Here is a 57,671-nt window from a genome sequence, read left to right on the forward strand (position 1 = left end):
GCAAGTGTGAGAGTGCTGCCTGGCGCTTAAATAAACACTAGACCGACCAGTGGGATTTTTTAAATTTATAGTTGTTATTGCCAATATATTTATTGTGAATGGGTAAAGGGGTTTGTTTTTAGTGAAATTGGCTTATTTTAAAGTGACCCGTTCAAACCCGATCAAGGATCACTCACATGAGTTCTCATATTTTACAGGCCGGATTGCGCATCGATACCCGCCTGTTTGACTTTGTCGATCAGGAGCTACTGCCTGGCACCGAAATTAACGCAGGCGACTTCTGGTCTGGTTTTTCGACTATTATCCAAACTCTCACACCCAAAAACCGGGCGCTGCTTGCCAAGCGCGATCTATTGCAAAAACAAATTGATGATTATCATTTAGCGAACCCGAGCTGGGATGCTGATAAGTATCGGATATTTCTGACTGAAATTGGTTATCTGGTGCCCGATGTTGCTGCGCAGCCTATCACCACCGAGCTGGTTGAGCCCGAGATTGCTCGAATAGCGGGCCCGCAGCTGGTGGTGCCAGTCAGTAATGCTCGGTTCGCGTTGAATGCGGCAAATGCCCGCTGGGGCTCGCTCTATGATGCGCTTTATGGCACCGATGTATTACCCGAAGAAGACGGCGCTGAGCGCGCGAGTGGCTACAATCCGGTGCGGGGTTTTAAAGTGATGGCCTATGCTCGCCAGCTGCTGGACCGGATATTGCCGCTGGCACATGGTTCTCATATTGAAAGCACTAATTATGCGGTGGTTCAGGGTGAACTGATCATCACGCTTAACGACTCAAGCCAGGTTAAACTGGCGGAGCCCGCGCAGTTTGCCGGATATAACGGACAGCCACAGAGCCCGTCGGCGTTACTGTTTAAACATCATGATCTGCATTTTGAGATCCTGATTGATCCCCAGGATCCGATCGGACAGGCTGATAAGGCCGGGATCAAAGATATTATTCTGGAGTCAGCCCTGACCACCATCATGGATTGTGAAGACTCAGTCGCTGCCGTGGATGCCGAAGATAAAGTACAGGTTTACCGCAACTGGTTAGGTCTGATGCAAGGCACACTCGAAGAGCAGTTCGAAAAAGGTGGTAAAACCGTGATCCGTTCACTGAATGCCGATAAAACCTATCTGACACCTGATGGCCAGATGTTAAATCTGAAAGGCCGCGCTATGATGTTTGTACGCAATGTTGGCCATCTGATGACCACGCCTGCTATTTTGGATGAGCACGGCGAAGAAGTGTTCGAAGGGATAGTCGATGCCGTGATCACCGCAGCCGCTGCGCTACACGATCTGCACGGCGATGGCACAGTTAAAAACTCCACTGCGCAGAGCGTGAATATCGTCAAACCGAAAATGCACGGCCCGGAAGAAGTGGCCTTTACCGGCGAGCTGTTTGGTGCGGTCGAACAGCTGCTAAAATTACCTGAAAACACGCTAAAAATGGGTATTATGGATGAAGAGCGCCGTACATCTGTAAACTTACAGGCTTGTATCAACGCAGCTCACTCCCGCGTGGTGTTCATTAATACCGGGTTTCTGGACAGAACCGGTGACGAGATCCACACGTCTATGCTGGCAGGTCCGGTGTTACCCAAAGGCGAAATCAAAACGCAGCCCTGGATTGCTGCATATGAAGATCGCAACGTAGACATCGGCCTGGCTTCAGGCTTTGCGGGTAAGGCCCAGATAGGTAAAGGCATGTGGCCGATGCCAGACAAAATGGCGCTAATGATGGAGCAAAAGCTGGCACACCCTAAGTCTGGTGCCAATACCGCCTGGGTACCCTCTCCGACAGCGGCCACTTTACATGCCATGCATTATCACGAAGTTGAAGTGGCAACATTGCAGCAGCAAATTGTCCAGCGGCAGATGGCAAGCCTGAACGACCTGCTGACACCGCCGTTACTGGGCGCGCGTCGGTTAAGCGATGATGAGATCCAAACCGAGCTGGACAATAATGCTCAGGGGATTCTGGGCTATGTGGTGCGCTGGATAGATCAGGGGATTGGCTGCTCGAAAGTACCCGATATCAACCATGTTGGCCTGATGGAAGACAGAGCCACTTTACGTATCTCCAGCCAGCACATTGCTAACTGGTTACACCATGGTATTTGTACTAAGGAGCAGGTTAAGCGTACTTTTGTGCGTATGGCAAAAATCGTCGATGAGCAAAATCGCCATGACGCTCAATACCAGCCAATGAGTGGCGAAAACATCGAAGAAAACCTAGCCTTTTCGGCGGCTCTGGCGTTAGTGCTGGAAGGTAAGGCACAGCCAAACGGCTACACTGAACCTCTATTGCATGCGTATCGACGTCAATACAAGGGCCTTGTTCAATAGTTTATCTGGTTCGTCTGGGCAACAGAGTGTAAAGGGGCTTTACGCTCTGTTGCCCCGGAAAATGTCAGCAGATGTAAGTTTACGTCAGATTTATGTAGTATCCCGTTGTATTCTTCATGCGCCCTGCATACCCTTATCTAAAATAATAAATACGGATAATAATGACTATGTTGTCAGGGAAATATACCTTACCGGGTATCAGTGTTGCGCTTATGTCTGGTTGTGTCTTTGTACCGCATACCGAAGTTAGTTTTGATGAGTACTGCGGCGTTTACAAAGAGTCTACCAGTATCAAAATGGCGCCCCGTGCTGCCAGCAACCTTGTCTTTCATGAACTTGAACTTGCTGGTGGCTTAGCACTGGCTCTGTCCAATGGGGTTGTTAAAGCCCGGCAGCAACAAGCGTACAAAGAAGATTGTCTGGCAAATGGCATTGATATTGATGCCGAAGCAAAGTTGAGTGCCGACCGCTATGAATCTCAGGCTAAACAACGACAATCTTGTGATAGTCACGCGTCTGATCTCTGTGAGATTGAACGACGCCGCTGAGCGACCCCTTCATCATTCCTCTTTTGCATACGCTGTTTTTTGAGTAATAGGGTGTAATAGGAATTTCCTTCGTTGTGAACTACCTTTTATGAGCACTGCCACTGTGAATAAACGCACAGGCAAGTAGTCAGACCGTCACGAAGGAGCAAGTTCATGAACGAACCAATTAATAAAGACGTATTATCCGGGTTGAAAGAAATCATTAAGCCCGAACTCAGAATTTCAAAGCAACAAGAGCAGGAGATAAAAGCGCGTAGCAGTGACTATAAGGCCGCCGATGTCTCCTGTGTTAAAGCCATCGCTCAGGCCGCTATCAACGTTGAGCTATTTACCATTCCCCTGTATATGACAGGCCTTTATTCCATTTATGGGATGCACCAGATTGGCGACGATTCTGGGCTATACCCGGGACGTTGGTGGCCTGGTTTGGCTGCGACAGCGGGTAAGGTGCCAAAGGGGCGATTCGATGAATATGACGTTGTGGCTGATCCAACATTGACGCATGAGTTATCGGTCAATGAGCAAGTATTTAATGGTGTATACAGCGTGTTTGTTGAAGAAATGCTGCACCTGCAATTGGCTTCTAATATGGCCAGCAAGCTTGGCTTTACACCGACATTTACCAGTCCGGCACTGATCAATGAGCAATATGGCTGGCAGTGTTACGACAATCAGACCATGATCCCGCATATCCTGGATTTCAGAGATTGCGACAGTGATTTGAATAAGCTGAGCCCCGAAGTCAGAGACTACTTTAAAGCTCATTTCAAGGGGGAGAGTTTACAGGATCTTAGGGTGAATGCGACTGAGCTGAGTAAAGAGCAGGCGCTGCTGTTCTTATTGATTGAAGAAACCGAAGAAGACGCGAAAAAGATCATTGCGCCTCAGTATTTGAAGCCCGGCGCAGATGGTCGTCCTAAGTACTTTGAAAATGCTCCGTTTGACTGGTGGCAACCCAAATACAACGAAACTGATCTCCCCTTGTTTGGTTCTATTGGCCATATGTACCTGTGTTACTGGAACTACCTGCAAATTAAGTATGACGATGGCACCTACTTGCTCGATGAACTACTCTCCCCGGTGCAACGAGATTACTTTAATGTACGACCTGGAGAAGAAGGTTATCAAGCGCAGTTCCCTGAAATCGACGGATCACTGAATCCAACCGAGTTGCCAGATAGTCGCCATGATGAGCTCAAATTAAAGTTGATCAATAACATCAATGCTATTACTGATCAGGGCGAAGGCCAGGGCGTGGTTGAAACAATCTGTCAGCAATGGAGCCATGAGACATGGGCGCAAAAAGCCCTGAGTAGCTTATTTGCACAAAAGGCTGAGGATAAGCATACCGTTAAAGAAAAGTATCAGCCCAATGAAGATGCACTTAAAGCGGATTATCCGGGCGAGCCCATCTCTGGCTCGGCATGTGCGCGGATTATGAATAAGCGCAAAGATCACTTCCTGATCTTTAAACAAACGTTGGAACTGATCGTTAAATTCAGCGATCCCTGTTACAAAGAAGGAGCGAGATACTCCACCTGGAAAGACTGGCATGCCGAAGGCAATCGCTGGAACAGGGATATGCTCAACCCAGGAAAATGCGATGAAGCAAGGAAGCTGCACTCAGATTTGCCGTGCGTTGATGAGATCACTGCGGCACTGAACAACCTGAGCCGCACAGAGAAAAGCCAGAAGGAAACCCATCAGCTGTTCAGTCAGTCGGCAGTCGGCACCATTAAAGGCCTCACAACCGCGCTGGATCGTTATTGGTCGGGGCAAACCAACGAATTCCCCGGGCCTGCAATGGGTGGCTCTGGCGACCGTGTTTCAATTTGCTGGGCAACGACTGGGATGGCACCAGATCTGGTGACTGGTATTGCGCCGCAGGAGGAAGGCGTGTTGTATCATGCCTGTCAGGGGATGAGTTATACCTCAGACAATGTTGGACTACCGCCAGCTCAGGTGTTCCATAGTTGTAAAGGCTCAAATGATTGTAAAGCCCAGGGGGGCTGTGGCTTTGTGCACAGTACCACGCCGGGTGGCAGCTGTGGTGCCAGTGGCGCTAAAGGTATTAAGAGTGCGCCGGCCGATAATAAGTGTAATAACCTGGGTGGATGCGCCGTGCCTATTTCGGCCTCGCAGTTATTCCCATCCTTACCTGCCGACGACAGCGATGGCTATAAAATGCAGCTGTTTAGTTTTTATGGCAAAGAAAACCACTTTAAACCTATCAGCTACATCACCCCTAAGGAGGGCGACTCACAACTGGATTGCGCTTCACCGGATGAAACGACGCCGATGCCCTACAAAGAAGGTGACGCGGTGTACAAAATTGCCTGGCAGGCATATTGTAACGCAAATGGCCTGGTAGATCTGAGTACGGGTGGTATTCCAGACGCTCCAAAGGCAGATGACATTCGTCTGGCACTGCCACCTTCAACATAAGGACGCGCCATGTCAGAATATGAAAATGGGGAGGCGCGGCGCGATGCCGCAGCCTCTTTTTCTCATACAGGGAACCTGGGGTTTGGGGTTGGCTTGCGCAGCCAGCATTATCCTGAGCTGATGAGCATTGACCATGACACGGCGAAAAAACCTGTAGACTGGTTTGAAATCATCAGCGAAAACTACATCGACAACTTTGGCTATGGCCGCCACGTGCTGGAAATACTCAGAGCACACTATCCTATGGTGATGCATGGTGTGTCGATGAACATAGGCAGCTCCGATCCGCTCGATTTTACCTATCTGAACAAGCTCAAAGCACTGAGCGATTTTGTGCAGCCTGCGTGGGTGTCGGATCACCTGTGCTGGACAGGCGTGGCCGGGGTAAACAGCCACGACCTTTTGCCTATGCCGCTGACGGAAGAAAGTCTCGACCATGTTATCCGCCGGGTTAAGCAAGTGCAGGAAGTGCTGGAGCGCCCGGTTGTACTGGAAAACCCGTCTACCTATCTGGAGTATTGTCATTCCAGCCTGAGTGAACCTGCTTTCTTCACTGAGCTGGTGAATGCCACCGGCTGTGGTATTTTGCTCGACGTCAATAATGTCTTTGTCAGTGCCTTTAATCATGGCTTTGATCCTGAGGCGTATATTCGTGCCCTGCCCCACCAGCAGATTGTGCAGATCCATCTGGCGGGCCCAAGTGATTGCGGTGATTGTCTGATTGATACCCACGACCAGCCGGTGCCGCAGCAGGTCTGGGCGCTTTATGCGTTGGCGCAGCAGCTGACCGGGGGCGTGTCGACTTTACTGGAATGGGACGCCAATATTCCGCCATTTGACACTCTGGTGGCAGAGCTGAATAAGGCAAAGCAGGTACTCAATGGCGAGATGCCCGCACAGGCCGTGCACCAGAGCGATATGGCGAAATTTTCAACGCCCGTGGTACGGGAAATGCATCAAAACACAGACCTAGCACACAGCTTAAAACCGGTAGCGAAATGACGTACTCAACCCCACAACTCAGCCAGTTGCAGCACTGGTTGTCTCACGTTTTAATTTCTCGTGGCGACTTGCCAGAAAAGTTGCTTACAGCAGGTCAGCGTGATGGCCTGACACTTGAACAGTGCGTTAAACCGACCCCACAGTTGCCAGCCGAGCGTCGGGTGGATATTTATGCTGCCGGTTACGTTATGCGACTGGTGGAGTGCCTGAAAGGAGAGTTTGCCCTGCTCTGCGCCTTTATGGGCGATGACGTTTTTGAGGTGTTTGCCAAGGCGTATATTGTGACTTTGCCGTCGCGGTCATTCACTTTGCATACGCTGGGTAAGTCGTTTGTCAGTTTTCTGGCTAATACCCGGCCGCAGGGGGAGTTCGATGACAAGCAGCGCGCTATGTTCGATGTGCCCGTGGAGCTGGCCCGATTCGAGCGTGCCAAAGCTGAGGTCCTACTGGCCGAAGGACTGGAACACTCGCCCCCAGCCGAGTTGGTACTGAACGAATTTGAACTGCTGGGCGGCGGCGCATCGCTCAACCTGATGGTACCACCGTGCCTGCGTTTACTGGTTAGTGATTATGATCTGCTGCCCATGGTTGAACAGTTAGAAAATGCCCTGCCGCATACCCTGCCTGGCAGAGAAACCCGTTATATTGCCCTGACCCGACAAAACTATCGGCTGATCACCCAGCCGCTGACCCACTGGCAGGCGGATTTGCTCAGCCACTGTGGTCAGGCTATGTCGTTTGAACAGGCGCTGATACACAGCGCCCGCCGTCAGGGTATGGAACCCACAGTACTCAGAGCCCGACTGGCCATGTGGCTACCAGCCGCCGTCGCCTGCGGTCTGCTGGTGGTCGAGCGCGCTAAACGTCCGGCCGCAAACACTGAAGATGCTTCGCACTACTTATAAGCACAGCGCGAGGGGCGAATATCCAGCTTTGCAGTAAACTTGCTGGCTAGCTGGTGGCGCCAGTACGGTGCCATCATTTCTTTGTTCGGCGCTTTTGGCCCGAGCGTCACGTACTCAATCGGGGCCAGGTGGTTGTCTCTGTGCAGCTCCAGATATAAACGCGGGGCTGTACCCGTGGCAAAGTCCGGATCTGAGCTTTGGATCTCTTTTGCGCCATATTCCAGGTGCGTGACGATCACCCTGTGTTCCTGCTCATCCTTATAATTGGCGTCTTTTAGCAGGTAGGGCAACGGACCGAGTAGCCAGGCAAGGTCTTGCAGCTTCTCGGATGTTGGATTTTTGCCGACAAACGCAGTGATTACTTCTTTCAGGTTAGCAAACAGTGACCCTATTTTTTCTTCATCCTCTTCTTCAAATTCAAACTGACCTTTTACGTAGAGCACCCGGTAGAATGCCGCGCTTTCTTGTGGTGATTGACCGGTATTGGCAAACGCTTTTTTCGCTTCTGATTGCTCGGAAAAAGACCCCTTTTCTGCTAATAAACGATAATCAAAAAAGTCTCGTGTATTAAAGGTAATGGCGCAGCCGCAGGCATCGTCATTTAAATGGTTTTTACTGTAGAAGCGCCACATATTTAGGCTGTCGCTCTTCGGTAAAAAGCAGCCGATAAATACGGGGTTACCTTCGATAGGCTCAAATCCCAGTGCATGCCAGAGTAACTTGCCTTCATTGGGGTCATTAACAGCATTAATGTGCCCCAACCTGAAGGGGCTTTTTTCGAGCAAAATTGCCTGGCCAACTTCGTATGAGGTGTAATGGGTCATCGGTGTTTCATCGCCGATTTTTAGTATGTCTAAAATCTGCTCTCTTAACTCACCAATAGATTCTGACAGTTCAAAACGCTCCGCTCTATCGTGGAGTTCATAGGCTTCAAAGCTAACCAGTGGATCTTTAAATATTTTTTCGCATAGAGCTTTGGTCTCACTATAACTTTGGTCCACTCCCTTCCCATCAAAGTAACAGTAAGCCAGATTGAGCAGAGCCCGGGTATCTTTTTGTGCTGCGGCTAGTTCATAATACTCCACTGCTTTTGCAATGTTTTTCCTTACACCTTTACCAAGCTCATACATTGCCCCCAAGTTGGATTGACCACGCGCATCTTTTTGTTTTGCAGCTAGTCTGTAGTATTTAACTGCTTGTTGATCACTTTGTTCTACCCCTTGACCATATTGGTACATTACACCCAAGTTGCATTGACCCCGTGCGTCCCCTTGTTCCGCGGCCTGCTGATAGTATTTAACGGCTTGTTCATCACTTTGTTCTAAGCCTCTGCCGTGCTCAAATATAAAACCCAAGTTGCATTGGGCATTTGCATTGCCTCGTTCAGCAGCTTGGTTATACCAATCGATAGCCTTTTCGTCACTCTGTTCTAGCCCCTGACCATCCTGATACATGAAACCCAGGCTAAATTGAGCTTCGGCATGGTCTTGCTTTGCAGCTTGCTTAAACCAGTAAGCGGCTTGCTCATAATTTTGTTCTGTATCATCGCCGAAATAGTAAGCATCGCCCAGCTCATATTGCGCCTCTGCATCGCCACTTTGGGCTTTTTCTGTCAGAGCTTGGATCTCTGGCGTTAGTTCGGGGTTGTGTTCTGACATCAATATTCCTTTTAAACTGCTTAACCCCGTAAGAATCTGGTATGGGGTTTTATATCCTTATTAAACGGTATTTTATGATGCCTGACAATGGGATGGGTTTTATCCATTGGGGTTGGCGACCTGCATGAAGAAGACATTCCTCTGGATGGTTTTGGAACTGGCGTAGTAAAAAGTGATCCAGAAAAGCCCTGAAAAGCGGTCCACCGACTCGTCAGCGGGCGGACCTGCGGGTTACCCAGGTGGGTTATTTAATTGGGGTCTGAAAGCCTTTGGGCTTAATGGCCAGCACGGAGCACTGGGTTTGTTCCAGGATAGATTCGGCGGTATTTCCGATGATCAAACCCGGAATGCCGACACGGCCGACGGTGCCCATCACGATTAAGTCAATCTGGTGTTTTTGTGCCAGCAGAGGGATCTCTTTACTGGCCTTGCCTTTAACCTGATGCAGTTTGGGCTGCAGGTACTGAACGGCAGACTTGTCGAACAGTGTGTCCATTTTTGTCACCAGCCGGGCCAGCTTAGTGGCACAGTCTCTGCGCCCTTGCTCTACGTAGTCATCAACCTGTTCGTCCGACTGACGTGCAAAGGTGCCGTAGCGCAGCCAGTCTTCGGCGTAGGCATCCCAGGCGCTGCCCACATGCAGCTCAGAGTGTGCGAATGAATTTAAGGTCAAGCTTAAGGCCTACCAGGAATAGCAATACCGCAATGCCCAGTTCGGCCAGCAGTTCAATGTGCGCATGAGACTGAACGATGTTTAAAGCCGAAGGCCCGACACCTCCCCCCACGGCAATAAAACTCACAATCATGGGCTGGCGAAGTAGCACACCAATAAAACCCAGTGCGGCGGCCAACACCACCAGCGCAGTGAGCTCATAAAAAGCCGACAGATGAATAAAACTTAGGTCGAGCATTGCACCTCCTTCTTCACGTACAATGGCTTACAGCTTTACCTTAGTGGTCGCCAGCATCACAACCCCCTATGCAAAAATCAATCTAAGTTCTGCGGATCTTCGCCGACCATGTTCTACATCAAAATAGCAGCGACAAGATACCGTAGCATGCGTTTTATAGTATGAATTTGCCGTATTTATAGGCAGTTATACTCGAAGTGTTGTGTAATTAGCAGACACGAATAAGCCGCCCTTGCGGGCGGCGGGTGGGAATTCAACAATGTAATACAAGGAAAAAGGGAGTGTGTTTTATTTGCTCTCTAGCAGTTTACCGGTGCCAATCTCAATTTTTCTTGGCTTTAACGCTTCCGGCACTTTGCGTTCCAGGTCAATCAATAACAAGCCGTTCTCAAGCTCTGCGCCAATCACTTTGACGTGGTCGCCCAGCTGGAATTTGCGCTCAAAGTTGCGCTCGGCAATGCCCTGGTGAATAAATTTACGGTCGGTTTTGTCTTCTTTGTTCTGCTTCTCGCCTTTAACGGTCAGCGTGTTGTTTTCCGACTCAAGCGTCAGCTCCTGCTCCGTAAAGCCGGCCACCGCCATGGTAATCTGGTACTTGTCTTCAGCTAAGGCTTCGATATTGTATGGCGGGTAGCTGGGCTGTTTTTCGCTGCTACGCTGCGCCGCATCCATCATAGATGCAAGGTGGTCAAAGCCGATGAATGAACGGTAAAGGGGTGATAAATCTACTGTACGCATAATCATATCCTCATAAAGCGATAATTAAGCCATTTACTCTTTGCAATAAACCAGTAAATAGCGGGTTTTCAACTCTAATACTACTTAAATAAAGACTTTTAAAACAAAGCCTTAATTTGGTTTGGGACCCTGTCGGCGTCCTCACAAATCTATCTATGGCCGGGGCCAATGCTTTTCAAGGAAATTTATTGAAAAAAGTTTTAGGTTATTTGTATCTATATGATTTTATTTGGTTTGTGTTTTGTACTGGGTAAGCAATCCCTGAGTTGCGCCCATTTGTGTTAGAGGTACACACACCACCGTCACCCCGGCCAGCGAGTCGGGGTCTGCTTAAAGGCAACGCGAATGCTTAGGGCTGGTGCAGGCGTAAAAGCTGCGACGATACTTAATCGTCGGTCTAGGGTAGGTTATGAGTAAAGTACGTCCCTGTAGTGAAAGTCCGGCTCAACATCCATGTCTCGCGTCCACTGACAAAAGGCGATACTTAATCGCTCAAGTTATGAGTAAAGTACGTCCCTGTAGTGCAGGTCCGGCTCGACATCCATGTCTCGCGCCAAGCCACGCTGCGGTGATTATTAATCACCGGTCGTGTTGAGTGCGGAGTAAAGTACGTCCCTGTAGTGAAAGTCCGGCTCAACATCCATGTCTCGCGTCCACTGACAAAAGGCGATACTTAATCGCCTTTTGTAGTGGACCCCCAAACATTTGTGCGGGATTTTAGGCCTGCGCCTGTGCTGGCGTCCGGGGTGATGAACAGCTGGCTTGGGCGGGCTGTTGGATCTTGCCAGTTGTGGTAGAGCGGGATCAGACGCTCTTTGATCATATTTTCCAGCGAATGATTCACAAACAGGTTGTTACCCGGGAAAGCCGGGAATTCGACTTCGTTTTCATCGTGGCGCAGCGCTGAGGACGAAATGGGATCATAGTCGGTGCGGAAGTTGATCACATTACGCAGCCGCATGGTGTTGGCAAAATAGCGGGCATAGGCGTCGATGATCTTAGTACCGGGTGAGGCAAAAACCCGGGTCTGGATACCGGTGCGCACGCCGGAGTCGACCGCCGTATAGCCGCCCAGGCTGTGGCCAGTTAAAACTACATTGTGGCTGGTTGACGCTTCGGGTACCTGATAACCGGGTGCAACAGATGCCTGATTGACTGGATACTGCTCCAAAATGCGCTGGCAAAATTCAAAGGCGGTGAGCTGCCAGGCGATGTCGGTTTCGGCCAGGTTGGCAAAAAACAGCTTAAAGTCTTCGTACAGGTCGCCGGTGTTAAACGGGTTGGTGCCCTTATAGGCAATGATCACTTCTTCTTCCAGGCCTTCAGAGGCAATGGCGGGCACTTTAACGGCAAAGGCATAGACGCCGTCTACATTCAGTAATGTATCTATGATCTCGAGTTTACCGTTGGTGAGCATTAACTTCTGGTATAATGGGTCATCGTTGTAAGCAAAGGTGCCACCGGGTTCCAGACTGTACGCATAGGCTGAGGCAAACGCATAGCGCAGCACCTTGTTGTAGGCTATCACATCCAGGCTGGTGCTGATCTCTTTGGCCTGCGCTGGGGTGAGTATGGGATATTCCCATCCGACACTGCGGTCGGAGGCAAAAAAGCTGATATTATTGCTGTACTGCGGGCCAAATTGCTGCGCCAGCGTTACCCGGCTCAGTTCTTCAAGAGTGGCCAGTGCCTGGGCGTCGCTGACCTCAACGCCGTTAATTTTTTCTACCACAAAATAGTTGCCATAAATGGCGGTGAGCGCGTTATCGTGCCAGTGTCCCTGTAACTTGGCATAGTCATCGCCTGCCAGCATCCAGTGTTTTTTTATCAGTTGAGAGCGTGGTACAAAGCCCGTATGTATGCCATAGCTTTGCACAAAGGTGGTGTCTTGTTTGGTGGTTTGTGGGGTTGAGTCCAGCATAATTATCCTCCCGGATTGTGGTTTCCGAGAGCAAGTATGGAACACAATACACGGTTCGCCAGTTACACGGACTTACAGCGCTGGGTAATAAATTTAACCCTTGCCTGAGCCGCACTGCTGAAATAGGATGAAAAAGTAAGCATTAACCAGGGAGAATGGATATGGCCGAGCGCAGCGTGTCAGTGCAGGGCAGTGCCAATCAGAGCATTATTATTACCGGCGACCATAATCACGTGGGAGGCGCGGTGGAATTTCGCATTCCGCTGGTGCGCCATCATGCCCCTGCCCGGCGGCGTCGAGGTCCGCAAACCCCACCGAATGTGCTGGATATTCTCAGCGCGCACAATAAAGCATTGAGTTTGCAGGGCCGCGAGCGCGAGCTTTCGATGCTCCATGAATGGTTAAATAACAATACGGATATTTCCGTCTTTGCCATCACCGCCTCCGCAGGCAGTGGCAAAACCCGCCTGGCCATTGAGCTGTGCGAGCAGGCAGAGCAGCAAACAGGCTGGGCGGCTGGCTTTGTACGTAGCGATGACTTAGCAGAGCTGGCACATGCCTTTAAATTTGCCCAGGCTAACTGGTCCCACTCTTTATTGCTGGTGGTTGATTACGCCGGAGCCAATGCGCAGGCACTGGCGCAATGGCTGGATGCCCTGTCTCAGCTTGACGACCTGGCCGATGGTATCCGGGTGCGTATCTTACTGCTGGAGCGCGAAGCCAGTAAAGAGGCTGGCTGGTGGCATACGTTAACAGGCTCAGCATTAGGCAGTGACCAGGCACGGCTTGACTTGTTTACTCAGTTTGAGCCCTATGCGCTGGCTGGGATGAGTGATATCTCAGTACGGCGAGCAGTATTGTGTGCTGCACTGAATGCTGCGCAAGCGCTGGTGCCGAACCCTCAAGCCAGTGCAATTCCCGAGGCTGGTGAACAACCCGACTTTGATACTGCGCTGGCCGACCCGCAGTTTGGTAATCCACTGGCGCTGGTTATGGCCGGTATTCTGTGCCGGGACATGTCGCCGCGCGCGGCCTTGTCATTACATTATCTGGCCGCAGCCGAAAAACTGGCGCAGCGAGAAATCGACCGCTTTTACAAGTGTTTTGGCGAAGGGGGCGATGCCACTAAGCTGGCCCATTGCCTGTGCTTTCATTTACTGTGTGGCGGGCTCCGAGTTGCCGATATGCGCCAGACGCTCAGTGCTGAGCTGGTAGCCATGGGCTGGCACAGTCCAGGCCTGGATAAAGAGTTACTGGCATTGCAGCAGGCGTTTGCGCCAGCAGAAGACGCAGGCGAAACAGTCAGACTGTCGACCACTCAGCCCGACCTCATAGCCGAGGCCATGTGCATACAGCTGCTGCAAAGTGACAGGGAACGAAGCTTAAAAGCGCCCGACATCCTGGCTCGTACCCTTGAATACGGTCAGGAACTGGCCGCCGCTACGCTGGTTCGCCTGTTACAGGACTTTGCCTGCCCGGTCAGCCAGCCAACCGCTCAGCAGGCTCAATTGTTAAAGTGGGCAGAGCAGCTGGTTGAGAACAACCAACACAATCGGGAGCTGATAGAATTACTCAATGATGCTATGCCACACAGCTCCATCGCGCTGGCCGAACTAGCCTGCAAATTGGCCACCATGTTATATCGGCAAAGCCAGATTCAGGCTGAGCAGCAGATCAGTGAAGCTGATTTAGCGCGTTTGGCAATGTTACTGAATAATTTGGCCAACCGGCAAAGCGAGTTAGGCCAGCGCGAAGCTGCCCTTACCACCGCCACGGAAGCCGTAGAATTACTGAGAGAGTTAGCTAAGGCCAGCCCAGACGCCTTCTTGTCTGGCTTAGCCATGTCACTTAATAATCTCGCGGGCTGTAAAAGCGTACAGGGCAAGCATGAAGTAGCTCTAACCAATGCACTGGAAGCAACCGAGTACTACAGATCATTGGCTGAGACCCGCCCTGATGCTTTTTTACCTGATCTAGCAATGTCACTGAATAATCTTGCGGGTTTTCAAAGCAAGCTGGGACGGCGCGAAGCCGCCCTAGCTAACGCACAGGAATCTGTTGAGCACTACAGAGCATTGGCTCAGATCCACCCTGATACCGTTTTACCTGACCTAGCGATGTCACTGAACAATCTAGCGACCTTTCAAAGCGAGCAATGCCTTCACGAAGCAGCCCATATTGCTGCGCAGGAAGCTGTTAAACACTACAGAAATTTGGTTCAGGTCCGCCCCGATGCCTTTTTACCCGATCTGGCTAGTTCACTAAATAATCTTGCTAACCGACAAAGTGCATTGGGCGAGCGTGAAGGCGCCTTGAGCACAGCACTTGAAGCCGTTGAACTACGGAGAAAACTGGTTCTGGCACGTCCTGATGCCTTTTTACCTGACCTGGCCATGTCGCTGAGTAATCTTGCTAACTTCCAAAGTGTATTGGGACTGCGTGAAGCAGCCTTGGCTACTGCGCTGGAAGCAGTTGAGCTGCGAAGAGAGCTGGCTCGTGACTGCCCCGATGCCTTTATACCTAACCTAGCGACTTCATTGAATAACTTTGCTGCATGTCAAAACGAGCTAGGTCAGTGCGAAGCAGCTTTGGCTAGTTCTTTAGAGGCAGTACAGCTATTCTCTCTCTGTTTTGTAAAGAGGCCTGATGTCTACGAAGCGTGGATGAAAGAGATGTTGGGCAATTATCTGCGTTATTGCCTGGTGACGGGCCAGGAGCCGGATAGTGAGCTGGTAGATCCAATAATCGAAAAACTTAATGAATTAGAACAGGAGTAACTCCCATGTCAGACAGGACAATACAGGTGGGTGGCAACGCCAATGGTGCGGTGTTAAACACAGGTGATCATAACCAGATTGTTGCCGCCCCTAAAATCACCATGCCCGAGCCTCAGGCGGTGGATATTCAGCAGGCGCTGCGTGAGCTCACGACAGCGCTGGGTGAGCTTAGTACACAGCAGCCGCGCAAACTGAGTAATGCGCTGGAGGAGGCACAAGAAGAAATTGAACAGGCGCAGCCCGATAAGGCTGAGGTGGCGGAGTCGCTGGCCCGTGCGGCAAAAATAGCCAAAGAGGCTGAAAGCTTTGCCAGCCATAGTGAAAAGCTGGTCGAGCGTTTTACTCCTGTGCTGGGCTGGTTAGGCCCACATGCGACCCGGGTAGCCGAGGCATTGGGCATGGCTATTTAATTGGCTTGTTGCGGCACACAAAAAAGCCGCCCTTTCGGGCGGCGGGTGGGAATTCAACAATGTAATACAAGGAAAAGGAAGTGAGTAATTACTACTCTTTAGGTGTTAACCTTCAATTAGCTTTCCGGTGCCAATTTCAATTTTTCTTGGCTTTAACGCTTCCGGTACTTCGCGCTCCAGGTCAATCAATAACAGGCCGTTCTCAAGCTCTGCGCCAATCACTTTGACGTGGTCGCCCAGCTGGAATTTACGCTCAAAGTTGCGCTCGGCAATGCCCTGGTGAATAAATTTACGGTCGGTTTTGTCTTCTTTATTTTGCTTCTCGCCTTTAACGGTCAGCGTGTTGTTTTCCGACTCCAGCGACAACTCCTGCTCCGTAAAGCCGGCCACCGCCATGGTAATTTGGTACTTGTCTTCAGCTAACGCTTCGATGTTGTATGGCGGGTAGCTGGGCTGTTTTTCGCTGCTACGCTGCGCCGCATCCATCATAGATGCAAGGTGGTCAAAGCCGATGAATGAACGGTAAAGGGGTGATAAATCTACTGTACGCATAATCATATCCTCATAAAGCGATAATTAAGCCATTTACTCTTTGCAATAAACCAGTAAACAGCGGGTTTTTAACTCTAATACTACTTAAATAAAGACTTTTAAAACAAAGTCTTAGTTTGTTTTTGGACCCTGTCGGCGTCCTCACAAATCTATCTATGGCCGGGGCCAACGCTTTTCAAGGAAGTTTTTTGAAAAAGTTTGATAATTATTTTATGTTATTGATTCTAAGTGGTTTTTATTGTTGGATCTTTGCTCAGGCCAGCCACCGTTTTGCTGTCGGTGGTTCCCGGCTCAAGGCCGGGATGACGAAGGTGAAGCCGGGATGACGAAGGTGAAGCCGGGATGACGAAGGTGAAGCCGGGATGACGAAGGTGAAGCCGGGATGACGAAGGTGAAGCCGGGATGACGAAGGTGAAGCAGGGATGACGAAGGTGAAGCAGGGATGACGAAGGCGAAGCAGGATGACGAAGGCGAAGCAGGATGACGAAGGCGAAGCAGGATGACGAAGGCGAAGCTGGGATGACGGATATGTGGGTAAAGTTGAGTGAAAATATGAATGTGCCAAAGGTTTAATAAAGCCTTACTTAAGACACAACCGCCATTTATCGCGCATGGGGATTAAGCGAGTAACGCACAAACTAGCAAACACAACCAGTCATCCCGCACTTGATGCGGGATCTACTTGAATACACAGCCATACCAGCAGGTGGACCATGAAGCGTGCGTCGCTTGGTAGTATATGGCTCAGGTGCAGAGCCGGATAAGGCCACAAAGTGGCACTGATGCGACCTGACAACGCAAAAGCGCCACTTGTGCTGCGATTAAACCAGTTTGGCTTTGCCTGCTTTGACGGTAAAGCGCTTGCCAATGTGCGACTGATCATTCTTAAAGCCGACGAACGGCACATGGTGCCAGCTGGCGTTTAGTTCATCCTGAGTGATGTCCAGGGTGACAAAGCCGCGATTGGCCAGGTCGATATAGCGGATGTGAGGATTCTCCGGGATCAGGATTTTACCAACATCGCCTACCAACTGTTGCAGGCCCGGCACCGGAATTGACGGTGATGTGACCGACGAGGTGACGATTTCTACCGCAATGGCTCCTTCGTGGGTAAAGCGGTTGTATTCGTGCCAGTCGTAGGGGTTTTTACAGATGTTTGCGGCCCATGACGAGTGTACATCACCGGTTAAGAACACCACGTTATCTATCTGGTTTTGTTCAATAAAATCTAGCAAACGATGGCGTGCAGCCGGGTAACCGTCCCAGGCATCGCCATTGATGGGTTTGCCCAGCATCTGAATTTGCATCATCTGTACCTGCTGGCCCAGCAACTTCCATTGTACGCCGTTTTGCTTGGCCTCAAACAGGTTGTCGTACAGCCATTGTTCCTGCGCGTAGCCCAGCAAAGTGCGTGATTCATCCAGGCGCGCCGGATCTTTGATCTCAACTTGCTGATCGCGGCCGATCAAACGGGTGTCGAGCATATTCAGATCCAGCAAAGATCCAAACTGGAAGCGGCGATAAGATCGCTCCCGGTTGTTGTCGCTCGGCTCACGGATCGGCATCCACTCATAATAGGCTTTAATGGCAGCAGCCTTACGGATTTGCCAGTCGCCCTCACCGTCATTATGGTTTTCTGCCCCGCCCGACCAGGTATCATTGGTAAATTCATGATCATCCCAGATACAGATCATGGGGTGGGTCTGGTGCAGGGTTTGCAGGTCTTCGTCGGTTTTATAGCAGGCATGGCGCACCCGGTAGTCGTCCAGCGTCACCATTTCGTGGGCTGGTTGTACTTTACGGTTCCAAAGGAACGGATTGCGGTAGACATCTTTGTTACCGTATTCGTACAGGTAGTCACCCAGGTGTAGTACGGCATCCAGGTCGTCAATTTCCGCGATACGGGCATACACATTAAAATACCCATAGCTAAAGTGCGAGCACGACGTCATAGCCAGCTTAACCTGTCTGACATCATAGGCCGGCAGCGTTTTGGTACGCCCTGTCGGCGAGGTGATGGGCTTATCCAGCTCATCAATGATAAAGCGATAATAATAGTGGGTATCGGGGGCAAGCCCGCTGGCATCAACCTTAACGGTGAAATCACACTGTCCGTCGGTGATCTCATAACCCTCTGCAACAAGTGCAGAAAACTGCGGATCTTCTGAGACCTGCCAGAGCACTTTGACGCTGAGCGTGGCCATATCTACCCGCTCCTGCACCTCTGGTGGAATGGTAATGCGGGTCCATAAGATCACCCGGTCATCCAATGGGTCGCCGCTGGCAACGCCATGGCTGAACGGGTTTTGTGAAAAAGTACAGCCGCTCAATCCCAGAGTGAGGGGAACGGTGGACAGCATCAGGCTGGTTTTAAAGAATTCGCGACGGGATAGGCTCATAAGTAAATACTCTAATTGTCATTTTTGGGCGGTATTTAAACGTGTTAATGTTAATTTTATATAGCAAAAATATTACATTGAACACGCTTTGCGACCAAACAGGCAGCTTTGATTTAAAACTGGTGCGATAAAAGCTATAACTATAAAAACCAAGGTCAGATAATAAGCAGGTGAGAGTGAGTGGTATCAGGGGGTATCTCAGAGTGTGGTGCTTTTTTATTGCGGGGCTGTTGTTTTACGGGCCGCAAGTTGGTGCGCAGCAGCCGTGTGCCAGCGAAGTTAAAATAGGCGTAGTGGCCGACTGGCCGCCGTTAACGGCCGTTGACGAGCGTGGTGCATACGGGCTGGATGTCGAGATTGCCCGCAAGGTGTTTACCGAACTGAATATCTGCCCACACTTTTTGCGCCTGCCCACTTCCGCCCGAAGTTTAGATCAGCTGGGTAAAGGGTCCGTTGATGTGTTACTGATGGTCAGCTATGTGCAGGAGCGGGCCGAATTAGGGGTGTTTTCAGCACCTTACAGGTGGGAAAAAATGCGGCTATTTTCCCTTCGCCAGCCACGTATGGCGATAGACTTAAAAGCGCTGCTGCGATTAGGGTATCGTATCGGGCTGAGCATTGGCTCTTACTATGGAGAGGAGCTTAAAAACCTTGCCAATAACCCTGACTTTGGGCATTTGCTGGTGGGGATTTCTGGCAGTACGCAGCGTGTCGAAATGCTGGCAAAAAAGCGTGTCGACTTTATCATTGAAGACGAAATTCTTGGGCGCTTTATGGGCCGTAAATTGGGCATAAAAAACTTTCATATCTGGGATTACCCGGTTCACAATAACCAGGTGCACTTTTTATTGCGTAAGGGGCTGTTTGATTCGGCGCAACTGGCGCGGTTTAATGGCGCGATAGCGCATCTTAGGCCTCAGATAGACAAGCTGGTAGAATACTATACTTATCATACCGTACCGCGCGGGGCTAACTGAAACGGACGGTAATATAAATTCTGCTTTATTGTGGTCTACACTAAGGAAGCTAATGGAGCCGCAATAAAGGAAACAACAATGCGCAAACACATTCTCCCTCTGTTTGTTTTACTCTCCGGGTGCATGGGCACCGCAGACAGTGCTGCCAACGATCCACAAGTTTATGCCGCCTATACGATGCTGGCACCCACGCAAAAAGGGGGGGTGCAAATCTACGCCAGAGCCATTGTCGATGGGGCGCATATCAGCGACCAGCAATGCCCACAATTGCTGCATTCGGCTGGTGAGGGGATAAAAACGCAGGCCAGACGATTAAATCCGGATCCGGATAATTTTCCGGTGACGGTCTGTGAAGCCGTGATAAACCCGGATACCCGCTATCGGCTTTCTTACGGTGGCATAGAGCTGGCTCCGGTTACGCTGGCGCCTGAACATATTCAGGTCTTTGGTGATTCGGGCTGTAAAAGCACGGTATGCGAAGGCGCAAGTGCAGCACAGCCCTTTGCTCAGCTGGCGGATCTGGGTGCAAAGCAAACCAAGCAGCTGATCCTGCATATGGGCGACTTCAACTACCGTGGCACGTCGGGCAGTATCAGCAAAGACATTTACGCTTATGATGCGGGAGATGGCGGCTATGGCGGCCCCTCGTGTGGATTGACCGAAACCTATTACTCACAAAATGCCAGCGGCAGTCCCAAGCCCGACACCTGGCAGAGCTGGCAGGCCGATTTATTCGCCCCGGCTAAGTCTTTGCTGGCCAGTGCCCCCTGGGTATTTGCCAGAGGCAATCATGAACTGTGCAGTCGTGCAGGCCCTGGCTGGTTTTATTTTCTGGGGCCAGGCTCAGACTTACCCGGTAGTATTGCTCAGCAGTCATGCCCCTATCAGGGCGAATTCAGCCAGCCGCCTGGCGAGGCGAGTGAGCATATTGTGATGATAGACCCTTACTTACTTGAGCTGGATTCCCTGGCGCTGTGGGTGATGGATTCGGCCAATGCCTGCGATTCACGTGCGCCACAAACCCTTACACGCCAATATCGCGATCAATATTCCCGGCTGCAGCAAGTGGCGTCACGGGTGAAAACCCCGTTATGGATGATGACGCACAGGCCGCTGTGGGGACAAAGCGGGCCGGTTGGCACGCCTTCAATCACAGATATGCTGCAGACGGCGCTGAAAACCACCCTGTCTCAGCAGTTACCACCCGAAGTCAGTTTATCTTTATCAGGACATATGCATATTTACCAGTCTCTGGCCTTTGATAAGAACAGTGGCCGTCCTCCTCAGCTGGTGGTGGGCAACAGTGGTGTCAGCCTGAGTTCAACCGGTGCAAACAGCGGATTCAGTGCCCAGATTGATGGCAAGCGTGCACAGGGCAATACTCAGGGTGAGTTTGGTTATATTTCCATTAAGCTGGAGAAAGATCACCAATGGCAGGGGCAGTTTTACAACACGCAGGGCCAGGTGTTTCTTGAGTGTGGCAGCAAGCAGGCTGAGCAAGGTAAAGCCCTGTGCCAGATTGCGCGTTAAGAGTACCTGCCGGCACCTGAGCAAAGGTGCCGACTATTTTCCTGTTTACCAGGCCAGTTGCCAGTTCAAATTAAGCCTCAGCGTGAGCGCCTTGTTTGGATTGAGGTGATCCAGTGCGGTGGTAACCAACCAGGTTTCACCCTGATAAGCCAGCTCGGGTGCCAGGTTTATCGGGTCCAGCATCATACGCCAGTCTCCCAGTTGCATGCCCAGCTGTGCAAAGTGCTGGCCGCCCTGGCGACGGACACTGGCCAGATAGCGGTAACCCAGAAAGTGATACTGGCCTTGCAGGTAAACCTGGCTGGGTAAATCAAAGTCATGATTTTGAGCGGTTTCTCGCCCTTTTAACAGGGGCCGAAAGCTGCTGAACCCGGCATTGTCGACAAAGCTGCCTTTGGTGTTTATGTCCGCCTCGGTAAAGCCTGCCTGGTCCAATTCAAACTGGTTGTACAGGTCGATGACTTGGCCTGAAAGTGCAAAGTGCTCGGTCACCTGCCAGTCAAAGTGCACATCGAGGGATAAGCCATCTCCGCGCGTGCGCCAGGCATCGTCTGTGTTGGGGCGCTTTAGAAAGTTGTTATCGCTGTAATACTCGCTAAATTGCAGCGCGCCACGTAATTGTGCATTGTCGCTGCCCGAGAGTGCACCGCTCAGCTGCGAATCTCTGAGGTAGTTGAGTTGCCAGTAGTTCGCCTGCACGGTGACTGTTAGAGCATCAAAATGGTGCTGATAAGCGAGCCCCAGACCTTTACTGCGAGCGCCAGTCAGCGCCAGCCTGGTGTCGTAGCTGTCATAGCTGGTTAGTGGCTGATCATTTTGCTCCTGATAATAACCCAGCGCTGTTTGCGCATTGGTATCAATCAGGTAGTCAATACGCTGCATCGTATGGAGTTGCCAGTTTGTAAGGGCCGCATGGCGGTAGGCCACGCCAAAGCGTGACTGAGAAAAACCAAATGAGGCATCCGACTCAGGACGCTGGTCCCATTCGTCACGGGCAATTTTTAATACCGGCGCAATGTTCGTCTGGCTATTGCTGTCAAGATAGATTGTTACTTCATGGGTGTTTGCCATTGTGCCTGTAGACACCAACAGGCTGGCAGACAAGCCCAAAAACCATTGTTTGTTCATAGCATTCCATAAAAAGGGCCAGCATCCGCTGACCCTAAGTGAGGTGTTACTCATTTGGCCAGCAAAATCTGGCCAAAGCGACACGGGTTTTAGAGCGTTTCGATTTGCTCGTTGGCGTAAATGATGAATACACCTGCATCTCGCTTGACGATTCTGGCGGCCTGCTCTTCACCCACCATAATGGTGCCCAGCGTTTGCTCGCCTTCATTGCCGTCGTCTGAGTTTGGTTGTGCCAGCACTAAAGTAACCCCTTCGGCATTATTGGCAGAGAGCTGCTCTGTTTGTGTGTTGTAGAGCACCGTAAAGCTGCGCTTGAGCTCAGAACCAGGCACCAGGTAGTCAACATCCAGTTCCAGCTCGCCCGCTTTAAAGTCGGTACGCTGGCCTACCAGAGACAGGTCAACATGGTACTCACCCAGTTTAACATTGACATTCATGGCTGCACTGATATCCAGGTAGTTGGTTTCGGTCTCGATTTGGTAGGTGTCATTGGGCTTACCAAAAGTGCTATTGCCTCCATAACTTCGCTCGTTGTAGAGCCTGTAATAGACAACTTCGACCTGACCATAGCCCGGATAATTGAGTGTATATCCCTGATCTAGCTTGTTTTCAAATGCTTGTAGTGCGTAGCCCTGGCTGCCTATCATCAGCTCGGTACCGCTAATATCCTTTACTGCCGACAAATAGCTGTCATAGTTCATAGTCCATTCTGCGTGCTTGACTGGGTCGAGGTAATTCCCGCTTTCGTCCACTGGCATACCTTTTTCATCCAGATCATGTGGCTGAATAAAGTAGGCCGTATACCCCTCTTTTGTGGTGTCAGGCTGAAGGTACGCAGCAAGGCTGTTATCAAGTTTATGGAACTGATCAAAAGAGTTCGTGCTGATCATTAGCGCATTCTGTTCGTCTTGTTGCGTCATCGCATTGATGAATACTGAACTGTATTCGAGGGCCACTCCGTCGTTATTTGACACTACATATTGATAGCTGGCCATAGTGCTATTGTCACCAGTCGAACTCCAGGATTGTTGAAGTTCTCCGATCGTTGAAACGATGGTGTTACCGTCTGCAGATACTTCGACCTCGGGGGAACTGTCAAAGCTTGGGAACATATACCGTGCCGATAGGTCATAGCTTTGACCTATCTGATAACCCTGTTCTGAAAACTGAAAGTTGACGTAAATATCATCTACAGTCCCAATGTAAAAGATGCCTGAACGGGCTGGTGTCAATAAGGTTTGGACATCTTTGATGCTGGCATAGTCAACCGGGAAGCGGCCTAATTTTTGCAAGTCTACTTTGTTGTTGGCATAGAACCATGTTCTCCAGTCCAGTTGATCAACAGGTACCTGTTCACCAGACTCAAATGTCACCAGTCCATTAGCATAATGAGTGATGCTGTCTTGCGGATAACGAAAAGACTGTAATCTAAATTCACCGGTGCTTTCTGGTACGATCCGCTCGAGTCGTTTAGTGACAAAGTTGTTTCCATAGTCACTGGTCACTTCAACATAGTCTACGCCCCGATAAGTGCTGATCTTTCTTGTATGAATAGGAGTTGTGTTTTCATCGTCTATATATTGAGTGACAACAGTGGCAACGCCCTGCTGATTAATCGGTTGGAACTCAATCAGCAATGACTCGCCGTTTTTGCTGGTGATTTTGGCCTTTGAATTAGACTCAATGGCCAGCTTGCCAGCATCAGAAATAAGGCGGCCAAAATGTTCAAACCCGGCAGGGTTAAACTCACTAAGGTTATCCAGTTTTACCGTCAAACTTGCGCCGAACTGACTGCCCTGTGCAGCACTAAACGCGCCGCTAAGCGATAGCATACCAGGTACAAATACTGTATCGGGGCGTATTGAGAACTCGTACCAACTTGCAGAGCCCTCAAAACTTGAAACATGTTCTAATTTTTCAATATGTTTTGCTGTTAGTTCAGCACTGAGCATGCCCTTAAAGCTGACTGGGTTTTTAACCGTGTCTGTTGCTTTCTGAGCTATGGTTACATCCAGTGTCAGGCTACCATGGCGGCCATCAAACGCGGGAGCCGTCCCTTCTTTAAGCTGCTCTGTGGTGACAGGCTGATTCAGTACTACCTGAACCTGGCTATTCGGGTGAAGCGTCAATGCAGCCGCATTATTCTCTACTTTACCTGACACACTCAGTGTATAGGTTTGATTGTCTTCAGCAACGGTCAGCTTAGCGGTGGCTTCCAGCTGCTCTTCACCCGCAGACGCGGTAACTGAGAACACTAAACCCGTTTCGTCAATCACGGCTACGCCGGTTGCGCCAGCCAGTTCCAGATAGTCATCGAGTTTTATTGGCTGGTTATTGTTAGGCAGCTGCCCGGCACGACGCGCACTGTCGATTAAAGCCAGTGCTTCAGAGACGTCCGCGAGCAACTTATAAGAATTAGCCTGAGCACGCACCATCTCTGTGGCATCGTTGATCAGTGCAACAAACTCATCCCCTTGTGTACGGACTTCTTTACCGTGTGTGTCTGCAACATCAAACAGGTTCGCAAATACGCGAATATCCTGCACCATTGCTGCGGCCTTCGCGACGGCATCGTCACCACTTTGCTGTTGTGCCTGACCTTTGATGCGATCAGTGCCCTGAGTATCCGCACTGAGCATTTCGTTGTGCAGGCGCGTCGACAGCTTTTCTAATTCACTGAGTTTACCCAGCTGGTTTGCCAGTGCCGGATCCGCTTTAATCAGTGAGATCAATTGTTGGCTTGCAAGCTCAGCACCTACAAGGATATCACTTAAATTGAATTCAAAGCTGGCATCGTCGTCGTGGTCAGCATTGGACAAAAATGCCCCGTCTGTGGCCTGAATATCGGCAATGGCTTCGGCAAGTCGAGTACTGAGCGCATTGTTCTGTTCACCCAGGTCGGAAAATAAAGCATGAGCAATACCTGCGTTGATCAAGGCGTAACGCAGGTCATCACTGTCGTTATCATCCACAAGTGAGGCACTGTCTTCTATCTGCGCCGGTGTCATCTGGTGCAAAGCACCCACCAGGCCAAACAGATCGGCGATTTCAGAGTATGCTGTGGCAATTGACTCAGCAGTCATATCACCGCGCTGCTGAGCAATTGCAGCGGCAAAATGCGTCAAGGGTGTAATGTTTGCCGTGTTGGAAGACTCATCTACATTAACGAATGTGCTGAGTACCAGATCAGGATCGATTTTGGTCAGGTTAATGCGTTCACCAAAGGCTATCTGACCACCCGCGTCATTTTGACCACACCCAGCTGGTGCATCACAGATCATATAGGTTGGGCTTTGCGGATCCTGACTGACACGGATTTGTGCTTTAACGATGCCTTGTGCATTGTTCACTGTGGCAGTAAACAGACCTTTTTCATCGGTCACAACGGCTGTTTTGCTCTCAAGCTGTACTGGCTCACCGTTTTCATATCTAAAGAAAGTAACCGGTGCATTGATTAAAGTGCCCTTTGCCGCCACACCCTTGATTTCACTGGATGTTACTTTTGTATCTGGCGTAAGGTCTTGCTCTTTGTTAGTTTGAGTATCATCACTGTCAGAACCACAACCGCTGAGCACAGATAAAACGCCCAGAGCGAGCAAGGTTTTTTTGAATTCCATATTGAGTCTCCATTATTGAGTGGTCGTTGCGTACTGCATAGGTCTGTCCAGTGACCAGCTGAGTGGTGTTTCTGGGGAAAGGGTAAATGTTATGGGTTAGCTTGAAGTGCTATATCCTTGTTATGAACCAACGTCGTCCTGATGCAGTATTCACTTAATTATTGTGATTTTTACGTCGGTTATTGTAATTGGGTGAGTTTATTTAGCAATATAAAAAAGACTCTTCCTAATCTATCTTTTTGTTTATTATGTGTTTTCTTTGTAAATTGATGTGAACAATTGCGTCTTTTAATAAGGTTTTTGTTGAGAAAAAAGGGAGATTATTTTTTAAAGTCGACCCACAGCCAGCTATCGTCTCCGTTAAAGTGCAAAGTGTGAACCGTATTATGGGTTTTAAAATTGACCATATTGACCTGAGTGGGCCAGATGTCTCTGAGCGCATCATGACGCATTTGCAGCCGGTTGAGCGTTGCAGGCATGGGGGCGTGTTGGATAACCCAGAAAAATTGCCCGTCGATACTGCCACTGGCTAAAGTAAGTGGCATGGTTCTACCGGTTTCATCCTTCAACCCCACGTTGTCAATGACATATTGCGCAAAGCGTGCTCTGTCAGATTTATTGTGAAATAGGTCGATCTCCTCACCAAACAACTCTTCAACGGCATGCTCTGTGTCGTGTAAATAAAACCGATGCATTAGTTCTAGTTGCTCACTGGCGGAGTCAATCAGTACAGTCGTCATAGCTGTCTTTATCTGGTGCGCTGTCGCTGCATTCGCCCAAATTAATGCCAGTGTGGCGATCAGCCAATCCTTCATGGGGTACCTCTTGGTTCTTTTCGGGTTCTATCATACCGCGAATTGGCCCGGATTATTGTTATTTTACTGCTGATCTTGTTATCCAGATTGAAATAATCGGTTTGCAGTGAGTACAGTTGGTATTTGCACTATTTGCACCGGCTAAGAAGCTGCTGAAAGGAGAGCTGCTCACCGAAATTAAATAAGATGCTGTATTTATGGTGTGTAAAAATGACAGGGTGCTGTGTGTCAAAATAACAATAAATTTCCGTGCCAGGTCCCCATTTTGCAAATTTATTGTCTCTATTTTACAAATAAATTAAAAAAGCTAAATTCAATGGTTGAAATCGGAACTAAATTCCCAGTAAAATCGCGGACTTTTCAATCGGCGAGTAAAACTGGCGTTGGTTTTGCTCTGTACTAAGTACCCGTTTAGCTTAAAATGTGGTGAGCAGTATGGATTTCTACATACTAAAAAAACATGAGAAACTCGTTGCCATTCCGGCGGACGAACAGAACTGTAAAGAGTATCTAGATGACGGCTATTTTTATGTTGATAAAGTGGCCGCGTGTAACGAGAAGTCGGCTTTGAAGCGTTTAAATGGCAGGCATAACCGTTACCTCAGAGCATTGTGGTTGCTGGTGATCCCGGTGGTGATTTACGCCTGGCGTCAACTCAGCCATTAACCTATTCGCCTAAGCAGTGTATATTAACCGTCATTAAGGTTAAGGAACGCTGCATGAAGGTTTTACACACATCCGACTGGCATCTGGGTCAACAGTTTTACGAGCACAGCCGTCATGCTGAGCATCAGTTTTTTCTCGACTGGCTGTGCAATACACTTACTTCTCATCAAATCGACGTATTGGTTGTTAGTGGTGACGTCTACCATAGTGCCACGCCTTCAGCTATGGCGGAGCAGCAGCTCTATGCCTTCATCAGACGTGCGAAAGCCGACAAACCCAACCTCCACATTGTGATTACCGCAGGTAATCATGATTCTGCAAACAGAATAGAAACGGCTAAACCGCTGCTGAGTCAGTTTGATACCCATGTTGTGGGTCGCTTTGACAAGCATAACCCCCAGGATGTGGTGAAAACCCTTTGTACCGCCAATGGCACCTTGCAGGTTGTTGCCATGCCATTTTTACGCAGCGCCGATCTGGATACCCAGGCCGATGATCCGCTGGCTTATCAGCATGGTGTTGCGCGTGCTTATCAGGCTGCCTATCAAGCATTAGATGCGCAGTTACCGGTGCTGGCTATGGGTCATCTGCATGCTAAAGGCGGCAGTATTTCCGGCGATTCAGAGCGCAATATCACCATAGGCGGGTTTGATGCCATCACCGCGGATGTGTTTGGCGAACGCCCCGATTATGTTGCGCTTGGGCATTTACATAAAGCGCAAAAAGTCGCCGGCAGCGAGGCTATTCGCTATTGCGGCACACCTCTGCCCATGTCGTTTTCGGAGCGAAACTATCGTCATCAGGTGTTGCTGGTGGAATTTACCAACACAACCCTTAGCAGTGTAAAGCCCCTTGACGTTCCCCGCCTCAAACAAGTTATTTTACTCCCCGAGCGTGGTGGTGCGACACTGGATGAGCTAATTACTTTGATCAATGAACTCGATTTGTCTGAAGATCAGTACGCTGCAACGCCCTATCTGAGGCTGCGGCTCAATGCCAGTGAAACGGACAGTCAGTTTCGGCACAAGATTGAGCAAGCCCTGACAGATAAACCGGTGCACTTTTGTGGCATCGAGCGTGTCAGCTATACACTACAAGCCACAGACGAGCCGCACTTTGAAGACCTGGGCCAGGTCGAGAAGCTGGAGCCAGAGAGTTTACTGGAGCTGGCATACCGGGCACAAATAGACAGTGAGCAAGCCGTGCCACAAGCCTTACAAGATTGCCTGATGCAGGTGCTGGCGAGCGTACAGGAGCAGGAAGCATGAAACTACTTGGGATCCAGGTACAGAACCTGGCGTCACTGGCGGATGCCGACATTGATTTTACCCAGCCACCCTTAAAAGACACTGGCTTGTTTGCCATTACCGGCGACACCGGGGCTGGTAAAAGTACTCTGCTTGATGCGATATGTCTGGCGCTTTACGGCAAAACAGCTCGGCTTAAGGCCGATGCAAAAAACAAAGTGATGCTCAACGGCGATGAGCTGAAACTCAACGACCCCCGTAACTTACTGCGCCGGGGGTGTGTCAGTGGCCGTGCCGAAGTCACTTTTTGTGGTCAGGATGGCAACCAATACCGTGCCAGCTGGCGGGTGGGACGCGCCCGTAACAAGCTAGATGGTCGTATCAAAGAAGCAGAGCACCAGGTGGTGCGCCTTGCCGATGACACGGTACTGGCCAGCAAAACCACCGAGGCCAAACAGCTGCTGGAACAGTTGTTGGGCCTGAACTTTGAGCAGTTTTCTCGCGCAGTTCTACTTGCACAACATGAATTTGCGGCGTTTTTGAAAGCCAACAGTGATGAACGAGCGCAGCTGCTCGAAACACTGACCGGCACGGCCAAATTCAGTGTCATAGGCAAAGCGATATTTGAACATCACAAAGCCAGACAGGATGCACTGGCGCAGCGTAAACAGTCGCTTAACCATGTGACTTTACTCAGTGATGAGGCATTGGCGGAAAACCAGCAAACCGCAGCTCAGCTGACGGCCGCCATTGCACTGGCGCGTGAGGAAGAAAAACAGCTGGAGCAAGGCATTCACTGGTATCAAACCTGTGACAAGCTGGCCGAGCAATGCCATCAGGCTGAGCAGGAGCAAGCCGATTGCCAGCAGCGCCTGACTACGCAAGCGCATGACTTTGACAAAGCGAGGCGCGCCAAAGCCGTTGAGGTGATAGCAGATAACCGGACTCAGGCTCGGGATACAACTGCCCGGCTCAAGCAATTAGACCAGGACATCAGCCAGTTGCAGCAGCAGGATTTTGCGCCGCAGATCCGCGTTGCACAAGATGATCTGCAAGCTGCTCAGACACGACTCAGTGAGGCAAAAAACCAGTTGCAGATCAGTACCCCTGCACTGCAGTTATTGCGTGATCTGGACCAGCAGCGCGAAGCCAACAAACAGCTGCTGGCACAAAATAGCGCAGAATATAACGAACAACGTGAGCAGAATGAAGCATTGCAACAGCGTATTGAGACGCTGGAGACTCAGTTGCAAATGGATAGTCGGCAGGTTGCCCGGTTGCAGCAAGACTGCCAGATAGATCCGGACTTGACGTGTGTTAGCGAGCAGTGGTCACAGGTAAACGGTGCGTTAAAGCACTGGCAAGCGTGTCAGGCGCAACTCGATAAACTGGCGAGTGAGCAACAACATACACAGGCCAGCACAGATAAAGACAAACAAACGCAACAGGCGCTGCAACCCAGACTGACAAAACTACACCAACAGTTAGCTGATATTCAGCACCACCTGAGCACCACTCAGTCGCAGCTGAGCGAGCTGGATTATGAGACATTGCAATTTCAGCGCACACAGTTAATCCAGGCGCAGCAAAACCAGTCACAGCGTGACCAGTTGCAACAGGAGCAGGGCGAGCACCGACTACACATTGATCGCTTACGGCATCAACATCACAGCCTGCAATTGCAGCTCAAAGACACTGAGCAGCAGGATGAGCTGACCAGGCAACGTGTGCTACTTACTCAGGAAAATTTGCAGCAAGTTCGCTTTCGAGCCAGTGACAGTGTCAGCAAGCTAAGATCGCAGCTGGTTGCAGGTCAGGAGTGTATGGTGTGCGGCTCAACAGAGCACCCTTATGGTGTGGACCACATCGACAGTCACTGGCAAACGCTGATTGCCGATTTTGAATCGCAATATCAGGCAGCCGAACAAGCCCGCACGCAGACGCAGCAACGTTACCATGACCTGGTTGGTCAGGCCGAGCAGTGTAATGGTCAGCTACAGGCAGCACTGCAGCATGAAGCACAGATCAACAGCAAGCTTGCGCAAATTACTGAATTACTGGCGCAGCTGCCTGTAGAGGTGCGCGATACAGCGGACCCTCAGGCATTACTCGCTCAGTTGGATCAAAAGCTGCAAACCTACAGCCAGCTGAGTAAAACACAGCAACAGCTTTGGCAACAACAACAGGTATCTCAGCACGACATACAGCAACTGGAGCAACAAAACCAACAGTTACAAAGTCAGCTCGAACGTGCCGCACAGGCAATGGCCTATGCACAAACCAGACAAGCAGAGCTGGAGGCGGAGCAGCAAGAAACCCTGTCTCAGGTCCGGCAGTTTTACTCAACCCCTGCATGGTGGCAAGTGTTTGAACAATCACCTGAGCAGGCGACCACTGCACTGCGAGAACAAGTGCATGTCAGGCAGCAGCAGCTGCAACAGCTCAGTGAATTAGAGCAAAGGATCGGTGACGGTGAACAGCGCGCTAAATTACTGCGTCAGCAAAGTCAGGATAAGCAGGCACAGCTCGACAAAGCGGCCCAGTCCCGAAAGGCATTGAGCGAAAAAGGCGATGCGCTGACACATGAGCGGGTGGCCATCCAGCCACTTGAGATCAGCGCAGACAACTGGCACCAGTCTTTACTGAATGAACAACAGCACGCTGAAAATAGGCAGACTCAGGCAATTCAGCGTGTTGCAGAGCTGCGTCAGGCTCAGGAGTCGCAGGCACTGACGCTGGCACACAAGCAGCAATCACAACAGCAGCTGCAAGAGTCGCTGGCAAAAATTCAGGCACGTTACCAGAGCTGGCTGACGGAGCTGAAAACTCAGTTCGAAACGATCACAGAAGAAGATGTGGAGGCGCTGTTAGAGTGGGAGAAGTCACAGTGGCAGGCGCTGCTGACGGAATATGATGAACTGAGCAAAGTGCTACACAGAGCGCAGAATAAACACGCTCACTTGCAAGAAGAGCTTGCATCATTGCGTGCTAAGCCTGTGACCGAGCAAGCTCAGGCACAACTTACTGAGCGACTAACGCAGTTGCAACAAGAGCGCGATGCTAACCAGGCAACGCTAATCAGTGTGAACGCCGTGCTGAAACAGCATGAAGATAATCAGGCCTATCTGGCCGAGCAATATGAGGCTCTTGAGGCGCAACAAGCCGAATATGAGCACTGGCATCTTTTAAACCGCCTGCTGGGCGATGCCACGGGCAAAACTATGCGTAACCTGGCACAGACGCAGACACTCAGGATTTTGTTGCAATATGCCAATCATCACCTTGGCAGTCTGAGTCATCGTTATCGCCTGACCGTGATTGGACAGTCGCTGGAAATCGCTATTATTGATCGGGATATGGCCGATGAGCAGCGCAGTGTAAACACCTTGTCCGGTGGCGAATCCTTCCTGGTGTCCTTAGCACTGGCACTGGGCCTGGCTTCTTTGTCTTCCAATCAGGTGCGGATCAATTCGCTATTTATTGACGAAGGGTTTGGCACTCTGGATCCACAGACCCTCAGTGTGGCACTGGATGCACTCGATGCTTTGCAGTCACAAGGGCGAAAAGTCGGCGTGATCTCCCATGTGGCCGAAATGACCGAGCGGGTTGCGACCCAAATTAGAGTACAAAAACAGGCCGGCGGTTATTCGTCGGTTACAATCAGTGAACGATAAGGAGACATCATGCCCAGTTTTACACAGGATGAAGCAACCCATTACGACAGCCGGATTGAACGTCTGGTGCCCGGCTATCAGCTGCTCCATGAACTGGTGCAGGCGCAGTTGCAAACCTTACTCCCCGAGCGGGCGCAGATCCTGATTGTGGGGGCCGGCACTGGAAAAGAAGTATTGCAGCTGGCTGAATGTAACCCGAGCTGGACATTCATTGTGCAGGATGTCTCGGACGACATGCTGGCTATCGCAGATCAAAATTTTACTAACCTGGGATTGTCATCCCGGGTGACTATACATTCAGGTCCGCTGGCGCCGGGTCAGTATCAGGCTGATATAGCGCTGTGCCTGCTGGTGATGCATTTTGTGGCTGACGATGGCGCTAAGCTGGCACTTCTGGAGTCAATTCATAGTAACCTCAAGCTGGGTAAACAGCTGCTACTGGCAGATCTGATGAAGCCTGAAACCCAGTTCGAGCGCGAGTCTCAGCTGAAGCACTGCCGTGCGATGGGTCTGACCCACATTGGTGAAGAACGTATGCGCCATAATCTGGAGCACGAATTTTACCCACTCGATCGGATGCGGCTGGCCGAATTACTGGATGAAAGTGGCTTTTCGACCGCACAGATGTTTTTTAAAGCCTTAGGGTTCAGTGGCTTAGCTTGTGTCAGACAATAAATCAGACGACGCCTGCTCGAACCAACGCCACCAACTTTGAGATCTTGATATTACTAAGCTGGCGATAATCCAAATACGGGCAGATCAGTAACTTATTAACGGGGTCTATGGCAAATTCCTCATCTATCCAGTGCAAAGAGTTAGTAAAAATATGATCCCGGAGTAAAGCTTTTGCATAGGTGCGCCCCGCTATGATGTGCCAGTCATAGCGATTGGCAGCCAGATCAGGCACAGAGAACAATAAAGCCTCCTGACTTCCCTGCTGTAACAGCCGCTTATCCCGATACTTTTGCCAGCTTGGGTAGTATTTTGGTTGGTTAGTAAAATCGTGATCTGGGTGACTCAGTTCAGCTATAAACTTGGCATAGACATTAAACACCTTGCGCCAGCCATTACCACACTGCTGGTTGATGTAGTCAATCTCTCCTGCCTGTAAGGGTATGACTTTATTTAATTTTTTAAACTCTGAGAGTTTTGGTGGGTGCTCAATATAAATGGCCAGCAAACCTTGCTCTGCGCCAAATCCGTAAGTTGGTAAATTCATGATCTCACTAAAAGGTGTTTGCTAATACTCTGAATATTATATCTGTTTTTGTACCGCGCTTTCGAGTTATCAGCTGTAAACCCCCTTTACACTGAACTTTCGCTCTAACTTTTCTGGCTGTCTTATCTTTGACTTATAAATGACTGAAAACATTAATACTTAAGAAATGTGTCTGTAACCGGTTCAGCCCAACCTATTGTGCGCTTTATAACAATAACTGTAGCAATCGTAGCAACTAACTCGGAGTAACTAATGAAGCGCATAGCATATTCGTTGATCGCCGCTGCCGTCACAGTGGCATTAACCGCCTGTGATGGTGACGATGGTAAACAAGGCCCTCAGGGCGAGCAAGGTGTTCAGGGTGAGCAAGGCACTAACGGTACAAATGGCAAAGATGGTGCGAGTGCCGCTAAAGGTAATGATGGCGCTAACGGTAAAGATGGTCAAAACGGTGGTTCAGGCCTGATCCGTATTGCCACTGTGCCCGCTGGCGCTGAAGTCACAGGTTTGTTCCTGAGCGAGCAAGGTGATCTGTTCTTCAATGTACAGCACCCGAGCGATGCGAATACTTTGGTAGATGGTAACCAGCGCCCTTACAACGGTGGTACTGTGGGTGTACTAACGGGTGTGAACTTCAACGAGTTGCCACGCAATATTGTGAGCTCACCGGTTCCAGTGACAGAGCTTGAGAGACAAACAGTTGTGACTGCGATTGGTCAATACCAGATCCTGGGTCAGACCGGTGATGTGTATGCGGATTTGGGTGAAAAAGGCCTGGCTGGTGGCTTAGGTGTGCACTACGGCATCACTTCAGGTGACAAAATCCTTGAAAACGACAGCCCGGACTTCAATGGCTTTATTCCAAGTGCTGACGATGAAAATACAGGTTATTTATTTACTAACTGGGAAGCTTACCCGGGTGGCATGAGCCGCCTTAAAATGAGCAAGAGCGACACGGGTAAATGGAGCATCGAAGAAGCCATGATGCTGGACTTTGATAGAGTCAAAGGCACCGCGGCAAACTGTTTTGGCTCAGTATCTCCATGGGGCACACCGCTAACGTCTGAAGAGTGGATCGTAAGATCTGACGACGACACTACTCAACATGCAGAGTGGAATGATCCGGCCTTTACAAGCATCGACAGAATGAAAGAGCTGGTTGCACCTGAGTTCCCTAACCCCTATCGCTATGGTTATATTGCAGAGGTGCAAAATCCGCTTTCTGATACGCCAGATGTTGTGAAGCACTTCACTATTGGTCGTTACGAGCACGAAAACTCCGTGGTTATGCCGGATGAGCGCACTGTGTATTCCTCTCAGGATGATACTGGTGGCGTACTGTTTAAGTTTATTGCGGATCAACCTAAAGACCTGAGCTCAGGTACGCTTTATGGCGCTAAGCTAACTCAGGACAAGGGTCTGAACGATCCGGCTGTGACTGGCTTTGAGGTGACCTGGGTTGAAATTGCATCGGGCACCAATGCCGAAATTGAAGCCTGGATTGCCGAGTATGATGAAATTAGCACCGCAGACTTTGTTCAGGGTCAGACAAGCTATCTGTCTGTGGCTGACGTGAAAGCCTGGGTAGAAGGTGCCGAAACTTACCCAACATTGGCGCAAGGTGGTGGTCTGGTTACGGCCGGTAAACCAATGGATAACCGTGTGGCATTCCTTGAGTCTCGCCAGGCGGCCAAGCAATTGGGTGCAACGGCTGAATGGCGTAAGCTGGAAGGGATCAGCATCAACTACGACCGCGTGGTAGAAGCCGTAACTGGTCAGGACAGGGTACCGGGCGAAGTGGTTGAACAGGCTTATATGTATATCGGTGTTGCCGACATTGACAAGACGATGATTGGTGATGAGGGTGATATTCAGCTGTCTGCGCGTGTTAAAGATTGTGGTGGTGTTTACCGTGCCCACATCGATAACAACTACAATCTGACTCGCATTGAGCCGGTGGTGATGGGGGGGACATTCCGCTCCAGCCTGACTGGTGCTGAACGATGTGATGTCAATCAATTGTCTCAGCCTGATAACGTGATTGTTATGCAGGATGGCCGCATCATCATTGGTGAAGACGGTATCCAGGAAAATAACACCCTGTGGTTGTACGATCCTAACTCTAAGTAACTGTAAGACTCGCGGTGCCCGTTCGCGGCACCGCATTTTTTTATCCAAAAATGGGCGTCATAAAAATGAAATACCAAGTAATCGGCCTGGCGGTACTCACTGGCCTGGCACTGACCGGCTGCGAAGAATCACAACATCCTAACCAAGCTGCCGAACTATTAGCCGCGCAGTCAGCGCATAAAGCTGCACCTTACAAACCGGGTGATGATATTCCGGCAACCGCTTACCTGGAGCACGATGAAGTCTATAACCCGGAGTCCGTGATCCCGCCCCAGTGCTACACCAAAACCGATGGCGTGAATAACCCCTGTTATGCCTGCCATCAGTCTTATCAGCAGGAGCCTGAAAGACCCAACGCGATGCGCGATGGCCATTTGCAGGGCGTGTATGAATTCTCCGATCTGGGCCTGAAAAACCACTGGAAAAACCTCTTTGTCGACAGGACTGACTTGATCGCAGGTGTGCCAGACAAAAAGATCATGGCGTGGATCAATCAGGATAATTACACCCCGTTTATCGAAAAGCTGAAACAAGATAAGCAATGGCGCGGTGAAATAACCCCGCTGGAAAATCTGGCCTACCCGGAAAAAGCCTTTGATGAAATGGGCTTTGCTAAAGATGGCAGCGGCTGGGTGGCGTTTAACTACAAGCCCTTCCCGTCGACGTTTTGGCCTACCAACGGCTCCACGGGCGATGTGATGATCCGTTTACCGCAAGCGTTTCGCTCAAAAGGCGGCGAATACAATCAGGACGTGTATCTGGCAAACCTGAGTCTGGTTGAGCTGACGTTAAAAGGGTTGGATAAGATCTCCACTCCTACAATTTCTGAGCAGCGCATTGGCCAGGATTTAAACGGCGACAATCAACTTAGTGAAATCAGCGAGATAATCAGGCAATCACATTATGTGGGGGATGCCATAGATGCACTGGCGCATATGCTCTACCCTCAGGAAACAGAGTTCCTGCATACCGTACGTTATATTGGTGTGGACGAACATGGTGGCATTTATAACGCACCGCGTATGAAAGAAGTGCGCTACATGAAAAAGCACAAGTTTAAGACCCGCCAGTCACTAAACTCTTCATATCACCGTGAAGAAAAAGAAAAAGCATTCGAAAACCTGCCACAAACCCTGTATCTGGGCGATCAGGGTATCAACAACACCTTTGGCTGGACCATCAATGGTTACATTGAAGACAAACAAGGCAACCTGAGGCCACAGCATAAGCAGGAGCTGGCATTTTGTAATGGCTGTCACAAAACCATCGGCTCAACTTACGACCAGACCTTCTCATTTGCCCGCAAAGTAGAAGGCGCACGCGGCTGGGGTTATATCAACCTCAAAGAAATGAAGGATGTGCCCAACAAAGGTGAAACACTTGGCGAGTTCCTGACTTATATGAACCGTGTTGGCGGTGGCGACGAGTTCCGCCAGAACCGTGAAATGCTGCAAAAGTGGTTTAAAGCAGACGGCACGGTAGACAAAGAAAAAGTTGAGTCGGCAGGTAACCTGTACGAGCTGATCACTCCGTCAAAGGAGCGCGCACTGGCACTCAACAAAGCCTACAAAACCATAGTGGAAGAGCAAAGCTACCTGTTCGGCCGCGACGCAACACTGGTAGAGGCAAGCAACGTACTGCAACAAGTAGACGACTCCCAGGCTCCGTTAAAAAAGGAAAACCAACACCAATGGGACATGCAACTTGATTGGGCTAAGTGAGAACGACGATTGATAATCGTCGCAGCTCACTTAGCGCTTTTCATGGATGAAAAGCCGGGAGCCCCCTACAGGGAAGTATATCCACTCGTACCTTATGAGAACGACGATTGATAATCGTCGCAGCTCACTTAGCGCTTTTCATGGATGAAAAGCCGGGAGCCCCCTACAGGGACGTATTGCCACTCGTACCTCATGAGAACGATGATTAATAATCATCGCAGACTCGGCGTCCCCGCACTGCGAACGCTTTTCATGGATGAAAAGCCGGAAGCCCCCTACAGGGAAGTATTGCCACTCGTACCTCATGCGACCGATGATTAATAATCATCGCAGACTCGGCGTCCCCGCACTGCGAACGCTTTTCATGGATGAAAAGCCGGAAGCCTCCTACAGGGAAGTATATCCACTCGTACCTCATGCGACCGATGATTAATAATCATCGCAGACTCGGCGTCCCCGCACTGCGAACGCGAGGCATGGACGCCGATAACACGCGTTACGCGCCGGAAACCCCCTACAGGGAAGTATTTCCACTCGTACCTCATGCGACCGATGATTAATAATCGTCGCAGACTCGGCGTCCCCGCTCACTTAGCGCTTTTCATGGATGAAAAGCCGGAAGCCCCCTACAGGGACGTATTTCCACTCGTACCTCATGCGACCGATGATTAATAATCATCGCAGACTCGGCGTCCCTGCACTGCGAACGCTTTTCATGGATGAAAAGCCGGGAGCCCCCTACAGGGAAGTATTTCCACTCGTACCTCATGCGACCGATGATTAATAATCATCGCAGACTCGGCGTCCCCGCACTGCGAACGCGAGGCATGGACGCCGATAACACGTGTTACGCGCCAGAAGCCCTCCACATGGATGTATCGTGCAAAGTCGTGCTGCAGCGCGGTCTTTGTGCAAGGTGATATGAGCTGCTTTAACAGGATTTACACTGTGTTTTAACCTGTATATTTTCATTGTACCGATAAAAGTGTTGTTATAAAATATCAAACAACAAAAATAATAAAGTGTATAAAATCAAATTTTTATATTATTTTACTATTTTAAAAGAACAAATAATTAAAGGATTTTATCATGAAAAAACTCGCTTTCTCCGCCGTTTTAGCTTTGGCTTCTTTAGGTGCGCAGGCTAATACCTGTAGCAGTATAGGTTGTACAAGTGTCATTGAAACACTATATACCAGTGAAAATGGCAATATCTACGTTGGATTTCCTAAAGATGAAAAGCAAGCAAAATGCACACCACAAAGTGGTATTTACTTTACCCTGAGACCTGAAGCAAAAAACATAAACCAGATGTATTCGACATTACTTTACGCGTTAGCATCCAATAAGAAAGTGCAGGTTCGAATTCACGAAAATACCCAAGGCTGCCTTATCTCAATGGTGAGTGTAGACACTCGCTGGTAGCCTCACCCTGAGGCGTGTCTTTGCTTTGAACTAAATTGCTTTATCCCTGTGGGTGAAGCAATTTACGTATTCAGAGGGTGAATGTGTGTATTTGGTGCGATACAAACCGTTGAATTACCTGGTAGACGTTGTTCTGATACTGTTGATTGTTCAGGCCTTCAAATAATTTAGCCCGATCTCCAATAGCGCCCGTCACTCTTTACTGACTGGTGTAAAAAGTGCCTCTTTTCAACCTCCAGATACGCAGCAGTTTGCTTTGCCGCCTTGTTTCTAAGCCAGCATTTGCGCCAGTGATTAATACACGCGTGATCACTATGTGGCCTCTTTCTGACTTTGGCTGTTGGGCCTGTTGGTTTGTATGACTCGATTTGCGAACAACCGCTTACTGCTTTTGGTATTTCTTGCGGTTTTTGAGCCGTGTTACACCAATCAATATCAATACCAGGCAACGGAGTCAGTCCTTTTGTTGCTGGCGTTGTTGTTTGGATTTGTTGTGTTGTTCAAGCACGGCACCAAACAAGATGCCAAATGCCAGCCCCAGACCTACATTATTAAACGCAACGCCCAGCGCGACACCAATTGCAATACCAGCACCAAGGGCTTCGCCATTGCCAGAACTGGGTTTTTCTTCTTTTGAGTACTTAGCCATTTTAGCTGCCTTTATTCGAGGTCGGTTTGATTATGATAATACATCCATTTGAGCCTGAAAGTCGCATAAACACAACGCAATCACGCTCAAAAATGTAAACAATGATGAATGGCTGAAACAATAAGGCTTTAAGTAGCAGACTAATAACTGATTGTTTTTTATGAGGTTAGTGCGAGAAACTAGCCCACCAGGCTCGCTAACCTGTCATAAGTTAATACAACAGAAGCAGCCGGTTTGATGAGAAGTAAGGTATTCACATGCTAAGGTATTTGCGGTAGTGGATATGGTAAGCCGCTACAGGAGAGTCCTATGCAAAGAAAGAAAAGCTTAAAAATTATGATGTTTATTTGGGCTGAGCGGCTCCCGCTTATCTTTGCATTGGTTATCGGGCTGCTATCTGCAGCGGTGTATTACCTGGTCCTGTTTGCCAGCATGGCTGACACCGAAAGCGCTCTGATCTGGTTGCTTGGGTGTGGGCTTGGTGGTGCCAGTATCGGATATCTGGCGGGATTAAGTGTTGCTAAGCAAGTATACAGTGTACAGCAGGGCACTGGGCCCTCGATAACTGACGGCTATGAACAATTGAATGATGGTGATTAGCACTGGATTGAATAAAGAAACCTGACACGAATGGCCTTAAAAGACGACTATTTAGCTCACTAAATTGTGTGGATGATAGTGGTCCTCGGTAAATGAAGGAAAATAGTATGAAAACAACAAGAAAAATGATGGCCTGCGCCTTTTTAAGTTTGCTTTCTCTGGGAGCACAGGCGAAAGCTGACTGCACAACCGATTGTCAGCTGAGCAAAGTAAACCAGTATTTTGATGCGCTGGATGCGGTCTCGTATAAAGGCTCTACCGTTGCAGATATTGATGCCCTGATTAACCTTATGCACGACGAGGTTAAGTACGAGCATATTGAGTATCAGGCTAATTTTGATAAGCCCGCCTGGCGACGCGCTTTTTTGCGCAACCTTGAAAGTGGCCGCTACGCTAGTGCAACCAGCCGTGAGATCCGGGTATTACGTACGATCCCGGGTAAAAGCCACATCGCGGTGGAGTATGCCTATGGTGTTAACCAGGCTGATGGCAGCTGGCAACAGCAAGAGCCGATGCTGGCCGTATTTGGTTTTAAAGATGGCAAAATTAGCCTGATCAGAGAGCTGTGGTAGTTTGGCTTCGGGCTGGCTAGAGAGTCTGGCAACTATTGACGATGAGCACCTGATTAAAATATCGGATGATTTTGTCATACCCGGTTGGTGCAAGGTCAATATGACCCGTACTTTTTTTACTGATATTGGCAATCTGAATATCAAGGGTGAATGTGCTTCCACCTTTGAGTCCCTCGCGAAAGTAACGGGGTTGCCAGCTCTGAATATCCAGTGCTGTGAGAAAAGCCAATGTGTGGTTGAGTGTTTTATCAGAAATGCGTTTGTCACACACAGAGAAGGTTTTGCCTGAGTCGGTTTTACTCAGGCTCAAGTTTTGGTGATCATAATACAATACTGACTTGTTTCTATATGAACCTGTTTCAAATTTAACGTGCTCGGCCGCGAGCGGCCCTGATATGATTAATATCAGGGCGCAGGCGGATGCTGCGTGTCGTTGGTTAAAAACTGTAGCTGATCCCGACATACGCTGTACGCGGCATGCCCGGTTGGATACGGGTTCGGCCAAAACGCTCCTCGTTTTGCAGTGCATAGGTTTTGTCGGTGAGGTTGGCTATCCGGGCGTGAAGCTTTACACGCTCATTGAGCCGGTAGTTGGCTTTGAGGTTAAATACCGTATAGCCCGAGTAACTATCGGTATTTTCAACGCTCAGGTAGTAGTCGCCGATGCTTTTGGCTTCCGCAGTTAGCCTGAGTCCCTTGATGGCCTGGCTGTGGTAGTTGAGCCGGAAGTTGGCAACATATTCCGGTGCCATGTGCAGGCTGTTACCCGACAAATCTTGTTCCATCGACTCGCCTGTCTCGCGGTGAACCCGCCCCTCATCGCGAATGTAATGACGGAATTCATGGTCAGACTGGCTGTATGCCAGCGCGGCAGAAAATGCGCGGTTAAACTGGTAGTTCAGACCAAGCTCAAAGCCTTTATGTCTGACACTGGAAGCATTAACCCGGTAAGAGGCGCCCAGGTCACTGAATGCCGTAACAATGGCGTCGTCCACATCCATCAGATAGTACGCTAGCTCAATCGACAACGCATCCAGGTTGGCCTTGTAGCCCAGCTCATAAGTATCGGACGTTTCTTCTTTCAGGCTGCCCAGCTGTGCGCTGCTCTGGCGACTTTTCAGGTGATACATTTCAGGTGCTGTTGGCAAGCGCATTGCATTGGCAAAGCGTGCGTAAACACTGGAGTGTGCGTTAAGCAGATAGTTCAGGCTCAGCTTAGGGCTGAGGTGACTAAAGGTGTCTTTACGCGAGGCGATGGAGCGATTACCAAAGCCGTCATCTTTGTATTTCACCAAGGCATTGTCGAACTCGTATTCACTGTGGTCAAACCGTGCGCCCAGCGTGTAGCTGAGTGCATCGCTAAGATAACCGATATGCTGGATGTAAGGTGATACGCTTTTGAAGGTGGTGGTGTCGTCGTAGAACACATGTCCTTGTGGATATGTTGCCGCTCCGCGCCCGGTGGTGATCCGGGTGGTGGGCTGAAACGAGTAAGTATCTCCGGACGTATGCTCCAGATCAACGCCTAGTGTCGTTTGAGCACTGTTTTGGTGAGACCAGCTTGCCAGTGCCAGCAGGCCGAATGTGGTGACTTGTGTTTCTTCTACCGGCATATTGGGCTGCCAGGTAGCGAGGTGCTCTAATGTACGATGGCGTGCGTAAGGAATGAGGGACACGCTCAGGTCTTTGTCTTCATACAGGTATTCAGTGCTAAGGCGCATATAATCCGTGGTTCTGCGCGGATCCAGGTTGATCACTTCCTCGGGCAGGCCTGACTGAGAGGGATCCTGCTCAAACTGCTCAATGCTCAGCGTGGTAAGAATTTGCTGATCAAGGGATGAGGCGATCAGCGAGGTTGTCAGGCTTTGCTTGTCATCCACCTGATATTCGTGGCGTACGTCCAGCTCGGTTTTCTCAACGGCATTGTGATCTCGCCAGCCGTCGTTGTCGAGGTAGGCCGCCGATACGCGCAATCCACCCTGGTTGTCATCCAGCCAGGTCGTGCTGCCATTTATCCGTGAATAGCCATACTCACCCAGTGTCAGACCGAGCGTGTTCTTATCTGCGCTGACCGGTTTTGACAGTACATTGACTGTGGCTGCAACAGCGCCTGCGCCATGCAGGCTGGTCCCCGCACCACGGAGCACTTCGAGGCGCGACAAACCAATGTTACTGGTGGTCCACCACAGTGCGTTATGGGTATAAAAGGCCGCCGATTGCAGCGGGATATTATCCTGTAAATACAAAGTGTAGCCGTCAAAGTTTATCGGCATCCGCACGGCTGCGTTGTGCCCTTGTCCACCCGACAGCTGATTGATCAAAACCCCCGGTATGGTTTGCAATGACTCGGAGATATGCTGCGCATTGTCGTCAGCAATGGTTTGCTCGGATACCTGACCCACACTCAGTGCCAGATCGGTATTGGCTTTGGCTGTACGGGTTGATGTAACCGTGATTTTTTCTATCTGGTCGATACCTGCTGTGTCAGCAGCAACCTGTGCTGAATACGCCTGTAGCAAGGCAAACGTTAACGCAGAAACAGTCAAACCGGGTTTCATGAAGACCTCTTTATTCGTTCAGGAAGCAGGATGATAATCCTGCCACGCAAAAATGTACAAATTATGCGGTCGGTATACGGTGGTGGCTTATATCGTGATCTTTGCTGAGAGAATAAATCAATTTGGGTACATTGGTAAAATATGTGTTAACTTTCACTGGTTGACGATGACTTATTGGTGGTGAGCTATGCCCCATACGCCCAATTTTGAAGATATACGCTATTTTATCGAAGTGGCCGGTACGAGAAATTTATCTCGCGCTTCTGAACGCCTGGGGATCACTCAGCCCAGTGTCAGCGCGGCAATGAAACGCCTTGAGCAGAGCTTTGGCACCGACTTGCTGGTACGGCACAAAAATGGTGTGGCATTGACCAAAGCGGGTGAAGTATTGCAAGAACAGGGGCAGCGTTTTATGACTGACTGGAGCCAGCTGAAGTCGAACGTCTACCAGGCAAACGGTGAAATGGCCGGAACCTTCACTCTGGGTTGCCACCCTTCCGTGGCACTCTATACATTGCCTCACATACTTGGGCCCTTAAATACTAAGTACCCTGGTTTGATATTCAACCTGGTCCATGACTTGTCAAGGAAAGTGACAGAGCAAGTGATCAGTAATGAAATCGACTTTGCATTGGTCATCAATCCCGTCAGACACCCTGAGCTGGTGATCCACAGTTTGTTATTTGATAATGTGACACTTTGGTGTGCGCAATCCACGGATGCCACAGAGCGCGAAGCCCTGCCTTTGTATTGTGACCCGAATCTCAAACAAACACAGCAATTGCTTAAGTCCCTGCCCGACTTTTCCCATCATCAGATTGCGTCTAACAACCTTGAAGTGATCTCTGCCCTGGTTGCCAGTGGGCTGGGTTTGGGGATTTTACCTGAGCGCGTTGCCAGGCGCGCACCGGCACCCCTGACAACGTATAGTGCAAAAATAAAGCCTGTTCCGGATGAGCTGTGTTTTATTTATCGGGCTGATAAGCAAAATCATGCGGTCAGTTCACAGTTACATCGCGAGATTAAACAGCTGTTATCTGATTAGCGCTTATCTTGTCTGTGGCGTTATATTTGGTCACAGTCAATGGCGCTGACAACGGCATGTACATCCGGGTTATTGGAGAGTTTTTCAAACAGCTCGCCAAAGGTTTCGCCACCTTTGGTGCGTATGGTAACAACCGTGCCATAGTATTGGGTTGTCAGATCGAATGTATAAGTCATCCCGGCGCGTGTTTGTGTGCCCAGGCTCAGCTCTGTAGACCCTTCGGTGTTGGGATAGTAATTATCGACGACCAGATTATCTGCCAGAATCTGATAACTGCTGATGTAGCTGTTACGCCTGTTTAGCGAGATACCGATACCGCAGTTTCTATCATGTAGTTGTGGGTAAACTACGAAAAGCTCGGCTGTGTTGGCGTTGTTTTGCAAGGTTGTAAAGTTGCCGCTTCGTTTTATCCAGTCGCCTGCATCTGCGAGTGCTGAAGACGCGGCGACCAGCGTAGTTAAAGACACAGCGCGCAGGGTGTGTTGGATGGTACCATTCATTGTATAAACTCCTGTTTTATTAGTTCCCCAACTGTAAAAAAGCTAGGCAAATTAATAAAATAGAAGTTATCAATCTGTGTGATAGGCAAACCCAATAGCACCCACGCGTGACTAGTGATGGTGTAACTCACCGGCCAGTTGCTGTGCCAGCGTGATTTCATCCCGCGTCATGCGTTGTTCCAGGTAATTTCTGGTCCACTCAACGCGACTATATACCTCACTGTCCTGATAGGTTTGCAAAAAGTAATGACTGTAAGCCAGTGCCTGAATATAGTTTTGTCCGCCAGTATCAGGGTCCAGGTACTGATAGCCACGGATCAACTGTAAGGTCGCTTTCTCACCACCCAGCAATGCGACTTGTTCAGTCACCTGATATTTTTGTGCCGTGAATACTTTCATGCGAGCAACCTGCTCATCTCTGGTGAGTGTGCTGAAATTCAGTGCCTGATGCACTTCTGTCGGGGCTAGTCGCCATAGTGTATCGGCTGCTTTATCAGAGCCCATTTTGGCTGCGTTTATTAGCTTCTGCACATAGTTTTCATCGCGGCTTGTATTGTTCAGGCAGTGTTGATATCTGGTTGTCATGGTTTCGATTATCTCGTGCACTTCATCGCGAGATAATGCCTCTTCAAGCCATTGATTGAATGCTTCGTCGTTACGCGGAACGTTGCGACACTGGCGTATTTGCATGGCTTGTTTAAACCGTGTTTCAGCTGACTTGGCCTGCACCTGCTCGGGTTGCTGGCGTGTCGTGCTGACCATTTTATTCGTCAGGTCCGGATGCTGAACTTGTTTGACAATGGAATCTGCACCTTTGATATTCTCGGCGTCATTCTGTTCTATTGGGTAAAAGAGCTGTGCACAAATAAAAAGACAAAGGCCTGTCAGCATGCCAATAAGAGTACTACGCATAAAAAGGGTACCTGTTGATGAAAGGTGCCGCTTCATGGAGGCGGCGCCCGAGATTAAAATCCGTTTTTAAGTGTCTGCTCCCGGTCCACCACTTTGCCCTGATGGATCACGGCGTGAATTTTTTGGGTATTCTGAATATCCTCTATCGGCGAGGCATCCAGGACCACGAAACTTGCCTGAGCACCGGTTTGTAGTGTGTTATCAATGCCCAGAAAGGAACCTGAGCGTGTGGTGGCTGCTGCCAGTGCTTGCCAGTTTGTCATGCCAGCCTGGGTGAATTTCAATATTTCTCTGTGCACAGAATAACCCTGAATAGTGCCGTAGTTACCGGCGTCAGTGCCTGCTAAAACGGTAACACCGGCTTTTACCAGTGCGGCCAGGTTAGCGGTTCTTAGTGCATCCTGCTCACGCCATTTGGCTTCCCGATCGCCCCACTTCTTCATGGTTTCTTCGCTCTGGTAACCTGCAATGATGGCTGGGGTCGTCATGGCTTGCAGCAGCTCTGAGACGATCACCGTCTTGTCGAACAGAAAGTCCGTCAAGTCTGTGTGAACTGTCATGGTTGGGATCACTACCATCTTTGCCTTGGCTATTCTGTTTGCCATGCCTGTCGGAATGGGGGTTCCCGGAATGTGCGTAAAGGCAGTGGCACCCACTTCGATGGCATCACTGACCTCCTGCCAGGTTTTAAGGTGGACGATGGTCTTGATCCCCAGCTGCTTGCTTTGCTGCACGATGGCCGCAAAGGTCGTCTTATCAATGGAAGGTTGATCGTCACTGGGCTGGTAGACCACTTTAATCACATCCGGTTTGGCTTTAGCAAGGCTCTGCACCTGAGCAATGGCTTCTTCGGGAGTCGACATAGTGCGTGTTTTCAGGCCGTATTCTGTACAGTGGCCCTCTGGCGCGGTGAGACAAGATAAGCTGCTGTAGATATCGGCACCCAAAAATGCGCCGGCTCTTTGCTGTTGTCGCGCGGCTACGAGGCCTTGCTCGTGGCCAAATAAGTCTACAAAGCCGGTCACTCCGGCATACAGCACGCGATGGGAGATTTTTTCAGTGCCGGCAAAATCTGATTTGGCATGAGGTGCCCGATTGCCGAAAGCATGAACATGCATGTCGATCAACCCCGGAATTAGCCAGCGATTATTTAGATCCAGTGTCTGACCTTTATAGCCGACTGGCGGCACGGGATATTCAGCGGCTATCTTACCTTGTTCTATCAGCACCGCACCGCGGCGGATCGTTTGCTGGTCGACATCGACAATCTGAACCTGAGTGAGCAGCAGTGTGTCTGGTGAAGCAGCTGGCGTGTCACTCGCATAGCTAAACTGTAGCACCGAAAGCATGGCGAGTGCGCCTGAGAGCTTTGTTATTATTGTTTTCATTTGCTGGGTCCTTGAGCTGGAAGTGTTTTCTATTCGTGTTATGTCCAGTCTTATAGTGTGCCGATATAACCGCAGTAGTGCAATGCAAAGCGCTCTGGACTGCGAATTGTAAAGGGGGTTTACGCCAGAGTCAGAGCGTTCCCACGCTAGGCATAACAGGCTTATCTCACGTTTTATTGTTGTGGATGAAAAGTATGAATATTTGACTGTTTTTATATACAGTATTTTGTGATTTACTATGTGTTTATGATTGCCGATGAGCCGGCATTTTACGAAAAACTGGGATATCGACTGGTCGCCCCGAAGAGCCAGGGCATGACCAAAAAGTTCCAGCCTCATAAATAAGTTTAAGGGTGACTATGAAACAGAATATTGCGCACGTGGCACTGGTGGTTAATGACTATGATGAAGCGCTCGACTTTTATGTCGGTAAACTCAAGTTTGAGTTGATAGAGGATACCTATCAGGCGGAGCAAGATAAACGCTGGGTAGTCGTGGCACCGCCTAATTCTCAGGGAGTTGCTCTATTGCTGGCAAAAGCCTCTAAGCCTGAACAAAAACGCTGTGTTGGCGACCAGGCGGGCGGCCGTGTGTTTTTGTTTTTAAGCACCGACGATTTTTGGCGGGACTATGAAGCGATGAAAGCCGAAGAGATCCAGTTTGTGCGTGAGCCCGCGACACAAGACTATGGCACAGTGGCCGTATTTGAGGACTTGTATGGAAATTTGTGGGATCTGATCCAGTACAGCGATGACCATCCGATGTCTCGCAGGGGCTGCTAGCATCAATAGCCACATGACGAGGTCGGGGTGAACAAACGATACTTACTGATGAGTTTTTCTAAATAGAGTACACTCATGCGCTCATCCAGTGTCATGTCTTTTGGGATCATATAACAATGATAAAAGTGGATTACGCTCAGTATACTCTGGCAGAGCTTATGGAAGCTCAGCAGCAAATAACCGCCGAATCGGAAAATTATCCAGCCTTGATGGCGGAATTACGCGCCCGGCAGGAAGAGGTAGATTTATACGAACAAAGTCAGGTGAAAGCGTCATTTCACAGTGTTGAAATGCGGGTGAAATTCATAGGGTATATGCAATTACTGGCTGCGCTAGTGATGACGGTTGGCCTGATAGTTGGCCCCTTTGTGTCGTGGTGGTCACTCATTAGCCTGCCCTTTATCGTGCTGAGTGCGGCGGCTGGTTACACCGCTATTAGTGAGCAGGTAAAGTGGTACTGGCTATCCATACTGAATCAGGGGTTACAGGTTGTCAGCTTCTCTTTTGGGGTGCTTAATTATAAATATACCGGGCTGGGTGGTATCCAAATTGGTTTTACCTGGCTGAAAGAGTTCGAGCTGTCTTTTGGCATTCTGCTCTCTTCGACTGTTCACCTTACGGGGCATGCTGGCGCGTTTTCGGAGAGTGCCATTCACATTGATGTACTTGCTTTGGTGTTTATTGTCGCTTTGCTTACTATGCGAGAACGTCAGCGATAGCCTCGTTTTAGCGTTTAACGTGGCCACCCAAGCAGCCTGTCTTACCCGCCCTGCTTATACCTTAATAGTCTTACTTATTCTTATTGTGAATATGTGATAGTATATCCTGATTGTGTTGTGCGAGCTGTTGCCAGTAAAGATAGTGGTGTACTCAGCTTGTTGATTAAGAAAGGTAAATAGATGTTATTTGAGTTAGAAACCTATACCCGTCACGCTAAGTGGCTGGGCCTGGCCGCCATTGGTGTCTCTGTGCTTGCCTGGACAGTAGAGTTAATGGGTGCCGTTTATGTTTGTCCTTACTGCCGTGTGCAGCGTACTGTGATTGGCCTGCTCGGCCTGATTTTATTCTCGGGTGCTGCGCGTCACTGGTTGGGTAAGTATGCGGCGCTGGTCATGGGATTCTTTGGTGCAGTGGTGGCTGCTAACCAGCACTTTATGGGGTGGAAAAAGATTTCTGCTGGTAAGTTTACATTCAATGATACCCTGATCATTGATCCTTTCTTGCTGTCTGGCCTGGCAATGACGGCAATTATTGGCTTAGTTTGGTTAGTCACCCGGCAGGAAAAGTGATTGTCTCTGGCGTCATTGTGTTTACTATTAAAGTGATTTGATTAAATGTGCTGGTGCAGCTGTTGAGGTGTCAGTATGTTTGCTTTAAGGAAATACGATGCAGTATGACATGTACATTGTAGATGCCTTTACCCAGGCACAATTTAAAGGCAATTCGGCTGCGGTGGTCCCGGTTACGCAATGGCCAATAGACGCAACAATGCAGCACATCGCGGCTGAAAACAACCTCTCCGAAACGGCTTTTATCCGCTCTGTAGAGACCGCTCAGGGCGATCACTTCGAGATCCGCTGGTTTTCTCCGCTGACAGAAATTGATTTTTGTGGTCATGCGACACTCGCGGCGTCGTTTGTGATTTTTAATCACTTAGGTGTGCAGGGAGAAATTACCTTTATCACCCGTGAGGTGGGCCGCTTAACGGTTAATCAGCTGACCGATCAGCGCATTGAGATGAGTTTTCCCAATCAAAAACCTGAGCCCCTAGTTCAGGTGCCTGGCGCTTTACTGGAGGGGTTGTCTGAGCAGCCTGTACAGGTACTCAGGAATCGACAAGCCTACTTTGCCGTGTTTGATAACGCGGCTGTGGTCGAGCAGCTGACCTACCACAGTGATGTACTTAAACAACTGGCCCCGTTTGACGTGGTGGCAACTGCGCCTTCAGAGCAATACGATTTTACTTCCCGCTATTTCTGGCCTGCCAACGGTGGTGACGAAGATCCGGTAACCGGTTCCATTCACGCCGGACTGGCCCCTTACTGGGCTAAGCGCCTGGGTCGCAGCGAGCTGGTGGCCTATCAGGCGTCGCAGCGCGGTGGGGTGTTGCACTGTCAGGTGGGGGAAGAGCGGGTGCTGGTTTCCGGGTTTGCTGTGTTGTATTTGCAGGGCACAATTTTTATCGCGGATTAAGCAAAGCCCGAAGCGTCGCGCTTCGGGCTTTGTTGTTTTTAGGCCGGTTTTTCATCCTTAATAACAGCGACCAGCAATGCCGGTAAAAAGGTCAGGCTGAGCAGCGTTGAGACCAGAATACCGCTGAGTACGATAATACCTACGCCGCGATACAGCTCGGTGCCCTCTCCGGGGATCAGCACCAGAGGCGCCAGACCAAAAATAGTGGTGGTGGTTGACATCAGTATTGGTCTGAGGCGTTTTGCCACAGCCTGCTGAACCGCATCTTTGACCTTTAGCCCCTGCTCCATTACATAGCGGCGAGTCTGATCCACAATCAGGATAGGGTTATTGACCACAGTACCCAGTAGGATCAAAAAGCCCAGCATAGTGATCATATCAAACGGCTGATGGAAGGCACTGAGCCCCATTGCAGACAGGGCACTGTTGATGCCATTCACAGTCACCAGTCCTAGCAAGCCACCGGCCATGCCCAGCGGTACGGTTGCCAGAATAAACAACGGGTAACGCCAGTGTGTAAAAATCGCCACCAACAGCAGATAGCTCAGCACCAGTGCTATCACAAAGTTACCAGACAGCGACGACTTAGTGGCCTCCAGCTGATCTGCCGCGCCACTGATGTTGACCTTAATACCCTGGGCAATTTTGCCTTGCTGCCAGAGGTTAGGTAACAGTTGCTGACGGACTATCTGCTCGGCTGTTTCCAGTGCAACGTCTCTGGGTGGAATGATATAAACAGTGACGGTGCGGTTGCCATCAACGCGGCGCACTGAGTTACTGTTTTTACTTTCAACCAGATCGGCCAGCGCATTGAGTGGCAGAATTTGCCCGTTGGGCGCGATGATAGGCGTGGTGGACAGCTGCTCTATGGTCTGGCGGTTGCCCGCGCCACTGAACAGGAACATGTCGATTTTGTCATCGTTCAGGATGAACTCGTCTACGTACGCGCCATCACTCATAGCAGCCACCGCGTAACCGAAATCCCGGTTGTCGAGGTTAAGCTCCGCCAGTCGCGCCCAGCGAGGCTGGATCTCAATCAGTGGCTGGTCGAGTGTCAGCGACCTGGGGTCGGAGTTGATCTGGGGCTTATCAAATAGTTTATCTGCTTCTGCATACACAGCTTCCGCCGCACTGTACAGATCGGTGATATTCGCACCGGCAATATCGACGGCCACGGCGCGTGTTCCGCCATCGTTGCTGGAAATAATTGAGCCACGCGCTGAGAATGCACGCATGCCTTCATAGCTTTTGAACTTGTCTGTGATGGCATTCATCATCTGATTGATATGCTCCGGCTCGACCGGGGCACTTAAGAACCAAATCCGCCCAACCGACACCGACATAGCGTAGTATTCCAGCGGTGGCATAGCCGTTTTACCAGCTAAAAAGTCGCTGTTGTCGGCCTGTACATAATCATCAAAATAGGCGCGCAACTCGGTGCCAATTTTTTCCATTTCGGTCAGGTTATAGTTGGGCGGCGCTATCATCATAGAGAAGGCTTTGGGCTCCTCCCCTTCCGGCAGGTATTCGGCGGCAGGCATTAACGTCGCAGCCAGGCCCATAATAACCACAATAAACGCGGCACTGGCAATGCGTGCCTGAGTGGTGGTGCGGGTAAACAGCTGAGACAACTTCAGCCAGTAGGTGCCCAGTTCAACCTGACGCTTTTCTTCCAGATCCTGTTTTTTGCCAAAATTTGCCAGCGCTACGGGCACCACAAAAATGGCGACAAGCATAGAGGCGATAATGGCACCAGAAATGGCAATCGCAATATCTGAGTAGAGTTGTCCGGCCTCCTGCTGCACAAATAAAATCGGCGCGAACACCAGTACTGTGGTAGCGGTCGATGCCAGTACCGCAGGCCAGACTTCTTTCACGCCGTTGATGGCGGCTAAGCGCCGGCTGATCCCTTCGCGTTTGGCCTGAACAATAGATTCCAGCACCACTATGGTGTTATCCACTGTCATGCCGATGGCAAAGGCAACACCGGCCAGCGAGATCACATTGATGGTGCGGCCAAAGCTCATCAGCGCAAAGAACGCGGCGATGGTACATAACGGGATCCCCATCACGCCAACCAGCGTCGCGCGGCCTGAGCGCAGGAAGAAGTACATGACCAAAGTGGCCAGCAGTGCGCCCAGCGCCAGGTTGGTCCAGACGTTCTCTAGCGAGCTTTTTACATAGCGTACATCGTCGCTGAGCAGGGTCAGCTCCAGGCCGTTTTGTGCCAGTAATTGTTGATTAATCTCTTCAACCACAGGCAACATTTGCTCTTTAATATCGAGTACATTTGAGCCGCTTTCGCGACGCACCGACAGGCGTAAAGTTCGCTCTCCGTTCGAATAAGACACGCCGCGCGTTTCGAAGTGATCCAGGGTAACGCTGGCCACATCTTTGAGCAGTACATTGGCATTGCCATCACGCTTGATGATCAGGTTTTCCAATTCACCGAGTTGCTCAAAACGGCCAATCACACGCAACAGGTAGCGGCTTTCACCACTTTCGATGTCGCCCCCTGAGGTATCACGGTTACGGTCGCGGATCACGGTTCTGACATCGCTCAGGCTGATGCCGCGCTGGGCGAGGCGTGCGGCGTCGACCTTGATTTGGATCTGTCGTTGTGCGCCACCCCCAATACCCACCTCAGAGACACCAGAGACGCTTTCCATACGGGGTCGAATATAATCTTCGGCATAATCTCGCAGCAGGTCCATGTCCAGTTGTAATGGATTACCCGGCTGGGGTTTAAGCAGGAAAAACATAAAGGCGTTGCTGGAGAAGGAGCTGGAAAACAGCCGAGGCTGGTCGACATTTTCCGGATAAGCGGGCACCTGACTAAGCGCATTGTTGACCCGGATCAGGGCATCGTTGACCTCAACGCCGAAGGGGAACTCCAGCTCTATGGTGGCCTCGCCCATCTCGGCAAATGAGATCATACGTTGCAGGTTTGGCAAACTGCGCAGATAGCGCTCCTGTTCAATCAGGATCTCTTTTTCTACATCCTGTGGCGTGGCGCCGGGCCAGCCCGTTTGCACCGTAATGGTTCTGACTTCCAGGTCCGGGATCATCTGTACGGGAATGTTCAGGGCTGATACCAGGCCCAAAATGGTGGTGATCAGGACCACCACGGCCACTAAGGTGCCGCGTTTTACCGCTGATTCTATCATTGTAAGTTACCTGTCCTGGCGCTTATCTGAAGTTGTGTGCCTTCCTTTAATAGCTCAATGCCTGTAGTGATCACCGGCTCATTTCCTGTCAGGCCGGTTACGGCAACATAGTCTGGTCGGGTGGCGGTGATGGTTACCATTTTCCGTTTGGCAGTGTTGTTATCGGCAATAAACACGCTGCTGCCGCCATCCGGGTGTTGTTTAACCGCCTTTTTAGGGATCCAGACCGCACCGTCTTGTGCGCTCAACAGCAGATCGGCCTGAGCTGACATACCTGGAGTAAATTGCGCATGCACCGCCATGGAGTCGGTTAAATCTATGTGGGCGGTGAAGGTGCGGCTGGATGGGTCAGTCACAGCGACGATGCGGCTGATCTGTGCCTTGATGGGCTTAGCTGCGTTGATATCAGGCGTGACCATAACAGGCAGATTGGGCGTTGAGCGCAACAGAGGAAAGTATTCCTGCGGCACATTGACCACAATCCGCAAGTCCGACTCGGCAACCAGAGTAAAGAGTGAGTTGCCCGGCGTGACCCACTCGCCCAAGTCCACGGTACGTTGTCCAATGACGCCTGTAAAGGGGGCATACAGTGTGTGGCGATTGAGCTTTTCCTGGGCTAAAGAAACCTGAGCTCGTTGTTTTATCAGCTCAGCTTTGGCATTGGCCAGCGCCGCGGTACGCTCACCAATCAGCGTTTGTGCCACGCTTTGCTTTTTAGACAGGGCTTCCACCTCATCTAACAGCCGCTGCGCTTCATCGACCGATATTTTTGCCGCCTGAGCACCGGCTTTGGCCTGGGCCAGATTTAATTCGGCCAGTGTGGCGTCGAGTTTGAGTAAAGGCGCCCCTTTTTTGACGGTATCACCCGCATCAACAAGTAAAGTTTGCACCAGCCCCGACTCCTGGCTGGCCAGCTGTGCATGGTGCCTGGCTTCTACTGAGCCGCTGAGTGTCATCACCCTGGGTTGCTTAGTCGCACTGGGGGTATAAACCTCAACTTGTGTGGTTTGCGCTGCGCCCGTATTGCTGTAAAACAACACGGTGGTGATCAGTATAACGCTTGCGATAACGCGTGCGGTAATCTGCATATAAGCCTCTAATGATAATAGTTTTCATTTGATTCTATGGGTCTTTTGCCCAACAAGCATGCGATTTGCGATTAAACATGCGTTTTTTGCTATTTATGGTTTACCAGGTGATCGCTGAGCCATCATAACTATAGAACCCGCCGCTATCTGATGCCTGTTTACTCTGGAGCAGGTCAATCAGACTTTGTGCCACGAAGTCGGCAGAAAAGAGTTTGCCGGGCGGCACATTTTTTTGAAACGGCACAGACAAGGCGGTATCGGTGGTGCCCGGGTGAAACGCCAGTACGCAGCAATTGGGCAGTTTATAGCGCCACTCAATACTGATGGTTTTGAGCGCCATATTGAGTGCGGCTTTTGCACTGCGGTAACTTATCCACCCACCCAGCTGGTTATCAGAAATACTGCCAATGCGCGCGGACAGGGCAACAAAATAAGTCGTCTGTTTGGCTTTGAGTGCTTTGGCAAAGTGTTTGGCCAGCAATAGCGTCGGGACGGTGTTGGCTTTGAGGTTCTCGTTAAAAAAGTCGGGATCAAATTCCTGAATGGATTTTTCCGGCAGCTTGTCTGGGGTATGCAGCAGCCCCGTTGCATTGATCAGTATATCAACGTCCGGCAGTTGTTTCGCTAAAGCGCGAACGTCATCTTCCCGGCTTGCATCGAGCTCAACCCAGTGAACATGGTTGGGCTCTGTGTTGGGCTTTGTGGTGCGGTATGTTGCATAAATCTGGGCCTTGGGCTGTTCACTGGCAAAACGTTTTACCAGTGCCTGCCCGATGCCGCCTAAGCCGCCTACAATCAAAATGATCACCTGCTTTCCTCTGTTTTGGTTGTGGTTTTATTCTTTTATTAAACGGGTCATCCAGGCAATTAGATCTGCCAGGTGAGATCGGGTTTTTACTAACGTGTAACAGCAGAACCATCGCATCGCCTCCAGAGCGTAGCAGATCGCTATTTTACTAACTTGAATGAGATTTTGGATCGCGGATTAACTAACTGTATCATCATCCAGATCAGTGTATTACTAACTGAACCCTTCTCAGATCATATTTTTACTAACTATAAGAGCGTGACGGCAAGTTCTGGTGAAAAGGCCGCCATTTTTGATGGTTTTGACTCGGTTTTGTGCGCAAAAATAACGAGCAGATAGCGTCACAGGAAAGGCTGGATCATATTTTTACTAACCTATTTGTCATAATGACCGAAACAGAGATCAGCAATTTACTAACTCTATCTATACTTAGATCGTATTTTTACCAACTGATATGGGTGTTCACCCCTACGAGATCATCATTTTACTAACTTCAGCGGCGCATAAAGAGGCTGAGAGCGGGTTTTTTACTAAGGGACGGGTTTATCTAAGTGTAAAATAGGCTGAAAACACGGGGTGATTTATAGGCAACTTGGTAATTTTTTGCTCTGTTGTAGCACAGGGAATAGTGGCTGAATAATTGTAAGTTAATGATATTAAATGTAAAAGTGAGGCTGGGTTTGAATCAGCCCCATTTTATAGTCAGTGCGTTTACAAGGTGGATAACACTGTTGCTAGCAGCGTGGTTGCAGGGAGTAGGTAAAATAATGATCTTACCCAATGTGGCCGGAAAGCGAGTATCACTCCCAGTAGCAATACTGCAAGTGCCATCTGGCCGCAGAACATCAGGCTGCCATAGCCAACAGCCTGGCTGATATTCAGTCCAAGTGTTAGTAAAAGCATGATCCAGGCTGTGATCAGATAACGCTGACTAAGTGTCTGATCCGGCCGGGTACCATACACCGCCTTGTAATGTGGCGTTTTAGCCAGCGCGAACGCCGTAAAGCTGCCCAGGCACAGCAAGGTCGCAATCAGATACATCATGCTGCACGCTCCGCACGTGCGCGCTGTGGTCGGGTTTGCTGCACAGACTGAAGCTTGTTGCTTTGCCAGAAGAACACGGCTGCGGCCAACAAAGCGAGTACGTCGAACATGAACAATGCCCACTGACCTTTGCTTGCGTAGCTGATTAAGTTGCCTTGTGTTGTAAGTGCATTGCACAGCGGCAACAGCAGCCAGGCCAGTGCGTTGGCGAGTGCCAGAGTACGCCACCCGTGAGTATTGCGCCACTTAGCGGCAAACAGAGTTGCTGCTGCCCAGGTCAGGAAAAACGCCAGTACTTCCTGATCGGCACGGCCACTATGGCCGACGGGCAGTAGTCGATTGGCATAAAAGAAAGCTGCGGTAGCCAGCGGCAGTCCCATGATGGCAGCCAGATTGAGAGACTCGACCAGCTTAAGGCCAAAACTGGCTGACTGCGTGGGCTTTTGACGCTCCCGGATCCGTTTGGCCCACATTACGCAACCTGTGGCTATCATGGCGCAGCCCGCCAGACCACAAAGGAAGTATAACCAGCGTAAGCCCGCAGAGGCCAGGCGGCCGGTATGCATGGCAATCATACCGCCGTACAATTGCGCCGCGGCGCTGTCTTCCAGATGCACTGTGTTCAGCAGCTCGCCCGTTTTACCAGAGTAGAGCCACACGGCCTGCTCGTCTTTAATCTCACTGCGGTTAGCACCGTAGATTTTCATTACCGCCGCTGCATCCTGGGGATGATCTATGATAATGCGCGAAATAGGTTGCTCTGGCCAGTTAGTAAAAAAGTGATCCAGGGATTGCGCGAAAGCTGGTGTGCTCAACGCTTCATGACTCTGCTGGGGGCGCTGTCGCTCCGGGTAGAAGTCTTTTCTGAACTCCTTTACACCCTCTTCATAGACGGTTTGTGCCGGATACGGAAAAAGTGTGAATATTAGTGTGATCAGACCGGTATAGGTGATCATCAGGTGAAACGGTAAGGCCAGTACTGAGCTCAGGTTGTGGCCGTCCAGCCAGCTGCGGCTGCCTTTGCCGGTTCTGAACTGGAACATATCCTTAAAAATGCGTTTGTGGATCACGATACCGGAGATCAGCGCAACCAGCATAAACAGACTCGCCAGACAGACTATCCAGCGTGCGGTTGTGCGGTCCATATAGTGCAGATCAAAGTGCAGCCGGTAAAAGAAGCTGCCTCCTTTGGTTTCTCTCGTCGTTATGGGGGTTTTGCTGTCGGCGGCCAGATTATGATTCATCCAGCTGGCTTTTTCTCCCGGTTGGGCATAGGGCAGATGCGAGACGCGCAGCAGAGGGTTACGCTCGGAAGGTAAGCTGATCCACCACCTTGCCGCACCTGGCGCCTCACTGTTTAAGCGGTTAAAGCCATAATTCAGCAAGTCTTGTTGTGAGCTTTGAACCGTCATGCTGTGTTGATGCAGCTCTGGCTTGCTCCACAAAGTGATTTCCTGGCGGAAAAAGCTCAGCGTTCCGGCAAAAAATACCAGCCATAGCAACCAGCAAAACAGGAGTCCAACCCAGGTATGTAACCAGGTCATGGAACGGAAAAAACTGTCTTTCATGATTATCCTCTTAATATCAGGAGCAGCGTCCATT

The 57,671-nt window shown here is 50.0% G+C and carries 46 protein-coding genes and 1 pseudogene; 25 read left to right on the forward strand and 22 right to left on the reverse strand.

The features are described from left to right. Positions 1-176 precede the first annotated feature (176 nt). The 5 genes from MHN33_RS11030 to MHN33_RS11050 all read left to right on the forward strand — a co-directional run bounded on the left by MHN33_RS11030 (position 177) and on the right by MHN33_RS11050 (position 7,248). Positions 177-2,348, forward strand: a complete 2,172-nt coding sequence (locus MHN33_RS11030) for a malate synthase G (RefSeq protein ID WP_239397979.1) — start codon at positions 177-179, stop codon at positions 2,346-2,348. A gap of 161 nt (positions 2,349-2,509) precedes the next feature. After that, positions 2,510-2,896, forward strand: a complete 387-nt coding sequence (locus MHN33_RS11035) for a hypothetical protein (RefSeq protein ID WP_239397980.1) — start codon at positions 2,510-2,512, stop codon at positions 2,894-2,896. A 153-nt stretch (positions 2,897-3,049) separates the two neighbouring features. Further along, entirely contained in the window at positions 3,050-5,341 is a 2,292-nt protein-coding gene (locus MHN33_RS11040; RefSeq protein ID WP_239397981.1) for a ferritin-like protein, read from the forward strand. 9 nt (positions 5,342-5,350) lie between these two features. Then, positions 5,351-6,343 (forward strand): DUF692 domain-containing protein, encoded by a 993-nt coding sequence (locus MHN33_RS11045; protein ID WP_239397982.1) that lies wholly within the window; start codon positions 5,351-5,353, stop codon positions 6,341-6,343. Continuing rightward, entirely contained in the window at positions 6,340-7,248 is a 909-nt protein-coding gene (locus tag MHN33_RS11050; RefSeq protein WP_239397983.1) for a DNA-binding domain-containing protein, read from the forward strand. The genes MHN33_RS11045 and MHN33_RS11050 overlap by 4 nt, the downstream gene beginning before the upstream one ends. On the opposite strand, the gene MHN33_RS11055 is transcribed toward MHN33_RS11050, so the two are convergent. From MHN33_RS11055 to MHN33_RS11075, 5 genes are all read right to left on the reverse strand, one after another. After that, complete coding sequence (locus MHN33_RS11055; protein ID WP_239397984.1) at positions 7,239-8,906, reverse strand: tetratricopeptide repeat protein; 1,668 nt, start codon at positions 8,904-8,906, stop codon at positions 7,239-7,241. The two genes, MHN33_RS11050 and MHN33_RS11055, sit on opposite strands and share 10 nt — an antisense overlap. A 244-nt stretch (positions 8,907-9,150) precedes the next feature. Next, on the reverse strand, positions 9,151-9,579 hold the full coding sequence (locus MHN33_RS11060) for a universal stress protein (RefSeq protein WP_239397985.1): 429 nt from the start codon (positions 9,577-9,579) through the stop codon (positions 9,151-9,153). Then, positions 9,551-9,817, reverse strand: a complete 267-nt coding sequence (locus tag MHN33_RS11065; protein WP_239397986.1) for a cation:proton antiporter — start codon at positions 9,815-9,817, stop codon at positions 9,551-9,553. The genes MHN33_RS11060 and MHN33_RS11065 overlap by 29 nt, the downstream gene beginning before the upstream one ends. A gap of 288 nt (positions 9,818-10,105) precedes the next feature. Beyond that, positions 10,106-10,555 (reverse strand): Hsp20 family protein, encoded by a 450-nt coding sequence (locus MHN33_RS11070; protein ID WP_239397987.1) that lies wholly within the window; start codon positions 10,553-10,555, stop codon positions 10,106-10,108. A gap of 673 nt (positions 10,556-11,228) precedes the next feature. Beyond that, a complete protein-coding gene (locus MHN33_RS11075) occupies positions 11,229-12,476 on the reverse strand; it encodes a hypothetical protein (RefSeq protein WP_239397988.1) in 1,248 nt (415 codons plus the stop codon). A 161-nt stretch (positions 12,477-12,637) separates the two neighbouring features. On the opposite strand from MHN33_RS11075, the gene MHN33_RS11080 reads away from it, so the two are divergent. Next, entirely contained in the window at positions 12,638-15,253 is a 2,616-nt protein-coding gene (locus MHN33_RS11080) for a tetratricopeptide repeat protein (RefSeq protein ID WP_239397989.1), read from the forward strand. Positions 15,254-15,258: 5 nt separating this feature from the next. Continuing rightward, the gene (locus tag MHN33_RS11085) at positions 15,259-15,663 is read left to right on the forward strand and encodes a hypothetical protein (protein ID WP_239397990.1); all 405 of its coding nucleotides are present in this window, start codon (positions 15,259-15,261) and stop codon (positions 15,661-15,663) included. A gap of 105 nt (positions 15,664-15,768) precedes the next feature. Here the strand turns inward: MHN33_RS11085 and MHN33_RS11090 are convergent, their stop codons facing one another. After that, positions 15,769-16,215, reverse strand: a complete 447-nt coding sequence (locus tag MHN33_RS11090) for an Hsp20 family protein (protein WP_138543240.1) — start codon at positions 16,213-16,215, stop codon at positions 15,769-15,771. Between the two features lie 188 nt (positions 16,216-16,403). Here MHN33_RS11090 and MHN33_RS11095 point away from each other — a divergent pair, with 188 nt between their 5' ends. Beyond that, positions 16,404-16,541, forward strand: coding sequence for a hypothetical protein (locus tag MHN33_RS11095; RefSeq protein ID WP_239397991.1), 138 nt, complete (start codon positions 16,404-16,406; stop codon positions 16,539-16,541). Positions 16,542-17,036: 495 nt separating this feature from the next. Here MHN33_RS11095 and MHN33_RS11100 read toward each other — a convergent pair whose 3' ends face one another. Next, positions 17,037-18,614, reverse strand: coding sequence for an alkaline phosphatase D family protein (locus MHN33_RS11100; RefSeq protein ID WP_239397992.1), 1,578 nt, complete (start codon positions 18,612-18,614; stop codon positions 17,037-17,039). Positions 18,615-18,790: 176 nt separating this feature from the next. Here MHN33_RS11100 and MHN33_RS11105 point away from each other — a divergent pair, with 176 nt between their 5' ends. Beyond that, complete coding sequence (locus MHN33_RS11105; RefSeq protein ID WP_239397993.1) at positions 18,791-19,591, forward strand: transporter substrate-binding domain-containing protein; 801 nt, start codon at positions 18,791-18,793, stop codon at positions 19,589-19,591. 78 nt (positions 19,592-19,669) lie between these two features. After that, positions 19,670-21,121, forward strand: a complete 1,452-nt coding sequence (locus MHN33_RS11110) for a metallophosphoesterase (RefSeq protein ID WP_239397994.1) — start codon at positions 19,670-19,672, stop codon at positions 21,119-21,121. Between the two features lie 45 nt (positions 21,122-21,166). Here the strand turns inward: MHN33_RS11110 and MHN33_RS11115 are convergent, their stop codons facing one another. From MHN33_RS11115 to MHN33_RS11125, 3 genes are all read right to left on the reverse strand, one after another. Beyond that, complete coding sequence (locus tag MHN33_RS11115) at positions 21,167-22,249, reverse strand: hypothetical protein (RefSeq protein WP_239397995.1); 1,083 nt, start codon at positions 22,247-22,249, stop codon at positions 21,167-21,169. Between the two features lie 89 nt (positions 22,250-22,338). After that, a complete protein-coding gene (locus MHN33_RS11120; protein ID WP_239397996.1) occupies positions 22,339-25,866 on the reverse strand; it encodes a hypothetical protein in 3,528 nt (1,175 codons plus the stop codon). Between the two features lie 320 nt (positions 25,867-26,186). After that, a complete protein-coding gene (locus MHN33_RS11125) occupies positions 26,187-26,681 on the reverse strand; it encodes a DUF6702 family protein (RefSeq protein WP_239397997.1) in 495 nt (164 codons plus the stop codon). Positions 26,682-27,116: 435 nt separating this feature from the next. Here MHN33_RS11125 and MHN33_RS11130 point away from each other — a divergent pair, with 435 nt between their 5' ends. Genes MHN33_RS11130 through MHN33_RS11145 form a run of 4 tightly spaced genes read left to right on the forward strand, consistent with a single transcriptional unit; the run spans position 27,117 to position 32,943 of the window. Then, positions 27,117-27,347 carry a hypothetical protein gene (locus MHN33_RS11130; RefSeq protein WP_239397998.1) on the forward strand — a complete coding sequence of 77 codons (231 nt, stop codon included), beginning with the start codon at positions 27,117-27,119 and terminating at the stop codon, positions 27,345-27,347. 53 nt (positions 27,348-27,400) lie between these two features. Then, positions 27,401-28,615 carry an exonuclease SbcCD subunit D C-terminal domain-containing protein gene (locus tag MHN33_RS11135; RefSeq protein ID WP_239397999.1) on the forward strand — a complete coding sequence of 405 codons (1,215 nt, stop codon included), beginning with the start codon at positions 27,401-27,403 and terminating at the stop codon, positions 28,613-28,615. Next, positions 28,612-32,268 (forward strand): AAA family ATPase, encoded by a 3,657-nt coding sequence (locus tag MHN33_RS11140; RefSeq protein ID WP_239398000.1) that lies wholly within the window; start codon positions 28,612-28,614, stop codon positions 32,266-32,268. Before MHN33_RS11135 ends, MHN33_RS11140 begins: the two co-directional genes overlap by 4 nt. Before the next feature lie 9 nt (positions 32,269-32,277). Next, positions 32,278-32,943, forward strand: a complete 666-nt coding sequence (locus MHN33_RS11145; RefSeq protein WP_239398001.1) for a class I SAM-dependent methyltransferase — start codon at positions 32,278-32,280, stop codon at positions 32,941-32,943. Position 32,944: 1 nt separating this feature from the next. Here MHN33_RS11145 and MHN33_RS11150 read toward each other — a convergent pair whose 3' ends face one another. Further along, a complete protein-coding gene (locus tag MHN33_RS11150) occupies positions 32,945-33,487 on the reverse strand; it encodes a hypothetical protein (RefSeq protein ID WP_239398002.1) in 543 nt (180 codons plus the stop codon). Between the two features lie 252 nt (positions 33,488-33,739). Here MHN33_RS11150 and MHN33_RS11155 point away from each other — a divergent pair, with 252 nt between their 5' ends. The 3 genes from MHN33_RS11155 to MHN33_RS11165 all read left to right on the forward strand — a co-directional run bounded on the left by MHN33_RS11155 (position 33,740) and on the right by MHN33_RS11165 (position 38,763). Continuing rightward, positions 33,740-35,617, forward strand: a complete 1,878-nt coding sequence (locus MHN33_RS11155; protein WP_239398003.1) for an alkaline phosphatase PhoX — start codon at positions 33,740-33,742, stop codon at positions 35,615-35,617. Between the two features lie 65 nt (positions 35,618-35,682). Continuing rightward, positions 35,683-37,338, forward strand: coding sequence for a hypothetical protein (locus MHN33_RS11160; protein WP_239398004.1), 1,656 nt, complete (start codon positions 35,683-35,685; stop codon positions 37,336-37,338). A 1,089-nt stretch (positions 37,339-38,427) separates the two neighbouring features. Further along, the gene (locus MHN33_RS11165) at positions 38,428-38,763 is read left to right on the forward strand and encodes a hypothetical protein (RefSeq protein ID WP_239398005.1); all 336 of its coding nucleotides are present in this window, start codon (positions 38,428-38,430) and stop codon (positions 38,761-38,763) included. Positions 38,764-39,217: 454 nt separating this feature from the next. On the opposite strand, the gene MHN33_RS11170 is transcribed toward MHN33_RS11165, so the two are convergent. Continuing rightward, the gene (locus MHN33_RS11170) at positions 39,218-39,412 is read right to left on the reverse strand and encodes a hypothetical protein (protein WP_239398006.1); all 195 of its coding nucleotides are present in this window, start codon (positions 39,410-39,412) and stop codon (positions 39,218-39,220) included. Positions 39,413-39,721: 309 nt separating this feature from the next. On the opposite strand from MHN33_RS11170, the gene MHN33_RS11175 reads away from it, so the two are divergent. Both MHN33_RS11175 and MHN33_RS11180 read left to right on the forward strand, forming a co-directional pair. Further along, the gene (locus MHN33_RS11175; RefSeq protein ID WP_239398007.1) at positions 39,722-40,012 is read left to right on the forward strand and encodes a hypothetical protein; all 291 of its coding nucleotides are present in this window, start codon (positions 39,722-39,724) and stop codon (positions 40,010-40,012) included. A 107-nt stretch (positions 40,013-40,119) separates the two neighbouring features. After that, complete coding sequence (locus MHN33_RS11180) at positions 40,120-40,584, forward strand: nuclear transport factor 2 family protein (RefSeq protein WP_239398008.1); 465 nt, start codon at positions 40,120-40,122, stop codon at positions 40,582-40,584. A 16-nt stretch (positions 40,585-40,600) separates the two neighbouring features. Here the strand turns inward: MHN33_RS11180 and MHN33_RS11185 are convergent, their stop codons facing one another. After that, positions 40,601-40,894, reverse strand: a complete 294-nt coding sequence (locus tag MHN33_RS11185; RefSeq protein ID WP_239398009.1) for a hypothetical protein — start codon at positions 40,892-40,894, stop codon at positions 40,601-40,603. Positions 40,895-41,021: 127 nt separating this feature from the next. Next, on the reverse strand, positions 41,022-43,142 hold the full coding sequence (locus MHN33_RS11190) for a TonB-dependent receptor (RefSeq protein WP_239398010.1): 2,121 nt from the start codon (positions 43,140-43,142) through the stop codon (positions 41,022-41,024). 187 nt (positions 43,143-43,329) lie between these two features. Between MHN33_RS11190 and MHN33_RS11195 the strand changes: the two genes are divergently transcribed. Further along, positions 43,330-44,187, forward strand: coding sequence for a LysR family transcriptional regulator (locus tag MHN33_RS11195; protein ID WP_239398011.1), 858 nt, complete (start codon positions 43,330-43,332; stop codon positions 44,185-44,187). 20 nt (positions 44,188-44,207) lie between these two features. Here MHN33_RS11195 and MHN33_RS11200 read toward each other — a convergent pair whose 3' ends face one another. The 3 genes from MHN33_RS11200 to MHN33_RS11210 form a co-directional block, all read right to left on the reverse strand. Then, a complete protein-coding gene (locus tag MHN33_RS11200) occupies positions 44,208-44,687 on the reverse strand; it encodes a hypothetical protein (protein WP_239398012.1) in 480 nt (159 codons plus the stop codon). Positions 44,688-44,798: 111 nt separating this feature from the next. Then, positions 44,799-45,599 (reverse strand): hypothetical protein, encoded by an 801-nt coding sequence (locus tag MHN33_RS11205; RefSeq protein ID WP_239398013.1) that lies wholly within the window; start codon positions 45,597-45,599, stop codon positions 44,799-44,801. A 53-nt stretch (positions 45,600-45,652) separates the two neighbouring features. Next, positions 45,653-46,987: an amidohydrolase family protein gene (locus MHN33_RS11210; RefSeq protein ID WP_239398014.1), complete on the reverse strand. Its 1,335-nt coding sequence runs from the start codon at positions 46,985-46,987 to the stop codon at positions 45,653-45,655. 237 nt (positions 46,988-47,224) lie between these two features. Here MHN33_RS11210 and MHN33_RS24030 point away from each other — a divergent pair. From MHN33_RS24030 to MHN33_RS11230, 5 genes and pseudogenes are all read left to right on the forward strand, one after another. Then, positions 47,225-47,332: pseudogene (locus MHN33_RS24030) on the forward strand (GNAT family N-acetyltransferase); the annotation flags it as partial. Between the two features lie 14 nt (positions 47,333-47,346). Next, positions 47,347-47,769 (forward strand): VOC family protein, encoded by a 423-nt coding sequence (locus MHN33_RS11215; RefSeq protein WP_239398015.1) that lies wholly within the window; start codon positions 47,347-47,349, stop codon positions 47,767-47,769. 116 nt (positions 47,770-47,885) lie between these two features. After that, entirely contained in the window at positions 47,886-48,488 is a 603-nt protein-coding gene (locus MHN33_RS11220) for a hypothetical protein (protein WP_239398016.1), read from the forward strand. A gap of 180 nt (positions 48,489-48,668) precedes the next feature. Next, a complete protein-coding gene (locus MHN33_RS11225; RefSeq protein WP_239398017.1) occupies positions 48,669-49,058 on the forward strand; it encodes a disulfide bond formation protein B in 390 nt (129 codons plus the stop codon). A gap of 97 nt (positions 49,059-49,155) precedes the next feature. Continuing rightward, the gene (locus tag MHN33_RS11230) at positions 49,156-49,962 is read left to right on the forward strand and encodes a PhzF family phenazine biosynthesis protein (protein WP_239398018.1); all 807 of its coding nucleotides are present in this window, start codon (positions 49,156-49,158) and stop codon (positions 49,960-49,962) included. 38 nt (positions 49,963-50,000) lie between these two features. Here MHN33_RS11230 and MHN33_RS11235 read toward each other — a convergent pair whose 3' ends face one another. From MHN33_RS11235 to MHN33_RS11255, 5 genes are all read right to left on the reverse strand, one after another. After that, positions 50,001-53,129 carry an efflux RND transporter permease subunit gene (locus MHN33_RS11235; protein ID WP_239398019.1) on the reverse strand — a complete coding sequence of 1,043 codons (3,129 nt, stop codon included), beginning with the start codon at positions 53,127-53,129 and terminating at the stop codon, positions 50,001-50,003. Beyond that, positions 53,126-54,217 carry an efflux RND transporter periplasmic adaptor subunit gene (locus MHN33_RS11240; protein ID WP_239398020.1) on the reverse strand — a complete coding sequence of 364 codons (1,092 nt, stop codon included), beginning with the start codon at positions 54,215-54,217 and terminating at the stop codon, positions 53,126-53,128. The genes MHN33_RS11235 and MHN33_RS11240 overlap by 4 nt, the downstream gene beginning before the upstream one ends. A 100-nt stretch (positions 54,218-54,317) precedes the next feature. Further along, on the reverse strand, positions 54,318-55,025 hold the full coding sequence (locus MHN33_RS11245) for an SDR family NAD(P)-dependent oxidoreductase (protein ID WP_239398021.1): 708 nt from the start codon (positions 55,023-55,025) through the stop codon (positions 54,318-54,320). A 711-nt stretch (positions 55,026-55,736) separates the two neighbouring features. Next, positions 55,737-56,069 carry a DUF3325 domain-containing protein gene (locus MHN33_RS11250; protein WP_239398022.1) on the reverse strand — a complete coding sequence of 111 codons (333 nt, stop codon included), beginning with the start codon at positions 56,067-56,069 and terminating at the stop codon, positions 55,737-55,739. Continuing rightward, entirely contained in the window at positions 56,066-57,637 is a 1,572-nt protein-coding gene (locus MHN33_RS11255) for a PepSY-associated TM helix domain-containing protein (RefSeq protein WP_239398023.1), read from the reverse strand. Before MHN33_RS11255 ends, MHN33_RS11250 begins: the two co-directional genes overlap by 4 nt. Positions 57,638-57,671: the final 34 nt, after the last annotated feature.

The sequence above is a fragment of the Pseudoalteromonas sp. OOF1S-7 genome (assembly GCF_022347765.1).
Classification (GTDB): Bacteria; Pseudomonadota; Gammaproteobacteria; order Enterobacterales; family Alteromonadaceae; genus Pseudoalteromonas.

Bases quoted from the DNA above. Each gene is read 5' to 3' on its own strand.
- MHN33_RS11030 (WP_239397979.1), top strand. From the start codon at position 177: ATGAGTTCTCATATTTTACAGGCCGGATTGCGCATCGATACCCGCCTG.
- MHN33_RS11035 (WP_239397980.1), top strand. From the start codon at position 2,510: ATGACTATGTTGTCAGGGAAATATACCTTACCGGGTATCAGTGTTGCG.
- MHN33_RS11040 (WP_239397981.1), top strand. From the start codon at position 3,050: ATGAACGAACCAATTAATAAAGACGTATTATCCGGGTTGAAAGAAATC.
- MHN33_RS11045 (WP_239397982.1), top strand. From the start codon at position 5,351: ATGTCAGAATATGAAAATGGGGAGGCGCGGCGCGATGCCGCAGCCTCT.
- MHN33_RS11050 (WP_239397983.1), top strand. From the start codon at position 6,340: ATGACGTACTCAACCCCACAACTCAGCCAGTTGCAGCACTGGTTGTCT.
- MHN33_RS11055 (WP_239397984.1), bottom strand. From the start codon at position 8,906: ATGTCAGAACACAACCCCGAACTAACGCCAGAGATCCAAGCTCTGACA.
- MHN33_RS11065 (WP_239397986.1), bottom strand. From the start codon at position 9,817: ATGCTCGACCTAAGTTTTATTCATCTGTCGGCTTTTTATGAGCTCACT.
- MHN33_RS11070 (WP_239397987.1), bottom strand. From the start codon at position 10,555: ATGCGTACAGTAGATTTATCACCCCTTTACCGTTCATTCATCGGCTTT.
- MHN33_RS11075 (WP_239397988.1), bottom strand. From the start codon at position 12,476: ATGCTGGACTCAACCCCACAAACCACCAAACAAGACACCACCTTTGTG.
- MHN33_RS11080 (WP_239397989.1), top strand. From the start codon at position 12,638: ATGGCCGAGCGCAGCGTGTCAGTGCAGGGCAGTGCCAATCAGAGCATT.
- MHN33_RS11085 (WP_239397990.1), top strand. From the start codon at position 15,259: ATGTCAGACAGGACAATACAGGTGGGTGGCAACGCCAATGGTGCGGTG.
- MHN33_RS11090 (WP_138543240.1), bottom strand. From the start codon at position 16,215: ATGCGTACAGTAGATTTATCACCCCTTTACCGTTCATTCATCGGCTTT.
- MHN33_RS11100 (WP_239397992.1), bottom strand. From the start codon at position 18,614: ATGAGCCTATCCCGTCGCGAATTCTTTAAAACCAGCCTGATGCTGTCC.
- MHN33_RS11110 (WP_239397994.1), top strand. From the start codon at position 19,670: ATGCGCAAACACATTCTCCCTCTGTTTGTTTTACTCTCCGGGTGCATG.
- MHN33_RS11115 (WP_239397995.1), bottom strand. From the start codon at position 22,249: ATGAACAAACAATGGTTTTTGGGCTTGTCTGCCAGCCTGTTGGTGTCT.
- MHN33_RS11120 (WP_239397996.1), bottom strand. From the start codon at position 25,866: ATGGAATTCAAAAAAACCTTGCTCGCTCTGGGCGTTTTATCTGTGCTC.
- MHN33_RS11125 (WP_239397997.1), bottom strand. From the start codon at position 26,681: ATGAAGGATTGGCTGATCGCCACACTGGCATTAATTTGGGCGAATGCA.
- MHN33_RS11130 (WP_239397998.1), top strand. From the start codon at position 27,117: ATGGATTTCTACATACTAAAAAAACATGAGAAACTCGTTGCCATTCCG.
- MHN33_RS11135 (WP_239397999.1), top strand. From the start codon at position 27,401: ATGAAGGTTTTACACACATCCGACTGGCATCTGGGTCAACAGTTTTAC.
- MHN33_RS11140 (WP_239398000.1), top strand. From the start codon at position 28,612: ATGAAACTACTTGGGATCCAGGTACAGAACCTGGCGTCACTGGCGGAT.
- MHN33_RS11145 (WP_239398001.1), top strand. From the start codon at position 32,278: ATGCCCAGTTTTACACAGGATGAAGCAACCCATTACGACAGCCGGATT.
- MHN33_RS11150 (WP_239398002.1), bottom strand. From the start codon at position 33,487: ATGAATTTACCAACTTACGGATTTGGCGCAGAGCAAGGTTTGCTGGCC.
- MHN33_RS11155 (WP_239398003.1), top strand. From the start codon at position 33,740: ATGAAGCGCATAGCATATTCGTTGATCGCCGCTGCCGTCACAGTGGCA.
- MHN33_RS11160 (WP_239398004.1), top strand. From the start codon at position 35,683: ATGAAATACCAAGTAATCGGCCTGGCGGTACTCACTGGCCTGGCACTG.
- MHN33_RS11165 (WP_239398005.1), top strand. From the start codon at position 38,428: ATGAAAAAACTCGCTTTCTCCGCCGTTTTAGCTTTGGCTTCTTTAGGT.
- MHN33_RS11170 (WP_239398006.1), bottom strand. From the start codon at position 39,412: ATGGCTAAGTACTCAAAAGAAGAAAAACCCAGTTCTGGCAATGGCGAA.
- MHN33_RS11175 (WP_239398007.1), top strand. From the start codon at position 39,722: ATGCAAAGAAAGAAAAGCTTAAAAATTATGATGTTTATTTGGGCTGAG.
- MHN33_RS11180 (WP_239398008.1), top strand. From the start codon at position 40,120: ATGAAAACAACAAGAAAAATGATGGCCTGCGCCTTTTTAAGTTTGCTT.
- MHN33_RS11190 (WP_239398010.1), bottom strand. From the start codon at position 43,142: ATGAAACCCGGTTTGACTGTTTCTGCGTTAACGTTTGCCTTGCTACAG.
- MHN33_RS11195 (WP_239398011.1), top strand. From the start codon at position 43,330: ATGCCCCATACGCCCAATTTTGAAGATATACGCTATTTTATCGAAGTG.
- MHN33_RS11200 (WP_239398012.1), bottom strand. From the start codon at position 44,687: ATGAATGGTACCATCCAACACACCCTGCGCGCTGTGTCTTTAACTACG.
- MHN33_RS11205 (WP_239398013.1), bottom strand. From the start codon at position 45,599: ATGCGTAGTACTCTTATTGGCATGCTGACAGGCCTTTGTCTTTTTATT.
- MHN33_RS11210 (WP_239398014.1), bottom strand. From the start codon at position 46,987: ATGAAAACAATAATAACAAAGCTCTCAGGCGCACTCGCCATGCTTTCG.
- MHN33_RS11215 (WP_239398015.1), top strand. From the start codon at position 47,347: ATGAAACAGAATATTGCGCACGTGGCACTGGTGGTTAATGACTATGAT.
- MHN33_RS11220 (WP_239398016.1), top strand. From the start codon at position 47,886: ATGATAAAAGTGGATTACGCTCAGTATACTCTGGCAGAGCTTATGGAA.
- MHN33_RS11225 (WP_239398017.1), top strand. From the start codon at position 48,669: ATGTTATTTGAGTTAGAAACCTATACCCGTCACGCTAAGTGGCTGGGC.
- MHN33_RS11230 (WP_239398018.1), top strand. From the start codon at position 49,156: ATGCAGTATGACATGTACATTGTAGATGCCTTTACCCAGGCACAATTT.
- MHN33_RS11235 (WP_239398019.1), bottom strand. From the start codon at position 53,129: ATGATAGAATCAGCGGTAAAACGCGGCACCTTAGTGGCCGTGGTGGTC.
- MHN33_RS11240 (WP_239398020.1), bottom strand. From the start codon at position 54,217: ATGCAGATTACCGCACGCGTTATCGCAAGCGTTATACTGATCACCACC.
- MHN33_RS11250 (WP_239398022.1), bottom strand. From the start codon at position 56,069: ATGATGTATCTGATTGCGACCTTGCTGTGCCTGGGCAGCTTTACGGCG.
- MHN33_RS11255 (WP_239398023.1), bottom strand. From the start codon at position 57,637: ATGAAAGACAGTTTTTTCCGTTCCATGACCTGGTTACATACCTGGGTT.